44 protein-coding genes and 1 other RNA gene (2 of these 45 cut by a window edge) are annotated in these 57671 nt (G+C 38.5%); 18 read left to right on the plus strand and 27 right to left on the minus strand.

Annotation, left to right across the window (positions count from 1 at the left end; genetic code table 11):
- The 3 genes in view from F9K23_08530 to F9K23_08540 are tightly spaced (each overlapping or abutting the next) and all read left to right on the plus strand, a layout consistent with a single transcriptional unit that may run on beyond the window.
- Positions 1 to 796, plus strand: the 3' portion of a protein-coding gene (locus tag F9K23_08530) for a hypothetical protein (GenBank protein ID KAB2916146.1). 392 nt of this gene lie to the left of the window's left edge; only the last 796 of its 1188 coding nucleotides appear in the window; its start codon lies beyond the left edge, outside the window; its stop codon occupies positions 794 to 796.
- Entirely contained in the window at positions 783 to 1481 is a 699-nt protein-coding gene (locus F9K23_08535; GenBank protein KAB2916147.1) for a tRNA-dependent cyclodipeptide synthase, read from the plus strand. The genes F9K23_08530 and F9K23_08535 overlap by 14 nt, the downstream gene beginning before the upstream one ends.
- Complete coding sequence (locus tag F9K23_08540) at positions 1478 to 2953, plus strand: hypothetical protein (protein ID KAB2916148.1); 1476 nt, start codon at positions 1478 to 1480, stop codon at positions 2951 to 2953. The genes F9K23_08535 and F9K23_08540 overlap by 4 nt, the downstream gene beginning before the upstream one ends.
- A 4-nt stretch (positions 2954 to 2957) precedes the next feature.
- Here the strand turns inward: F9K23_08540 and F9K23_08545 are convergent, their stop codons facing one another.
- Complete coding sequence (locus tag F9K23_08545) at positions 2958 to 3383, minus strand: helix-turn-helix transcriptional regulator (protein ID KAB2916149.1); 426 nt, start codon at positions 3381 to 3383, stop codon at positions 2958 to 2960.
- 21 nt (positions 3384 to 3404) lie between these two features.
- On the opposite strand from F9K23_08545, the gene F9K23_08550 reads away from it, so the two are divergent.
- The 8 genes from F9K23_08550 to F9K23_08585 all read left to right on the plus strand — a co-directional run bounded on the left by F9K23_08550 (position 3405) and on the right by F9K23_08585 (position 11604).
- Entirely contained in the window at positions 3405 to 3818 is a 414-nt protein-coding gene (locus F9K23_08550; protein ID KAB2916150.1) for a hypothetical protein, read from the plus strand.
- Between the two features lie 11 nt (positions 3819 to 3829).
- Complete coding sequence (locus F9K23_08555) at positions 3830 to 4165, plus strand: hypothetical protein (GenBank protein KAB2916151.1); 336 nt, start codon at positions 3830 to 3832, stop codon at positions 4163 to 4165.
- Between the two features lie 20 nt (positions 4166 to 4185).
- Positions 4186 to 5952 carry a hypothetical protein gene (locus F9K23_08560; protein KAB2916152.1) on the plus strand — a complete coding sequence of 589 codons (1767 nt, stop codon included), beginning with the start codon at positions 4186 to 4188 and terminating at the stop codon, positions 5950 to 5952.
- Between the two features lie 101 nt (positions 5953 to 6053).
- Positions 6054 to 6245: a hypothetical protein gene (locus tag F9K23_08565; protein ID KAB2916153.1), complete on the plus strand. Its 192-nt coding sequence runs from the start codon at positions 6054 to 6056 to the stop codon at positions 6243 to 6245.
- A 42-nt stretch (positions 6246 to 6287) separates the two neighbouring features.
- Positions 6288 to 7754 carry a type IV secretion system DNA-binding domain-containing protein gene (locus tag F9K23_08570; GenBank protein ID KAB2916154.1) on the plus strand — a complete coding sequence of 489 codons (1467 nt, stop codon included), beginning with the start codon at positions 6288 to 6290 and terminating at the stop codon, positions 7752 to 7754.
- Positions 7755 to 7759: 5 nt separating this feature from the next.
- Positions 7760 to 8212 carry a hypothetical protein gene (locus tag F9K23_08575; protein ID KAB2916155.1) on the plus strand — a complete coding sequence of 151 codons (453 nt, stop codon included), beginning with the start codon at positions 7760 to 7762 and terminating at the stop codon, positions 8210 to 8212.
- The gene (locus F9K23_08580) at positions 8175 to 9038 is read left to right on the plus strand and encodes a relaxase/mobilization nuclease domain-containing protein (protein ID KAB2916156.1); all 864 of its coding nucleotides are present in this window, start codon (positions 8175 to 8177) and stop codon (positions 9036 to 9038) included. The genes F9K23_08575 and F9K23_08580 overlap by 38 nt, the downstream gene beginning before the upstream one ends.
- Before the next feature lie 202 nt (positions 9039 to 9240).
- A complete protein-coding gene (locus F9K23_08585) occupies positions 9241 to 11604 on the plus strand; it encodes a hypothetical protein (protein ID KAB2916157.1) in 2364 nt (787 codons plus the stop codon).
- Between the two features lie 68 nt (positions 11605 to 11672).
- On the opposite strand, the gene F9K23_08590 is transcribed toward F9K23_08585, so the two are convergent.
- The 3 genes from F9K23_08590 to F9K23_08600 all read right to left on the minus strand — a co-directional run bounded on the left by F9K23_08590 (position 11673) and on the right by F9K23_08600 (position 13608).
- Positions 11673 to 11990: a DUF2958 domain-containing protein gene (locus F9K23_08590; GenBank protein KAB2916158.1), complete on the minus strand. Its 318-nt coding sequence runs from the start codon at positions 11988 to 11990 to the stop codon at positions 11673 to 11675.
- Positions 11991 to 12265: 275 nt separating this feature from the next.
- Positions 12266 to 12808 (minus strand): hypothetical protein, encoded by a 543-nt coding sequence (locus F9K23_08595; protein KAB2916159.1) that lies wholly within the window; start codon positions 12806 to 12808, stop codon positions 12266 to 12268.
- On the minus strand, positions 12805 to 13608 hold the full coding sequence (locus F9K23_08600) for a hypothetical protein (GenBank protein ID KAB2916160.1): 804 nt from the start codon (positions 13606 to 13608) through the stop codon (positions 12805 to 12807). The genes F9K23_08595 and F9K23_08600 overlap by 4 nt, the downstream gene beginning before the upstream one ends.
- Before the next feature lie 93 nt (positions 13609 to 13701).
- Between F9K23_08600 and F9K23_08605 the strand changes: the two genes are divergently transcribed.
- Positions 13702 to 13935 (plus strand): helix-turn-helix transcriptional regulator, encoded by a 234-nt coding sequence (locus tag F9K23_08605; GenBank protein ID KAB2916161.1) that lies wholly within the window; start codon positions 13702 to 13704, stop codon positions 13933 to 13935.
- Between the two features lie 108 nt (positions 13936 to 14043).
- The gene (locus F9K23_08610) at positions 14044 to 14832 is read left to right on the plus strand and encodes a hypothetical protein (GenBank protein ID KAB2916162.1); all 789 of its coding nucleotides are present in this window, start codon (positions 14044 to 14046) and stop codon (positions 14830 to 14832) included.
- A 148-nt stretch (positions 14833 to 14980) separates the two neighbouring features.
- On the opposite strand, the gene F9K23_08615 is transcribed toward F9K23_08610, so the two are convergent.
- The 4 genes from F9K23_08615 to F9K23_08630 all read right to left on the minus strand — a co-directional run bounded on the left by F9K23_08615 (position 14981) and on the right by F9K23_08630 (position 17131).
- Positions 14981 to 15439, minus strand: a complete 459-nt coding sequence (locus F9K23_08615) for a hypothetical protein (GenBank protein ID KAB2916163.1) — start codon at positions 15437 to 15439, stop codon at positions 14981 to 14983.
- Positions 15436 to 15726: a hypothetical protein gene (locus F9K23_08620; protein ID KAB2916164.1), complete on the minus strand. Its 291-nt coding sequence runs from the start codon at positions 15724 to 15726 to the stop codon at positions 15436 to 15438. The genes F9K23_08615 and F9K23_08620 overlap by 4 nt, the downstream gene beginning before the upstream one ends.
- A gap of 60 nt (positions 15727 to 15786) precedes the next feature.
- Positions 15787 to 16245 carry a hypothetical protein gene (locus F9K23_08625; protein KAB2916165.1) on the minus strand — a complete coding sequence of 153 codons (459 nt, stop codon included), beginning with the start codon at positions 16243 to 16245 and terminating at the stop codon, positions 15787 to 15789.
- A gap of 616 nt (positions 16246 to 16861) precedes the next feature.
- The gene (locus tag F9K23_08630; protein ID KAB2916166.1) at positions 16862 to 17131 is read right to left on the minus strand and encodes a hypothetical protein; all 270 of its coding nucleotides are present in this window, start codon (positions 17129 to 17131) and stop codon (positions 16862 to 16864) included.
- A 429-nt stretch (positions 17132 to 17560) separates the two neighbouring features.
- Here F9K23_08630 and F9K23_08635 point away from each other — a divergent pair, with 429 nt between their 5' ends.
- From F9K23_08635 to F9K23_08645, 3 genes are all read left to right on the plus strand, one after another.
- Entirely contained in the window at positions 17561 to 18472 is a 912-nt protein-coding gene (locus F9K23_08635; protein ID KAB2916167.1) for a tyrosine-type recombinase/integrase, read from the plus strand.
- 332 nt (positions 18473 to 18804) lie between these two features.
- Entirely contained in the window at positions 18805 to 18993 is a 189-nt protein-coding gene (locus F9K23_08640) for a hypothetical protein (GenBank protein KAB2916168.1), read from the plus strand.
- Between the two features lie 100 nt (positions 18994 to 19093).
- Positions 19094 to 19297, plus strand: a complete 204-nt coding sequence (locus F9K23_08645; GenBank protein ID KAB2916169.1) for a hypothetical protein — start codon at positions 19094 to 19096, stop codon at positions 19295 to 19297.
- A 79-nt stretch (positions 19298 to 19376) separates the two neighbouring features.
- On the opposite strand, the gene F9K23_08650 is transcribed toward F9K23_08645, so the two are convergent.
- From F9K23_08650 to ssrA, 11 genes are all read right to left on the minus strand, one after another.
- Positions 19377 to 19943 (minus strand): hypothetical protein, encoded by a 567-nt coding sequence (locus F9K23_08650; GenBank protein ID KAB2916170.1) that lies wholly within the window; start codon positions 19941 to 19943, stop codon positions 19377 to 19379.
- Positions 19944 to 19950: 7 nt separating this feature from the next.
- Positions 19951 to 29367 carry a hypothetical protein gene (locus tag F9K23_08655; GenBank protein ID KAB2916171.1) on the minus strand — a complete coding sequence of 3139 codons (9417 nt, stop codon included), beginning with the start codon at positions 29365 to 29367 and terminating at the stop codon, positions 19951 to 19953.
- 10 nt (positions 29368 to 29377) lie between these two features.
- Positions 29378 to 30097, minus strand: a complete 720-nt coding sequence (locus F9K23_08660; GenBank protein ID KAB2916172.1) for a hypothetical protein — start codon at positions 30095 to 30097, stop codon at positions 29378 to 29380.
- A 53-nt stretch (positions 30098 to 30150) separates the two neighbouring features.
- Entirely contained in the window at positions 30151 to 36894 is a 6744-nt protein-coding gene (locus F9K23_08665) for a hypothetical protein (protein KAB2916173.1), read from the minus strand.
- A 5-nt stretch (positions 36895 to 36899) separates the two neighbouring features.
- Entirely contained in the window at positions 36900 to 37508 is a 609-nt protein-coding gene (locus F9K23_08670) for a hypothetical protein (GenBank protein KAB2916174.1), read from the minus strand.
- A 37-nt stretch (positions 37509 to 37545) separates the two neighbouring features.
- Complete coding sequence (locus F9K23_08675; GenBank protein ID KAB2916175.1) at positions 37546 to 38685, minus strand: hypothetical protein; 1140 nt, start codon at positions 38683 to 38685, stop codon at positions 37546 to 37548.
- Entirely contained in the window at positions 38679 to 40886 is a 2208-nt protein-coding gene (locus F9K23_08680) for a hypothetical protein (GenBank protein ID KAB2916176.1), read from the minus strand. The genes F9K23_08675 and F9K23_08680 overlap by 7 nt, the downstream gene beginning before the upstream one ends.
- A 595-nt stretch (positions 40887 to 41481) precedes the next feature.
- The gene (locus tag F9K23_08685) at positions 41482 to 41835 is read right to left on the minus strand and encodes a hypothetical protein (protein ID KAB2916177.1); all 354 of its coding nucleotides are present in this window, start codon (positions 41833 to 41835) and stop codon (positions 41482 to 41484) included.
- A gap of 201 nt (positions 41836 to 42036) precedes the next feature.
- The gene (locus F9K23_08690; protein ID KAB2916178.1) at positions 42037 to 42504 is read right to left on the minus strand and encodes a hypothetical protein; all 468 of its coding nucleotides are present in this window, start codon (positions 42502 to 42504) and stop codon (positions 42037 to 42039) included.
- A gap of 832 nt (positions 42505 to 43336) precedes the next feature.
- Complete coding sequence (locus F9K23_08695) at positions 43337 to 43849, minus strand: hypothetical protein (GenBank protein KAB2916179.1); 513 nt, start codon at positions 43847 to 43849, stop codon at positions 43337 to 43339.
- Positions 43850 to 44702: 853 nt separating this feature from the next.
- Positions 44703 to 45069, minus strand: a transfer-messenger RNA (tmRNA) gene (ssrA, locus tag F9K23_08700).
- A gap of 122 nt (positions 45070 to 45191) precedes the next feature.
- Here ssrA and F9K23_08705 point away from each other — a divergent pair.
- Positions 45192 to 46388, plus strand: a complete 1197-nt coding sequence (locus F9K23_08705) for an alanine dehydrogenase (GenBank protein ID KAB2916180.1) — start codon at positions 45192 to 45194, stop codon at positions 46386 to 46388.
- 75 nt (positions 46389 to 46463) lie between these two features.
- Here F9K23_08705 and F9K23_08710 read toward each other — a convergent pair whose 3' ends face one another.
- Both F9K23_08710 and F9K23_08715 read right to left on the minus strand, forming a co-directional pair.
- Positions 46464 to 48566: a hypothetical protein gene (locus tag F9K23_08710; GenBank protein ID KAB2916181.1), complete on the minus strand. Its 2103-nt coding sequence runs from the start codon at positions 48564 to 48566 to the stop codon at positions 46464 to 46466.
- Between the two features lie 12 nt (positions 48567 to 48578).
- The gene (locus F9K23_08715) at positions 48579 to 49199 is read right to left on the minus strand and encodes a sigma-70 family RNA polymerase sigma factor (protein KAB2916182.1); all 621 of its coding nucleotides are present in this window, start codon (positions 49197 to 49199) and stop codon (positions 48579 to 48581) included.
- A 142-nt stretch (positions 49200 to 49341) separates the two neighbouring features.
- Between F9K23_08715 and F9K23_08720 the strand changes: the two genes are divergently transcribed.
- Positions 49342 to 50433: an aromatic ring-hydroxylating dioxygenase subunit alpha gene (locus F9K23_08720; GenBank protein KAB2916183.1), complete on the plus strand. Its 1092-nt coding sequence runs from the start codon at positions 49342 to 49344 to the stop codon at positions 50431 to 50433.
- On the opposite strand, the gene F9K23_08725 is transcribed toward F9K23_08720, so the two are convergent.
- The 6 genes from F9K23_08725 to F9K23_08750 all read right to left on the minus strand — a co-directional run.
- Complete coding sequence (locus F9K23_08725; protein KAB2916184.1) at positions 50414 to 51661, minus strand: nucleotidyl transferase AbiEii/AbiGii toxin family protein; 1248 nt, start codon at positions 51659 to 51661, stop codon at positions 50414 to 50416. The genes F9K23_08720 and F9K23_08725 overlap by 20 nt on opposite strands.
- A gap of 14 nt (positions 51662 to 51675) precedes the next feature.
- Positions 51676 to 52791 carry a nucleotidyl transferase AbiEii/AbiGii toxin family protein gene (locus F9K23_08730; GenBank protein ID KAB2916185.1) on the minus strand — a complete coding sequence of 372 codons (1116 nt, stop codon included), beginning with the start codon at positions 52789 to 52791 and terminating at the stop codon, positions 51676 to 51678.
- The gene (locus tag F9K23_08735; GenBank protein KAB2916186.1) at positions 52791 to 53396 is read right to left on the minus strand and encodes a hypothetical protein; all 606 of its coding nucleotides are present in this window, start codon (positions 53394 to 53396) and stop codon (positions 52791 to 52793) included. The genes F9K23_08730 and F9K23_08735 overlap by 1 nt, the downstream gene beginning before the upstream one ends.
- 22 nt (positions 53397 to 53418) lie before the next feature.
- Positions 53419 to 55149: an amino acid permease gene (locus F9K23_08740; protein KAB2916187.1), complete on the minus strand. Its 1731-nt coding sequence runs from the start codon at positions 55147 to 55149 to the stop codon at positions 53419 to 53421.
- Positions 55150 to 55248: 99 nt separating this feature from the next.
- Positions 55249 to 57135: a hypothetical protein gene (locus F9K23_08745; protein ID KAB2916188.1), complete on the minus strand. Its 1887-nt coding sequence runs from the start codon at positions 57133 to 57135 to the stop codon at positions 55249 to 55251.
- A 145-nt stretch (positions 57136 to 57280) separates the two neighbouring features.
- Positions 57281 to 57671 carry the 3' portion of a hypothetical protein gene (locus F9K23_08750; protein KAB2916189.1) on the minus strand. Its footprint extends 905 nt past the window's final position, so only the last 391 of its 1296 coding nucleotides appear in the window; the start codon falls outside the window, past its right edge — the gene reads right to left on this strand; it ends in the stop codon at positions 57281 to 57283.

Raw genomic sequence — 57671 nt, forward strand, 5'->3', positions numbered from 1 at the left:
TGAAAAAAGCCTTCAAGGAGATGCGGAAATGGATACTTTAATCCATGAAACAAAAACTGAAAAACAAGTATGGGAATATCTCACCAATTACCACTCGTTTAATAAATCATCTAGTGAAATACAAAGCTCGATAAGTGAAAATTTCTTGAGCGACGTTCCTACTATATATTTTGACTTTTTAAGTGATACTAAAGAAAGCCTAATGCGCTTACCTGTGAGAATAGGGTTTAAGGGGTTATGGCAATGGGAAGAGCGCAATCAGGATAATTTTGTTGAAATGATTTGTCTCATTAAAAATGCTGAAAATGTCGTCAGTTGGGAGAATCTAAAACGGTATAAATACAAACACCTATGGAAGGATTTTGAAATTGCTAAATTCATGTGTGTTACAAACCTCCCAAAATCAAAGCTTTACTCTGATTTTAAAAAAAACCTGCATAAATCATTAAATGACAGTAACGAAATAACTCTATTGAAAGAGTTTGATGACAAAGTGGCTAAAGTTAAGTTTGAAACACTCCCTGACCCATACTTGAAAAATAACACTGAACAGATAAACGACGTTCTCACAGGTAATAGTTACGACCCAGATGAACCAGGAAAAAAAACTTACGATGCTATTTGGATATTCACAATGAAAAATAAGCAAAGTATAGGATTTTTGGCGGTAATGGATGACAAAACCAAGCAACTTGTGGAAGGAATAAGTTTAACATATAATGAATCAATAAACAAATTGGAGAGTTTAAATTCTTTATGGGCCTCGATTTCTGAAACAAACAATGGCAACAAGTAAATATAAAGTGAGAATATATGATGTTGTTCCTGAAGATAAGCGAAAGGAAATCTATGAGTATAGTGCTTGTTTAGGGGTAAGTATAAATAATGTTAATTATTGGGATAACGAAAAACTAACGGCACTATTATCTTGGATAAATTCAAGATTTAGTGAATGCGCTATCGTAATTGCCGATAAATTACACAGGCACAATGTTAAAATATTTAATAATAATAGTGAAGAAGAAGGGATAGAAACAGGTTTAAAATTAGGAAATGAACTTAGTAAAAATTTCTTGACAATAGTGTCTTCATTGACAGACTGTAAGTTTAGAATATATAGATGGCAAGATATAGCTAACGAGAAGGGAACTAAAGATGAATTAACAAAAGTTTATCAGGCGTATAGTACTAATTCAAGTTTTGCCAGAGTAATTGAAAAATCTGCTGAGGAATTTTTATTTCGGCAAAAAGAGAAAGGACTTGAACTTAAAGTTCGTCATGAGGAGGCCATTAAATTATCGTGTGATTATATCTTAGAGGAGATGGCGTATTTTGGAGTTGCTGTAAATTTAGGTTATGTGGTACAGCTTTATCCGGGTACACAGTTGCAAATTCTAAAACTTTTAGGTAATGGTAGATATCAAGATATTAATCTTCACTTAAGTAACGGATTTTTTGTTGATTTAAAAATAAAAAAATGACAACAATAGTACTGGTAGCAATTCTCCTTTCCTCAATTTTTTATATAGGAATTGGGCTTGTTCTTGGCAAGAACAACAAATCTTTGGGTGATTTATTCCCTATACTTGGTAACCGAAACGCACGGGTCGAAACCTCTAATGAATTTAGTAAAAGTACAGTCGCAACGACCGTCAGCCTCGCTACTATTGTTTTAGCATATTTTGAGTTAGCAGGATATTTTGGTTTATACCTCTTATGGACGGCTGTTACAACGGCAATAGGAATGCTGCTGCTCCAATTATTTATTAACCGTATATGGGAAAAGCTCAATAAATTTGACCACCGGCCAACAATGCATGAGTTTCTTGGCAGAGAATACAATTCTCCGTCAATGGCCTTTATTGCATCATTGTGTACCAGCTTGGGTTTTTTGCTTATTTATGCCACTGAGTTAATTGTGGGCTCAAAATTTCTCGCGGGCCTTGTTCCCCAAATACCCGAATGGACTACTGTTATTTTTTTATCCTTAGTGGGCTTTGCTTATACAATGATTGGCGGTTTCAGGGCTGTTATTAAAACCGACCAATGGCAAATGGTCTTTATCTGGTTCCTTATAATATCATTGGGCGGGTATTACATTTACCACCTCATACAAGTCCCCGATATGTCTGCTGAATTTGCAAAAGCCCCGAAAGGGGTTTTTGACTTGTCTTACCGACCGGGTCTTGTTTATTTTCTTTTTGGTATTGCAATAATGAACATTCCTACACACATCGCTAATATGTCTGTATGGCAGCGCATTAGCGGAGCCCAAAATCCTGAAACGGTTACTGAAGGTGTCAAAAAAAGTATTTGGGAAATTTTCTTTTCGTGGAGCTTGATTTCGTTATTAGCTTGCTTTGCCTATTTAATTGTAACTCCTGCCAGTAACCAGTCTCTTTTAATGGAACTTCTTACTGTACTTTCAACCACCATAATTGGGAAAATTATATTGTTCATAGTAGTACTAGGACTTTTCGGCGCAATGTTATCAACTGCCTCAACAAATTTATTAGTAGTGTCCCATACATTATCTGAGGATGTATTTTCTAAATTCAAAAACAAAACTGTAATTGAAAGGGCCGATTCTAAACAAGAGTTGATTAAGTCAAGAATACTGTTGGTTGTATCGGCGTTATTGGCGGTTTTTCTTGTAGAAGGTCTAAAATATTTTGATTTCAGTATTGCAGATTTGGTGTTTGCCATTTATGGTGGCTCACTGTCCTTATTCCCGCCAATTTTATTTGCATTACTATTAAATGAAAATAAGCTTAAAACTTTGTCTTCATTTGCAAAATACTCGGTAATACTTGGCTTTTTATGCGGTTGGGGTGCTGCCATCTATGGAAAAATAATTGGTGATGGCAACCTGATTTTTCTCTCTCCGTGCCTGAGTATAGCTGCCTCAGCTTTGGTGTTGGGTATTGGATATTGGCTCAAAAAAAATAAATAAGCAACTACCGTTTCTTTCTACCTCTTTTAAGGTCGCTGTGTTCCTTCAAAAACACATCAATGGTCATTAACAGGCTTTTGCGTTTTTCTTTCGGCAAAGCTTCAATGGCCTGTAACTTATCTAATAAAGATTGATTTGCCTTTGTCGTATCTCTAAAAAGTTCGGCAAGGGGAATAGCCAAGGCAACCGCCACTTTTTCAAGTGTTTTCACATTCGGCGGTGTTTTGCCGTTCTCAAGTTCGGAGAGCCTGGCTTGCATTAAGTCCGCTTTTTCACATAACATCTTTTGGGTTAACCCCTGCGATTTGCGTATGCGCTCAATGTTTTGCCCGATGATTTTCTCAATCTCCATTACGGCAAAGATATTCATTCTTACCTGTTGAATGAATACGCCCTCAATCCGGTAAACCGATTTCCATTTTCTAAACAATCACTTTATAAATCAAATTTTATGAAAACCACAACAAACACCGAACTACTCCACCGGGAGCTAACCCAAAACACACTGGCGTACTTGTACGAATCCCTCGAAACCATCCGCCACGAAATCCAAACCGAGTACACCTATAACATCGATGAAAACGGCTTTTTGACAAAAGAAGCTCGCGAACGCATTTTGCAACTGGAACAACAAGAGCGCGATGCAAAAAAGAATATAAAAGTATTAGAAATGCAGCGTGATGGATTTAGTCCTGCAAAAAATATCCCAAGCTACACACCCGATATAGAAGATAACGAATTCGATTTTGTCCGGCTGCTTGACCAGCTTGAAGAAGAAAGGCGCACTGAGCTTGCCCTAAAAGAAATTCAGGAAGCTCGTGACCGAAGCCAATCAATAGAAAAAGACTATGAATTAACCCGCTAATACAAACCAATATGAAAAACGAAACCGCACAGCAGGTACAAAAATTAACAGAAGAATATGACATGGCAGCCCTTAGAGTTGACGAATTGCTCATGGAAATCCACAGCAGCGAAGGACATATGGGCACACCTGAGCAGTCCCGTGAATTAGAACTGTTAGTGAAGAAGACTGAAATGCTCCTTCAAACCATTGAAACTTTAAACGAGCAAATTGAAGAAGAACAGCAGATTGACCCGCACACTCTGCTTGAAGGGCGGGAAAGACTTGAGTTTAACCGCGCAGTCCTTGACGAGCTAAAAGAAGTCAGGGCACGGGGTGCATCCCAAGACCTAGAAATCGAACGATAAACCATTAATAAAATACATCTATGAAAAAGCTCTTTCAAAAATCTAAGCAAGCTGCCCAGAAGCTCATCGCAGCCACCTTTCAAAAGGAATTGCTCACAGCAAGAGCCGCAGCAGCAAGAGAAGCATTGTTCACCGATACCGGAAAAAGAACCCTTGCCGATGGCATCGGCAGTATCGCGGCGGCGTTCAATTCGTTATTGGTAAACTGCTACCAGCTCCTCTTTTCTTTTACAGTTTTTACGTTATCCCAAGTACAGGCACAAATAGAGGACTTAAAAACACTCCGCGATGAATACGAACGGGAACGGGCACTACATCAGGCCAACCTAAACGGCTATGCATCTTTGTCGGGTGTACTGTTGCGGTCTTTCCTGTTTGTACTGACGGCAGTGGTTATCGCCACTGGAGACGTAACGATACTTTCAAGTGCTTTACAACTGTTTACTACAAACCTGCTTTCTGCTCTATTACTTTCCATAGGGGTATGTGTCTCGTTGCTACTTCTGCCCGCGCTTTCCTGCATCCTTGCACAGCGTGCCTCATCGGTTAGGTGGCGAAGACTTATAGAATGGGGAAGCTTCTTATTTGTATCACTAATTTTCGTTTTGCTTATTTATGCACGAAGAAGTTTTGATGAGGCGACTGGGCAAGAACAAGATGGGTCAGCCTACCTGTTTTATTACGGGTTCAATTTACTCAGCTACGTGGTGTTACACCTGATGGCCAAGCTGTTGTTGCTACCTGTACTTAATGATTTGAAGGAAGCCTGGGCGCGCCATCTGGAAAAAAGGAAAATAAAAAAACTGACCCACACCATCAATCACATTAACAACCAAATCGCAGCCAAACAGGAAGAAGCCGACCTGCTTATTAATGCCGATGCTGTGGCCGTTTTAATGGAAGAACAAATCGCCCGCCTGTATAGCCAGGTGGTGGCAGCTTTCCGCGAAGCCTACCGCACCCATGCACGTTACGGTTTTCCCGATTGGATGGCTGATGAAGAACCCAATCTTGATTTTATCGTAAAAGGCAAACAGCCGTTGAAAGCTACTTCGGCTTCGCAGGATAGGTTTACCAATACCCGTACGTCTATTGGCTTTAAAATAATAGGGCTTACTGCTCTTATCGGGCTTTCTTCCTGTTCCCTAAATGAACCCAAACCGACACGATTTGTAGGGATACTGTATGACCAAACCGCCTACGATACGTTGCACGTAACAGGTAGGGATGTACTAAAACTCTCCGGCCTGCATGAAGACCACGACCGCGGCGTGGAAGTGCGCATAGTAACAATAACTGCCAAACAGTTTTCGTCTATGTGCACGTATTCACTTGAAAGCGTATCAGCCCTCACCTCTAATGCTACAAAAAGGCCCGGTGCGGTAGCTTTGTTTGAGCGAGGGATAGATTCTTTGATGGATGCTATACCTTCTGTAAGTAACGCATTAAAAGACAGCTCACGTATTTTTTATAAACTCTCGCAGGTGGTACGGGAGTTTGTAGCTTGTTCTTTATGCAGTGAAGGGGTGATAGTTGCGCAAACGGATATGATGGAATTCACGGGGTTATTTTCTTCGTATGCTGATATAAACTCCCTCACAAGTCATCACCCACAGGTAGTTGAGATATTGCAAACAGCCTATCCGTTGCCAAAATTTACAAAACCGCTCCGAATTATAATTACCCATAACCCGCCGCTTTCACAGGAGGCTGTGTTTGCGTTTATGATTGGCGTGCTTAAAGACTACTTTGCCCGCTCGAATGTAACAGTGGAAGTCACTCCGTAGGTTGCGGTATGCTGACGGCGTGTTATGATACCGCAAGCAATCCGGCATCCCGGTAAAATCTCCAACGTTTCGGCAATTACAGTTCTAACTCTATTTAATACATGAAAAGCCCTCTTGCATGGGTGTTTAAATCCCGTTTATTTATGGGGAAACACCTGTTAATCGGCATCATCAAAGACAGTACGACAAAAACCTACAGCACTCAAAAAGTAACAACCAATACAGGTATCGCAACGGAAACAATTATCCTGCTTTTTGCTATTGCAGGCTATATCTACCTGAACGTTCATTGACAATTATTCTCTAAAACATTCACTTTCTAAATAATATCAATTATGAAATTCGAAGACTTCTTAAAACTACTATATGAGATTATCTCTATCATCCTCACGCTATTGTGGGAACTTGCTAAATTTCTGTACAGCTTGATTACCGGATGGAAGCCAGAACCTCCCGAACCCGAACTTAATAACCAGTACCAAGCGGCCTTAGCTCCTGTGAAAGAAGTGTTGAGCCAAGACGGAGACGGCTTTTGTCTCGGGGGCAAGTACTGTACTTCGGCACATACCGCCCTGCAAGGGGGGATTGCCATCGGTGGGAGCGGCTACGGCAAAACCAGTTGTGTGTTGCAACCCACATTGTACAACATGGTTGACCACTCCGTTATCATTCACGATAGTTCACTGGAACTGGCAAAAAATACACTCGGTTTCCATCACTTCCATAATTTTGGAATTAAAATATTAAATTACGATAAACCGCAAGTAAGCGATGGGTATAATCCAATTTCGCGTGTTCGCGGTATTACCGATGCTCAAAAGGTAAGTAACTTGCTCATCCGAAACACCCTCGGCAGTGGCAATGGCTCTGATAATTTTTGGAATTTACAGGCATCGGCTTTTTTGACAATGTTAGTATTACTTGTATTAAAAGAGCAAAAGCAGGAACTAAGGAATTTAACCAACGTAAAATATTTACTGGATAATTATTCGTCAGGGTCTTTGGATAATTTGGTTGCCAAAAGCGGCGACCGTTTCATTATTCAGGAATACAAAAACTTTTTAAGCTACGACCAAAAGGTGATTAGCTCCATTGTGGCCACCTGCCGGAGCGCATTAAACCTGTGGAACTCACCCAATATCCAGTTGTTAACCTCGTTTGACAGTATAGATTTTAAAGCATTCAGAAAACAAAAAACCGCCCTCTATATTCAAAACAGTACGTTATCACTGCCATTTTATTCTGTTATAACCTCTATATTTTTTGAGCAGTTTTTCGCAGAATTAATGGAGGAGCTACCCCATGAAGACGACCTACACACTTACTTTCTCATTGATGAATTTTCCAGTTTATACATTCCGTCCATACAACTGGCGGTTAGTAATCTACGGAAATTTAAAGCGAATTGTTTTTTGGTGGTGCAAAGTGAACACCAGATTAAGCATGTCTATGGGGAGAATCAGGCAACCGCCATACTACAAAATATGTACTCGCGTGTTTATTTTCCGGGGCAGGATATGCAAACCTGTCAGAGTATTTCCAGTCGCTTAGGGAAAAGGGAAGTGGAAATTGAAGATGAAGAAACAGGTAAAAAAACAAAGCGAATTAGGGAATTATTAACCCCGCAGGAAGTTTATGAATTGGGCCAAAACAGGGCACTGGTTTTTGTTGGTACTAAGGCAATATACACCAATATGTACCCCTTCTATGAAAACAAAAAATTAAAGCAGTATAGTCAATTACCTGCCCCTGAAATAACCTCGAAGTTACCCTGGCAAACTGTTCCGCTTATCACATTGTAACGGCCATGCGTAAAATCCACAGTAAAAAATTATTTAAATTTTTATTGGATAAAGGCGTATTGGATGGCTCCGAAGAAGCTATCCAAGAAGCCAAAAGGGAATACGTGCGCTTGTATAAAAAGGAATGGAAACTGCGGAATACCCGCCAAAAAGAAATACGCATAAGCCTAACCGTAAAGGAGTTTACAGAATTACAAATACTGGCGGAAGGTGTGGGATTAAAACCTACTACATTTGTTCACGACCTTGCCATTAGTGCCATTGAAAACAAACCGTTTATTGCTGACCGCGATACCTTACTCAAGGTACTGCAATTAATCGGCATGGCATACATGAATATCTACCAAAACTCACCGAATAGCGACGCTGAAAATTATCTCTTACAAAGTGAATCTTTATTGGTTCACTACCTCAACCGTCATGTCAAAGATGCTTATCAAATTGTTGCCACGCCATAGTGCCGCGGCGTTTAGAAACTTAACAAATTATATTTTAAACCACGAAAAATCTGTTGATTATCCACCTGTATTAATCACCCACAACCTACGGGGAAAGAACGATAAGGAAAGTTGGATTAAGCAGTTTTACGAAAACGAAGCCTTATATAGAAAAACTAAACACTCCCGGTCTATTTACTGTTACCATGAAATTTTGTCGGTAGCTGCCGCTGACCGCAAAAGTGTTACCCCTGAAATGCTCCGCGATTTAGGTCAAAAGTATATCGAGCTTCGCGGCAAAGATGCTCTGTATCTCGGCTTCGCCCATTTCGACCGCGACCACGTACATATCCATTTTCAAGTAAGCGGTTTAAAATACCGTCAATCAAAAGCACACCGTTTATCACGGGAAGCATTGCAAACATTAAAAATAGATTTTCAAAATTACCACAGGGAAAAGTACCCACAACTGGATAAAAGTATTTGCGAGCATGGTAAAGGTAAAGAATATCTTACGGATAGGGAATATCAATACAAAGCCCGTACTAAGCGCACACTACTAAAAGAAGATATTGCGAAAACAGTACGTGAATGTTTTGAAAAAGCTAGTACCCAGAATGAGTTTATCGAAATGCTCATGCACCATGAACTGCCGTCTTATGAACGAAAGGGGATTGCAACTGGCGTAGTTCATGGAAATTTAAAATTCCGTTTCTCGCGCTTGGGTATTGAACAGCACGAACTGGAAAAACTGCCTGTTGACCTCTCGCCTGAACAACAAGCGCTGGATGAAATCCGGGCTATCCGTGGAGGTTCATATAATCTGGACAGGGAATTGGAACGATAAATTGTACCTTTCATAAAAATATTAAAAAATTAACCCCACCAGTCAAAACTGGCGGGGTTTTATTTTTTGCGGGGCACGGGGTGCAACCCCGTCAAGATAGCACCTTACTCACGCTCGAAAATTCTATCAATGAGGAAGGTGCTATCTTGCTCAAAAACTAACTGTACCAATTTTTTATTTTATAGTACATTTGGCATACGTTATGACTATCGAAGAAATTAAGAATTTATTGATTGCAGCATGTAGACAATACTACAAGTGGATGGAGGAAAAGGGTAAAGGACGCTCTGAAATAGGTGTGTATGAGATTAATCCTTTAAAAGATAAAGGAAGCTATTCTTTAAAATTAAACGCTCAATTGTTTAGTCTAGATGCCATTGTGTTTGAATTCCCCCGTAGCGGAAAAATATATGATACGGCGCAAATAAAAATACTCGAATATGATTATGACAAAAGGGTGCTTCTGATAAAACCAACGCCAGAATGTGAAGTCAATTTTAATCAACTTGAAGCGCGTGATATTAAAGTCATAAGCGACCTGAAATTTCTAATAGAACGCTTAGGAAAATACTATGAAAAAAAGGGTAGTAGAATAAAACTACCTGTTAGAAAACCAGACATTGGTTTTGATTCTACTAATTTTGATTACCTACCAATAGCAAATCCTAGCGAACAGCAAAAAATAGCATTAAATACTATTTTTCATAATCCACTTTCATACATATGGGGTGCGCCTGGAACTGGTAAAACACGGTTTGTTCTTGCCAATAGTTTACTTAAATATATCCGTGAGGGGAAACGTATTGGAATTTTTGCTCCAACAAATGTGGCCTTAGAACAAGTGATGATAGGAATTTTAGAGTTTACAGACAGTGCAGGAATCGCAAGGGAAAAGATATTAAGGATTGGCAATCCGTCGAGAAAGTTTGCCCAAAAATATCCTGAAGTGTGTGAAGTGGCCGGGATAGAAAGGCAAATTCAACAATTGCGGAAACAAATTCAAATTCTAAAAGGGCTTTTGGGAATTAGTGATGTTGCAATAGATAAGGCGACCTTTAATGAGTTGCTATCCTTGAGAAATGAGAAGAACAAAATAATTAAGGAGGTAGCTTCGGTCTCTGATTCAATAAAGGAATGTGCTAATACAATCAAGCAGTTTAATGAAAGAATATCTCACAATGAGAATATATTAGCCCTAAAACGTAGCCAAATATTAAAATTTGAAAGAAATAAAAGCTCTCTTTTAGGTTCCATCGTTACAGCATTTTCACATGGGTATTACGATAGTAAAATTAATACGACCGAAAGGGTAATAAGAACTGTTGAAGCTGAGCTATTAGGTGACAGAAATAAGCAAAGTCAACTTAATTATCGTGTGGAAGAACAGAATACTACAGTTCAACAATATAACAAGAAATTAAAAAAATTAAAAGAAAATATTTTAGCAATTAGCTTTCTTTCTCCTGAAATGCAGGAAGCATGGACTCTAAATAACATTGGTGGAGAAAAATCTATTGAGAACCTGAGAGAGATACTGGAAACCTTAGATAAAAATGTGGAAAATTCCGCTATGCTTGAAAATGAGTATAGTAAATATTCTTCTACAGATTTACAGCAAAAACTGAATAAATATGTTGACGAGCTTGCAATGTTGGAAGCCCAAAGTATTGATGAACGAATCAAAGATGTCTATGTTGTTGGCGCAACCTTAGACGGCTTTGTTGGTAAATATCTTGACAGAGATGTTGTTTTTGAACATGTTTTTATTGATGAGGCTGCGTACAGCAATGCTGCAAAAGCATTTGTTCTGTTTACCTTAAATTCGCCAATAACTTTTTTAGGTGACCACATGCAGTTACCGCCAGTAACAGAAATGAAGGTTGAGGAATTAGACGAAAAAAATAAAGTTTGCCTTCCTATTTTACAGTCTTCATTGCATTCTGAATCATTTTTTCATGAGTCCTTTGAGAATTTATTTTCAATTTTAAAGAACAATACGGAACCGACCTTTACAACCACAGTAAAAGCTGAATTGACCGAAACACACAGGTTTGGAAATAACTTGGCTAACGTGTTAGATAAATTCGTATATCAAAATGGCTTTAAAAGCGTGTCTACCATCGACAATACAGAAATTATAATTATTCATGCCGATAGAAAGCAGGGAAAAAAGAAATGGGAAAACGTTGGCGAAGTAGTGGCTATAGAACATTATGTTGCTTTGTACCATAAGACGGATAATGACTTTGCAATACTAGCCCCTTATAATAACCAAGTTTATTTAATCGGTCATACGCTTAATGAGATAAGAAATGACCAGAGAATTATGACTATCCATAAGTCTCAGGGACAAGAATGGGGGACAGTGATATTTAGCGTTTCTGATTCTCATTCGCCGTTTATGGTAGACAGTAGAAATGCTAGAGTTAATGCCGTTAATCTTATTAATACGGCAGTAAGCCGCGCAAAAAGGCGATTAGTTATAGTATGCGATACAAATTATTGGAGTAACCAACCAGACCAGTTTATTTGTGGACTTGTAAGAGCAGGCAAGCTACTGAATTAAAATGTAAGCCATTCTGGCTAAAAAAGCTACCCGTCGGGTAGCTTTTTTGTTTTACCAAAGGGTAAACCCTACGGTAGTTTGGCTTTCACTTCTGAAAGGCGGCACGGCGTGAACCAGCGGTCACGCTCAACAGGCAGACCGAAAGGCGGCATCTTTAGGCTTTCCAATTCGGTGATGGAAAAGTAACCGAGTTCAGGGTAACCCAATCCGGTTACATAACCAAAGCAGATGCGACTTTCAGGGTCGTAGCTGATGGCGTACCAGGTGGCCGATGAGCCGCCGAAGAATTTGGCAACTACCATAGGGTCTTTAACGTCGCGTTGGTCGCCAATGCGGGCGAACTGTGCAGCTAATGTTTTGGTAATAAGTGTGTTTTTGTGTGTCATGGCTTTTACTGTTTAATGAATTGTTAATCCGACAAGCAAGCCATAACAGCCCGTCTAATAAGGATTGTGTGCAACTAGGAATCTGTAAGAGCATTGGTTGCGCATCAATCCGGGCGGGTTGTAGCTTTGCACTGGCGGGTACATTCATCACAGAAAAGCCCACGACAAAAAACTATTAAGGCAAAACAGGCACAGTGAGCCGTGGGCAGGGAAGCGGGTAAAACAAAAAAGCACCCGCGCACGGGTGCTTTAAATTTCTAACAAACTATTATCTATTAATTCTCCAAAAACTCCTCAATATCAGGGAAATCAGCCTCTTTGAAATTCTTCCCATTTGGCGTGGTAATCCGCCAGCCGTCATCATACCGTTCCACCACCACATGATACGAAACCGTTTCCCCTTCGCTAAACTTCTTTTGTGTTCCGAACGGAGTAATGTTGTACCGTTCAGCGGTAAACTCAACCACAGCTTTAGATTTATCTGGGTTTTCATATTTGATGCCCGTTATCTCTTTAAAACGTCTCATATTGGTGGCGAAGCACCAGCCGTTTTCGTTGCAAAGGGGAAATTCATACGGTTTTCCCACACTCGTAATCTGCATGTGGAACGCGTCTCTATGGCCATATAAGTATCCTTCTTCAAGAAGCCAAGAATATTCAGTGGCATACCCCATAAGACTGTTAAATACGCCCACTTCCACATTTGGGTACTCATAGTATGCCGTAATTAACTCCGCAGCCTCCGTGCGGTCAAGTTCTTTTGTGCTGCATCCTGCACATACTGCTAACATCAATAGTATAGATATAGATAATTTCATTTGCATTCAAATTCATACTTCGTTTTGAAATAGTCTGGATTTCCCGGCAGGCTCAAATATGAATAAGAAGGTAACCCGTCTTTCATGTCATAGTTATATTGTGATACTTCGGTTTTATTATCGTACTTATTTGTATGTGTGTTAATCAGGTTTTTATTTGGCCTGCCATAAAAGCGGCTCATCGGGTTGTTATCGCCAGAGAGGTATTGATACAGTCCGGCCTTGTTTTCCACGGATAAAAAAGTAAAGCTCGATACTGTAGAATCGCGTGTACCGTTAAACTTCTCTGACACACCCTTTATGGTAACGGTATTACCATTCTCAACGGTGTATATTATCGTTGTTGATTTGGTGCTCGAACTGCTTTGTCCACGCCATATCTCTTGTATCAAGAACCCGTCGGATGAATATGTATAGTAAACTGTATCGCTCACAAACTGTGACAGCTTACTTATTACTTTTACGATATACCCTTGTGTATTGACATAACGAGTTATCTCAGCACTTGACTTAATTGGTTGGTCAAGCTGCGTGTATTCTTTAAGAATAAGTTGGTCGCCTGAATACTCATAGCGAGTGTATGAGCCGTCTTGCTTGATACTTTTTGTAATCTTTCCATTGGCATCGTATTCATAGGTTACGCTTCTGAAAGGTTGGCGGTCATCATCTCTGACTGTTTTAACTCTGCACATTGGAGTTTTTGATTGTCCCGGTTCAGGAGTAGGTTCTTTTTCCTTTTTGCAGCCATACGCAATACTTATAAACATCAATACAGCTAATACTTTAATGTTGTGCTTCATAACGGTAATTAATTTCTCAGCAAGGTACACAAGATTTATCAACTAAACAATATTGTTTAGTTTATTTTTTACAGCCTTTCCCACTTTCGAGATATGGAAAACAATGAAAGGCAGGCAATTTTAAAAGCACTTGGAAAAAACATCAAACGCATCCGGGAAGAAAAGGGAATGACGCAAAAACAATTAGGTGAATCGGTGGATTTGGAATATCAGCAAATATCCAGAATAGAGCGTGGGGGAACGAACCCTAATTTCTTGTTGTTGTTTGAAATAAGTAAGGGATTGAATACATCTTTGTTACATTTGGTTGATATTAAAACGCTCTGAAATAAACGAGGTTCCAATGCCCTAATTTGGATATCCCCTGTTGATTTAGCAAAAATAATTTATAGATTTGCTAACAATAATCTATTTCTTTAACCTTGAGATTGTTATATGGAAATTGCAAAAATAATTGCTGAATATTTAAAAATTTTAATTTGGCCGGTTGTAATCCTAATAATTGTTAGAATGTTCCGAGGGCAAATAATTAGTCGCTTTAAGGACATCAATGAACTTGAGTTTCCCGGTGGCTTCAAAGCCAAGTTATACATGGATAATAAAAGAAAGGCAATTACAGAAGAAATAGTTAGCGAGGTAGCCAAAATTGAAGAAGAGGTCACTGAAAGTACGATACAGAAGCAGGAACTTATTCAAAATATTATTACAGAAAAAGTATCTGAACTTGAAAAAAGTGAGAATTTCACAGGCAATTTTGCAGACAATACAATGCTAGTAGTTACCACTAACTGGTCATACGAAGAAAATAAAAAATATAATATCTATTACGACCCTGTTTCAAGAAATCATAATACACCCTTCAAATATTTAGGTCTTTACGCAGACTGGACTGTTTACGCTGTCGGTAAGGTTATGAAGGTCGCGTCTTGCAATTACAACAAGGAAACTAATCAGCTAATCGGTACGAATGGATTTAATGTTAATTCACTAACAGATAGTGAAAAAGAACGGATAATAGGGATAATAAAAGATACTGGTTACTACGACTTGGATTATGATAATAAGTTTTTCTTAGTAGATAATTTTTATACCACTTGTTATGTTAAGCAACATTCACCTATAAGAGCAAAAAAATATGTTTGGCTTAATAAAATACCTGGTTTTAAGCCCGGTATGGAATCAAAGGATGTAGCTGATTTGCTTAATAATAAAGAATGGGATTGAAAAAATAATTAAGAGATAAACCCTTACCATAAAAAAAGAAAATAAAAAGACAAGGGTTTGCCGCTTTCCCGGCGCGAAAAAAACGGCCCCATAAAGAGCCGTTCTCCTCATACACCCTATACAGGATATAGAAAGTTTTTGTTACCCCCTAATCGTATGGCAAAGGGTCTAACTGCCTGCCTTGTGGTTCAGATTCCTGTTCTTCACTTTCAGGGATTTCAATATCTTCTACCTGTGCGTTAGAGAATAGGTAGGCGATACCGTAAAACTTGTATTCGTCCTCTTGCTTGTTTTCGTCACTTTCATCGGTCTGCGGGGTGTTTTCCTTCGGCACTTGCTTGGGTTTCGACCATAGTAAAAATGCCTTTTCTCCTTTCTTCACTTTTTTGCCTTGCTGTTTCCAACCCATAAAGCTGTTAAAGGTTCGGTGTTCTCGGCTTTTATAAAGCGTTTCCATTATGGCATCGTTTATAGTTTCAAATGTGCCGTCTTCTACTAAGTCTTTTACTTCAAGGCTTAGGAGTTTTAGGCGTTCCCGTGCAACCTCTATTGGGCGGGGTTCTCGTTTATCTTTTAGTTCCTGTGTTTTTTCTGTCGTGGTTGTCATGGTTTCGGGGTATTTAGTTGTAGGGTGAGTGCTTGTATTTGTTGTTCTTTCTGCTTTATCAGTTCTCTATATTCCGCCTGTAGCAGGGCGAATACTTTTTTTATTACGGCTTTGTTTACCGTTTTGAAGGTGTGCGGGTGGCTTTCGATGGAAAGGCGCATTTTTGGATACCCGTTTATTGTATGCTCCTGTTCCATAACTCTAAGGTGGTCTGTTTGACGTGACAGTGCTTTACGGTGGGCTACCAGCGTTTCCAACCGTTTGTATAATTCGTTGGTGTTCTCCATTGGTGTACTTCTTAATAGGGAATTAAACCACCCGCCGTTTGGCGGGTGGTAGAACTTTTGTTAATTAGTGGCGGGGGTTGTTACCTGCTTTTTTTCAGCATAGGCAAAAATGCCGTTTTCAAGGTCTTCTATCTTGCCTGTAAACAGGGTTAGTAGGTGGTTGCGCACTTCTATAACCAACTTTGGGTTTTTAATCTCATAGCTGTTGCCGCTAAAGTCAGTCAGCACGATTTTACCGCCAAAGGCTTGGCCGTGTTCAAACATCTCTGTAGCTTCACGCTCAAAGGTTAATTCTTCAACTGCCTCTTTGTGTTCCTGGTAGCGGCCACGCATAAATACCAACCGCGCCAACCCGTCGAAGTAGGCTTGCTGTTCTTTTAAGGCTTGGGCTTTCAATTCTTCAGCGGTGGGCACAGGGGGAATAGCGGGGATGTTTGCTTTACCGTTAGTAGTGTTTTTGTCGTTTGAGGCGGGTGTTACTTCCTTCGCACCGTTGCCGTTTTTGTTTGGGGTACTCATTGTTGTAAATGATTTGTTTTTTCTTTTGCTTTAGCTGTGCGAGAGGGTTCTCTCACAACAAAAAACATTTCCCCCGAAAGGGATAAGCAACTCCCCATTGTGCGGTATGGCGGAATTGGCAAGGCTGTAGGTCATATTTTTTATGAGGAACGAAAGAAAAAATGTGAATACACCGAAGGCCCCGGCCTTGACAAGAGGGCAGGATGAAATTTGCTTAGCCCCTTTCGGGGTGAAAAAGAGAAAAAAGAAGAAAAGCCGCTGAAAAAGGAAAAATAAATAATTAAGGCCGTTTACGCCTATTTGTGTTTACGGGATGGCGAAATGGGCAAAGCAAACCTGCTGCACGGCCCGGATTGCGTGGTAGGGTTTACTTTGTTTATGGGTATTGCAAAGGGTTATGAGGTTTGAGGCACGAACAATCGGGTTCTGTTTGCGCCACTTTGTGACGGAAAGCGGTTGAGAATTCAATTGATGGTTTTTGAATTTCCCGGGCGTAGCAGGGAAGTAATCAAAAAGCAGAGTGTGACCATTGAGCTGAATTTGAAAGGGCTTGGAGTCTGTTTGCAGAAACTAAACGTTTTGCGTTGTACAGACAAGAAAAGTCGTCATGTAAAATTTAAATGTCTAAACGCTTATCGGAGGGGGAAATTGCGTAATAAATTAATTCATTAGTTCTTAGAGTCGGAATTGCTTTAAGCATTAAATCCCGAATTATATCAATATCCTCTTGATTGTTATAGGTATCATGCGTGCCAGGCAATTGGAATTGTTCTGTCCCTACTGTCTCAAAAAGTAGTAACCAACTTTTAGCAATAGTTCCGTCTCTTTTAATAATGCAAAAACCTATAAATCCAAGGTTGCTATGTATATCGTAGATAGTATTCATTGTGATTATTTTTCCTGCAAAATACAATAAGATTATTATGGTGTCAAGTATTGCAATAATTTTAAATATGTGTTATTAAATTAGGCATACGCAGTTTAAATGCTGTTAAAAAAATTATCAAAATTTTATAAAGAGGTTGTGTAAAACTAAAAAATTGTTACACTGCAAGGCTAATCACCAATAATTTTAAAAAATGTCAATATTGGTGGGGCAGAGCAAAGGGGTGTATTATTAATACTAGTAGTAGTTATACAACCAGGAAAACCCGTTGTCCCGAAAGGGATTACTCCACGAAAGTGAAGTTAAGTCTACAAACGGCAATCAATAGTGCATTTCTCAACAACCATATTAAAGGTTCACCCTTTTGCGATAATGGCCTGCACAAATGACCCGCTAAAATAGACTTTTGGCGGGTCATTTGTGATTTATATGGTTATTAAAAACGCAATAGAAATATACCTTAATTGGAAAAAATCATACGCACCGACGGCGGCATTACGATACAAAACCCGTCTTGATTCCTTTTTGTTATTTGTGGGGGATAATACTCCCATGACTGATATTACAGGGGATTATATCATTAGCTTTCATCGTAAGATGGAAAGGGAAGGATATAGCCGGACTACGATTGCTTATTCTGCTAACATTCTCAAAAACTTTTATGAGTTTTGGAGTGGGCGGGGCATTCACACTGTAAACCCGAAGGAGATACGGATTATACGATACACTGCACCCCAGAAAGAGGGGGTTAGCGAAGCCGACTTTAAGCAAATGGTAAGTGTATTGCATGAGGGCTTTTTTAGCTCTCTTCAAAGAAAGCTGGCTTTGTATATGCTGTATGATACTGGTATGCGAGTATCAGAACTCTGCGAACTCAACATCAGTGATTTGCAGGATACCAGCATAACGGGGATGCACTGTGCCGTCGTACGACGCAGAAAAACTTTTCGTTACAATACGGTGGTGTGGGGAAGCGAAACTAACCGTTTGCTAAACCTCTACCTCGGACTGCGGTTTTGTATGGATGATGTAAAGGCAGATGCATTGTTTACTACCTTCCGTAGTAAGAACAAACATATTCCTCCACGCACTGTTGAGCGTTGGGTTAAGGAAACAGCATTGAAAGCGGGAATTGAACGCAAAATCTCACCGCACTGTTTTCGCCATGCAAAAGCCCATAGCATCCTCAACAAAAGTGGTAACGTGCGTGATGTGCAAGCGATATTGGGGCACACTAACCCTCAAAGTTCTTTCAACTATTTACAAGTGAACAAAGAACGGTTTATGGAGATTGCCCGTGAGTACGTCGAAATCAACGAACCTGTCAAGGTTGCGGCTTAAAGAACATAATGATACTATCCGGTAGGTATTTTATTGCACAGGGTTAATTAAAACAGGCTTGGCTGACTTATTAGCATTAATCCAGGTTTGAATAACTACTACACAGTCATAACAACAGGGGATTTATAGCAAAGGATATACTCCTCGGTGTTAAAGAGGTAAGCCGCAGTATGCGGAAATGTTTTACCGTCGTTAACGTCGCACAATACCTTCTGTATGTTGTCAATGTCTTGCCAATCTGTTTTAACCCTTGTGAAATAAAATGCCGTTCAAAATGTTATCAATTAATTCTAAAGTTTTTTACGGGGTAATTTAACCTCCGTAGTTCTGTTATGAAGTATCTTAATGTTCTTACTAAGAAAGAATTTACTGACGCGCAAGGAATAAAGAAGGCGGTGTATTACAAGGCCGGGTATGTGAAAGAAGCCCTGAACGGTAGCCGGTATATGGTGTTATTCAACAACCCAGATACGGTGTACTGTTTATTTGAGGACACACAAAGTGAGGAAGAAAACGAGTAATCGGTGGGTAGTAACTAAAAATGGGGTACACGTTTTGGTTTGGGACGGGTACTTGATAAGTTATAACCCTTCGACGTTACAGACTTTCAAGTTGTATAAGTTGAAAAATCCTGCCTTTCAGTTTGATGAAACTACTGATACTAAAGAAACAGCACTTTATATCACTAAGAAGGATTGTTACCTCATGTTGGATGGGGATTTCAGAAAGGAGTTTGAAGCCTGTGCTAATCTGATGCAATGTTTGCTGGTTTATAAGCGACTAGCCAAAAAGTACAGGTCAAAGTGGAGTATGGATGGTAAGTAACCTAAAACAGCCCGTGCGGGCTGTTTTAGGTTTATTTCCGTTTTTAGTTGTTTTCAACGTCACCAACAAATCTGATACATTACCCATTTTGACCACTACCAAATTTTATGCTCTTAATTGCATTAATAAGGTCTAACTGTATTGTGGAATCTAAGTTTTTTCCATAAATTGAAAGTTTAACAGTTCCCATATTGGGATTATTACCAATACTATCAAAATACACACCTACAATTCCATTTCCTATGCGGCGCGGATAAACAAGTTTAGCCTCATGATTGTCAATATGTATAAAGTTCACATTCTGCTTTCGAAATTTATCTCTGTCCAACTCATCTGAAAAAATTAAACTTGAAGTATCCAGTCCTTTTAAAACTAATTCTTTCTTCATATTGACAGGTAGAATCGTAGGTTCTTGTTCTGTTAACATTGGTGAGTAAAACCCCTGTTCAATAATAATTGTATCATTTGTATTTGTAATAATACCGGCTACGAAACTGTCAAAAGATTTTTCTTCGACAATCTTCCAACTTTTGGGAGTTTGAATGTTAAAACTACCTGCATTAATAGAATGCAAAGATGTTTTATCTTTACATTGGCTAAATATGAATATCAATATTAGCAGAAATATGTACTCTTTTTTTCTCATAAAATTATTATTTCTTTTTGACAGGTGTGGCGTTATTTAGTTTTTTCTCATCAAGTTTTTTTGCTACACTTTTTACCCAAGCCTTTCCTCCCTCTCCATTACCACCACCTTGATATTTTCTATTCTTTTCGTCTTTTGTTTGCCCCAAATAATAAGTAATACCCCATCTTTTCATTATTGAATTTAATTCATCAGTTGAAACTTTAGTACTTTTATTAACACTTGGGCCCATTAGGCCTCCTTCGGAATGATTCAGCCCTAAATTATGTCCTAATTCATGACTAAATACCTCACCGTAAGTCCCATCACTTAATGCTGATGCTTCGACAGTAGAGTATGTTCCAATAGTATTTGCTGCACCTACGGCATCTCCAAATGGATTAGAGGTTGAGTTATCGTCTATTTCATCAATAATAAACATGACATGTTCTTTGTTTTTAATGTCTTCAACTTTATCAACAACAGTAATATTAATTTTAAAATCATAATCAACTTCTACTGTAGCTTTACCATATGGAGCTTCATCAGTATATACAACTCCCTTTTTACTAAATGCTTGTGTATAAGTTGACGCACCTGATTTCAATTCTTCATCAGTAAAGGTTTTACTTGAAACATTCATAATAGTTAAATTTAATGTTACAGTTACTTTTTTCTTTACAGTAGTAGGAGTTTCTGAAACTGTTGTTATAGACACAATAAACTCATTACCATCTACATCTCTTAGAGATAATGGAGAGTTTGTACAAAAGTCGTAAGGACTCTCGCTAGGATATTTACTCATCAAAGGATCCAAACTCATCCACCTACCCAGCCTGCTATCATAGATACGAGCACCAAAATCATAGCTGTTACCCGTACCTTTCACCTCATTATCTTTCTCCATACCGTTAAACCCGAATCGATACTTCTCCGTTGTATCACTATTCCACGTTCTCATCGGCGCACCAAACGGATAATAATCATACGCATTTGTCACATCTGCACGATAGTAATTAATGGTATCATTAGTGCACACCTGTAACCTCTTATCGGTAAACACTACCAATACATTGCCCAAGTGGTTGGTGCCCTCATATTTACGTAATCCTTTGTGCAATTTGTAGGAACTATCTACTCCAAATTTATAGTATTTTAACGTATCTAATGCATAATAATTGCCACCGATAGTGTCATTACTTACCCTGTGCTGGTAGCTCCTAACCACTCCTCTAACGGTATCTCCCTGTGATTGCAATACTCCTAACCGTGATGCCCCATACAAGTGCCACTCATTTACAAACAGGTATTGCACCCGCTTCATCGTATCCACATCTATCCGGTTGCGCACCGTGCTGTTCCAATACGCCTGCACATGCGCCATAAAACTATCCAACGGGTACTTCCATTTAGTAAACAAATCACTGATACTATACGGACGTGTATATGCCGCGTGTAGAGTAAAACTGTCGTTATCACAATCGTACAATTCACGGGTTAAATACGGCCAATACCTATCGCGGGTAGTACTAATCAAATGGGTACTGTCAAAATCAAGCGTACCATTGGCATACTTCGGCCAAGTGCAATCCTTAAAATCACACTCACTGTAATAGCGGCTAAACACTTCGGTCAAATCAGCCACAGGCATTGCCCCTATATCATCCACATAAAACGCGTAATTCAGCCGAATGCGTCGCAATAAACTATCCATCGGCACTACTTGCGCAAGGTAATCGTCGCAGGCCATACCCACAGGTCGGGGTATGGTCAGTTGGAAATACGCACAGGTATTGGTAATAAACGTGCTGCCCTGTGGTATGTGTGCGTTAATCTTATTTACCAACGCCTTTATGTTATAATTACCAACAGCTTTAAGCAACTTAGTGCTGTCGCATTGATTCAGCACACTGATGAGCTGCGGCGGATTATCCGTAACCAATTTGCTAATCAAACTATCCGTCATGTACTTATCATATCCAAACTCGGTAATCCGTGTGCCGCAGTTTTTAAACGTACTGTAGGTAGTGCGGTCGCTCAATGTTTTCACTAATTTCTTCGCATACCGGTCACCGTAACACAACTGCAAACGGCTGTGAACAAACGCAAGCAGTTCTGGCGTATTTTTGATATGATTACGTAAAGCAGGAAGTAGTGAACCGTTGCAATAATAGTTACCATAAGAATACTCAACATAACCCGAACCCCAATTACTGCAAGTACTTTCGCTTCCCGCACCCGGGCAGTTGCCCAAACATTCAATTATTTTACACCGCGTTGCAAGGCTAGATGCAGTAAGATCACCCCACAAATACTCCATACCCCCCGCATTAGGGTTGTACACATACGTATGGATAACGTCCGTCAGCGCATCCATATAATCGTCATACCCCATGTAAAGCCCCGTATGCAACTCGTGCGTCATAAAACGTATCAGCTCACTGCGCGGCACATCACTCAGCAAAAAGTCAGTCGTATCACCCACCGCACTGTTCACGTGTAAATACCCCGCCGTCGTCCTAAAATAACCATACAACAATATACGTGCATCATTCCCTATATTATCCAGCAACACACTGCCGTGCACACTCAGTATCAACTCCAGCAACACCTCAGGCTTGCAGCCCATTATATAAGGCACCAGACTGTTTTCTTCGGCATTGGCACCATCCAACATTGAAATAATCACATCCTCCAAATTATTATTGCAACCATTACAGCAGCTAAACAACTGGTGGTACATTTGGTCGCCCACACAACTTAGTATTTCACCCGTAGTAAAACTATCCAAAAAAGCACTATCGGGTATATACCCGCCCAGTCGCCTGTAAAAACTATCGTTACTGGCAAACCGTGTTTGTATAAACTGTGCAAACGACGCCAGCCCCACACTATCAATAAGTTTACCCACAATCTTGTCATACCCCGTATCAATCGGCTCAAAATACGGGTTACTGGTAGCATAAGTAGCCATTATATTACCACTGGCATCCCGCACATAATATTCAGTATGGCTACGGTTGGTACTATCATTAGGATATACCACCTTTTTACTCAACCTGTTCCCGTCAGGGCCGTAAGTAAACTGCATGGCAGCCTTGGTACTGGTAGTAGTGCGCACTATACGGCTTATCTTACCGTACACATTCCACTGTATACTGTCTATCTCTTCCGCCTTGTCATAAATAAGATTACCAATCGCATCATACTTATAATTCAAGCTGTCTTGGTCATCTATATCATCGTTGTAATTAGTGTCATTCACCACATCTTCAACATGGCTCAAGCGGTTCGTATTAGGGTAATATTTATACACCAAACTATCCAACGCTAGATTTACGCTTTCAGCCCCCCTGCGCACCTGCGTAAGTATATTACCATTTGCATCGTAAGTAAAACGGTTGTGGTATTGGCTCATCGCTGCTGCACCAGTATTCCAACTATTAGTGCCCATGTTTACACTGTCATAAGCATCCATGCGCGAAATACGGTTCAGGTGGTCGTATTTATAGGCATAACCCATAGGCCTTCCTGAGCCTGACGAAGGGTCTATAAATTTGGCAATAGCCGTTACCATGTGGCGTATGTTACCATTGTATAAGCTCGGACTTGCGGTATTAAATCCTCCGCTTACGTTTATCTCAAAATGCTGAGAAGTAGTTTTTTGACCGATATCGTAGTAATCACCTGCATAATAGCCAAGCGTAAATCCAAATTCGTCTTTCGGTATAAACCTTCTATTGTTGGTTGCACTCCACCACCCGTCTCGCCCAATATCCCTGCTGCTGTCCAGCGACCCGCTGTTCACTCCCTTCAGCCAACCGTGTATGGTATAGGCATAGTCCATACCTTGCACTTTTAGCTCCCCTATCTCTGTTCTTGCCAAGGGTCCGTGCTGGTAATAATAGTACTTAGCATCGTTATCCGTTAAAATGTTATCGCGGCTCGTAAATACTTGTCGGATGCGGTTATCGGCATCATACACATATTCATGGAAAAACTGATCCTGCTTCCCTTCTTGATAGCTTACTTTATTTACGTTCCCACTTATCAGGTCGTACTCATACTTTAGTTTAAAATACCCGTATGCTAAGGCTTGTAATTCAGTGTAGTCGTGTACCAACTCTTTTACGTTTCCGTGAATATCGTAGGTGTAGTAACTACCATAATCATACTTTCCGGTAGCATCCTCGTCATAAGTTATATAAGCCACACGATTACGCAGGTTTTCTTGTCCGGCAGCAAACTGTGCATCAACGGTACCTCCTGCCTTATTATCATAATACGTTTTGGTAACCTGCCTAAACAGCGCAGAACTGCTCAACCAAGCTGTTAACAAGGCCGGGTTGCGACTGGTGCTATCTGTTATAGCCGTTGTGTGCTTGGTTTCTCCAACCTCAACTATACGCCCTAACTCATCGTATTTGGTGTAACTAAAGTCATTATTAGAAGCGCTGGCTTGTTTTGCATTTTGAGATACGGCAATCCGTCCCAAACGGTCATAATAAAATTTAGTAGTTCCGCCATCGGGTGTATTTTGTTCAGTAACGGCATTAAGTGTATTGTACTTGTAATTAGTAACCAGATTATGGTGAGGAGTGTTGTAATAATTTGCTGCTACTTTATTGGCCCTGTTACTTTCTACCAATGCTAATGTATCGGCATGGGTAATTAACCTCACCCCTGCCGGAGGAACCGTTTTAATTAAATTATCGGCTTGATCGTAATAATACAACGTGTAATGATACTGCTTCAGATCATAGGCCATCGTAAACTTCTCTAAGCCCTTTATATTCATGCACTTCCTAAAGTACTGCTTTCTGAAATTTCCTTTCAGGGTATCCAGTTGTGCCTGATATAAGTCTTGAGCCTGTTCCCATGCTATTTGACGCAAGGCGCTATCACAACTTACCGTATCAGGCGTGTATACAAATGGGTCATCGCATAGACTAAGTTTAGTTAACAATGTATCAAGCTTTCCTGATGGAAGACTAGTATAACCGTTCTTAACTCCCTTATACGAGTTGTAGTTATAATAAACCTGAGTTGTATCATTAAAAAACGAATCACAATTATTTTTTAAGTCCTCATATTCAAAATATCCGTGGTTTAAACCACGTGATTTGTTCATGAAATTAGTGTACGTCTGGATAAAGTTTGTGTCTTTATACACCGTATCAGAATTTACATAAACACCCGAATACGCTAGCCAAAAATAAGCATCAGCATCGTTCAAAAGATCACAAGTAATGCAAGCCGGCTTACATGAGAAATCCCGCGGTATTAAAGCAACAGCCTGCGTATCTCCGCAATGCACTTTAATAAAACTATTTATTTCTTCATCGGTAAACGTTTTGTAGTAGTATTGAGCAAAATATTGTTTTACTCTGCTAACAACAGTGCCTTCTCCAGAACATAGGGGGTAGCAAGTTGAGTAGCCTTCTACAGTGTACTCTTCATAAAGATTAGTATACAAATTCATTGTAAAACTAAGTCCGTTAACACTGCCACAAGGATTGTTAAGAAGCACAGTAACCTCTGCAATGCTATCCCAAAACGAAGAAGTATGCCCTGCAGGAGTATTGAAAGTAATAATACAAGAATCCCATACCCCGTTATTCCTACTTCGAACAACTGCTTTAAGTGTATTACCACTAATGTAGGTGTAATATTGATTTAATGAATCAATATTGCCCGAGGTATAAGTCATTAGATAAGATTCGAAACCCGCTTTGCTACTAATATTAATAGGCGTTGGAGATTTAAATTGCGATGATGATGCTAAATCGGCTAAAAAATAATAAAATTCCTGAATCTCTGAAGAGACTGAACAAGTAACTGATAATGCCTCATCAACTAATTGATCAAAACAATTATCGTATGGCACAAAATTGCTACCCGAATAATTGTGACCATACTCATAAGGGAAAGGGATTAAATCTTCATTACACAATTTGTTGATAGTGAAAAAATCAGCCAATACCTCTTTAAAGCTCTTGTTGATAACCAAATGCTCGTTTTCAGGTGCTACACTTCTTGACCCCAACGGATTGAACTGATCACAACCAAGTTTACAAATATTAATCAATGAATCTCTTAAAGCTGCCGAATCACTAACAAAACCAGAGCATTCCTTCAATGCAATCATCCAGTTGTTTGCATAGCTCTCACATTGACTCTGGCATTCACTTTTAATACTAGCTTGCGAGTGATTTCTATTTTTTTGAATAATATCACGTTTTGTACCCGAGTCTAAAGGCACTGTTAAAACCTCAGTAAATGATGGATATTGCTTTTGTTTTATTTTAAAACTATCGTTAGTATAAATACTGTTGCACGATTTACTATAAAGTGGTTTATTATTATGTCCGATATTACAGTTTGCACAGCTGTTTGTATAGGCATAAGTACTTCTTACAGTATCTTTATATTTCTGTTTTGCTGAAAGATACAAACTACGAAATACTTCCCACTGTGCATTTTTAACATCTGCATCACCACTGCCAAAGGGATGTGCTGTTAAACAAGCCGATATGCCGGCAACGGTATTCTCGTCCTTACATGAAGCCATAATGGCTGCGGCTTGCCACATCGAATAATCAGTACTGCTATCGGTAAAATAGTGCTGAATTGTATTTTGCATAGCTGTCTTCCATGCGTTCCCAAGCCCTCCTGTTTTAAAGAAAGGATCATCTATCGCTGTAGGATAGGTTGAAGACGCCGCATCAGTTGGATCAAAAAGACTATCTGCTTCTGCCCTGAAATATGTGCTTGCATCATATAAACGATTATCAAATTTATTACTTGCTTCATTTAGTATGCACCACTTGTAATAACAATACTCAGGGTGCATTTTAACCAATGTATGAGCCCAAGCCGGATCCCAGTTTTGTATAAAAATACTATCCGGTAAATCGTTTGGTTTCATCCATGTATTATTGTGCCATACTAAAGCAGTATCTCCGTTACTATCAAAATACACCAAGCTATCATTTCGCCAATCTCGCTGCATGCCTTCATAATTTGGAAGGTCATTATTACTTGTTGAATCCAAAAACGACAAGACATCTGTTACAGTAAAAACATCGTTCACACTACTGTACAATGCATATTGTCCTCCTGGCGAAACGTCTTGTAAAAGGCGATAATACTCAATTTCACATGTTGAAATCGTATCACAAAGCTCTTTGCAATCAGCCACATAGTCTTCATACTCGCTTTCAAACTGAGTAACAAGGGAGTCAATATTCATTCCATTGGTATCCAGATCAGCAAACCGACTTGTTTTATAATCCGCAAGCGTTCCTAAATTAGTTAGGCACTCATCACACGAATTGGCACACCCTGAATAGTCAATTTCATTCTCCAAACTATCATAAAGCTCTTCCACAGTTCGTGCACATTGATTATTCCTTAAATAAATTTCTTCATAATAATCAAACGATGCTTTATTAACCGAAAGCTGCTTAGAAACTCTGTAACTACCCTTATCCAATGCTAGTGAAAAAGAATGCATGAAAGAATCGTTACTGCAAACCGTATCCAAAAGTTTAATACCAATAAAAGTCGTATCGTGCAAAAGTCTTCCACACAGGTCGGTTATGCTGAATTTTAAGTCATAAATACAATCATAACAGATGGTGGCACCTGTACATCCTAACTCTAACTGATTTTTCAATATCCTGTAATCAAAATCTATTTGTGCATTTGTAGATAACATTAAATCATGTGTCACACTAATAGACATATCCATGCTATCTACTACAGGAATCGACTCATCAAGCTTTTCAACAATACGTTTACGAGCTGTATCAGCAGGCAAAACACTCAAATTAGATGGATTTTCACCTGCTAATGCTGTAGCAATGACTTTACCTGATGGATTAAGGTAAGAAACACTAATGGAGCCATTAGGATCGACAACCATGTTCTTCTTATAGCGATTAAAATCTCCAACCTCTACCCCAAACAGCATATCCAACTCCTGCTGAGTAGGTTTACCATAAAAGTACTGAGTTTCGTGACCACTGCCCATACGGTGATCATAACCAACCCCACTTTGCTTCCTCACTCTGCCCGTATTATCAGGCATAAACTCTACCTGCACAAATGGGTATTGTTTAGCATCAGGTACGTAGGCTTGATAAAGATCTTTACTAGGGTTATTGTGTGAATAATACCTAGATGCCCCTGAAGTTGTATCCATACCCGTGAGATGATTACTACAACTATCACCTGTTGCCGTAGTATCAAAATCACGCCAACTATACGTTTTTTGGGTATAGGCGCTTAAATTAAAATTACGATAGAATTTAATAATTGAATCGCCTGTAGGTACAGGTAAAGCATCTACTACTTTACGTCCAACATGGTCATAAAAACTTTCGGCAACAATTGTTAACTGATCAGTATTTGTATAAGTTACCATCTGACGACTGCGAAGGCTTCCATCAAAGTAGCTTATCACTGTTTTACTTTTCCCTTCTTCTGCAAATGAACTTGTCCATTGCCAGTTAAGAGTATCTTCATGGCTTGTCGTTATTGCATAACGATCTACATTACTTGTTCCAAAAGACGACACAGTACTACCAAAAGAATGTGAAGACCAACGACTTTCCAATCGTTGTTTATAAGTTACTGTATCCTTGCCCACATATCTAACCCTAAACAAAAGGTAACCGTGCTGGTAAATATTCTTTAATGTATAGGATGTACCCTTAACCGTAACTCTGGTAGCATCATTTAAAAAACTTACCGGTATTGTGGCTGCTGATTTATAACTAACTGATGACCCGTTAAAATCACCGAAATCATCAAGGTACAGCCACTCTAAATCATACTCTTCTGCACCATTAACACTCGTCCAGTTTACAGTCAATTCATCATTTTGACCCGTTGTTATTGAACTGATAGATGTTGTCCCTGCATAGTTTAGCGCATAATACCGTTCTTTTTTAAGAATATTTTCAATAAATAAGTTTGCAGGAACTGCATTACCTGCTAATGATGAAGTATAGTTTAGAACTTTCGATACAATTTTTATATACCCATCCGTGTAAAAAACATCTTTATCCTGGGCAACTTTTCCAGCGCCGGCATCCCATGATAGGTTAAGAATAATAGTATCTTTCTGTGTCGTACCGGGATTAGACAGGGGTGTTTTTGTCAATTCCAACGTTACACTGAACGTATAGCTTTGATAACAGTTTTTATTATCGTGATCAACTCCTAACACAATAGCGTTTTTTAGCACAGGAGTTTTAAAAACGGGTGAACACGTTCCCGAACTGATGCAAGTGAACTTATCATCAGTAACAGTAATAGTACTATCCACTCCAATATTGCTACCTTGGCGTTTACCACTCAAAATCGGATCAACTCCTCCTTTGACCGCTGAAAACCCTAATAGAAACGCAATTAGAATAACAGTTTTTATAGATTTCATAAACAATGCTTTATTGGATGGATACCTTGTTATTTAAAAGAGTGTATGTACTATATTTTTTAATTAGGCTAACATTTCCTTCTGTATCAATCTTCACATAATTGGTTTCTGAAAAAAAGTTTTCAGGAAAAACAGGAGATGTATTATAGCCCGAAACTACTATTTCCAAGCGTGGTTGATTGGTTATTTCACCATTATCATCTGTCTCAATAAGATGAAACACAATCTTTGTGATAAAATTTTTAGCCGGGTCTATGGTAATATCTAACTGATTATATGTGTAATTCAATTCATCAGTGTCAAAAGTGAGCGTGTAAACATCAAGTGCTCCACTTTTTTTGCTGGTAATGGTTTTACACAAAGCCAATACAGAATCCATTTCAACCATAAACTGCTCTTGTTTAATAAGTTTCGGCTTATTTTCAATAACAAAATGTTTTGTGTCATTATCAAGAATAAGCCTGTACTTATCAGTCACCATAAATTCGCGGGTGTCTATTCTTTGATACATTCTGTTACCATCCTTTTTATATACCCCACTAAGAGTTTCGTATGGTTTTTTGGCCTTTGAGTCTTGGTAGTAGTTATAAGTAATGTTATAGCTAATCTTATTATACTTGGCAAGTGTTTCGTTTACTTTTTTAAAAGCACTTTTTACGTCTTGACTTTTTAACAACGTGCTAAAAAATAAAGCATTTAAAAACAGAATAACGGTTATACTTTTTTTCATTTAATTAATCATCATTTATAATAACTATTACCAATACCCGATTCAAATTCCTATCACTCATTAATTTTTAATCCTGTACGAGACTCTTGTAAAGTCACTATACCCCTCTCAGTTTCACGCTTTATACGAACCAGCCTACCCTCGTCATCATACTCATAAAAGGTTGCATAGTTATTTTCATCAAGTGTTGCAACCAACCTTAACGTTCTAGGATGATAGACAAAGCTTTTCATATTAGCATTCCATGGATGGATACGTAAATCATCAAAGTAGGCAGTTTTTGTACCTGCTTGCAACATTACATTAATACATACAGCATTTTGTGGCACATAGAATTTCCCCTCATACCTTTGCCACCCATCAATTACAGGACCTGAAGGAGAGAAAGAGTAAAAAGTACCTGCACCCGAGCTAACGCTTGTAGAAACAAAAATGCTATCCTCTAATTGTGGTAACCCATTATACTCTGTGCTATCTTTCACCCAACATGAAATATGGTAGTAGCCGGTATCGGGGGAAAACTCTTCCAAAATTTCACTTGGTTTTATTATGTAATGGTTGTCTGAAGTATCCGGCTGACAACCGGTTATTTCCTCATGATATAAGATGCCCTTGGTTACATACACCGACTGGTTTGGTGATACCCGTATAGAGTGTGCGCCTGTATGGGCAGTTACGGTTGTCAAATTTTCTTTAAACTGATAATAACTAAAGTGATCTTCATCAGGCGAAAGAGTGGAGTAATCTTCAAAACCATCATAAGCTAATTGTCTATGCCTGGTATTTGAACCCACCGCTTTAACAATTGAGTTACCATAGCCAAACAAGGCACTAGAATATATGTTTAATGCATCTACATTTTCAATTTCATTGCCGGTACGATTAAACTTGGTAACAGTTGTATTCCATGTCCAGTTTTTGTTAATTGAGGTTCCAGTATCCCAATAGGTATTTGTTAACACCGGACGTTTCCAAAAATCAACATAGTTTTTATACGTTCCATCCTTACGAATGTTAGTAGTTGATGCTTGATTACGTTTCTCATAAAACAACCAGTTTCGTTTCGCGCGCCAGTTGCCTTTAATACCTAATACATAGGGGTTAATCGGATTTAAGTCTAACGATTTACCACAACCATACTCTGTATCACTAGTACAATGCATACGCATTAATGCCCGCGTTTTTTTGCCTTCACAAGCAGGAGTTGCTATTGTACCGGGCCATGTTGTACTAACGGCCAACGGATAGCTACTTCCTTTGTGAATTTTAGTGGCTGTATTAAATGCTTCGTCAACACATTGGAGGCAAATTTCAAAATAACAGGTATCTCCCAATGAGTCTGCCATGGTATATTTTATCACTGAATCGCAATCTGAAAAGTTAAAATCACTACTTGTGATGTTTTCACTTCGCGAAGGGGGCATTGGAGCCATTCTTTCAGTTATTAAATCATCCTCAGGCATTACAGGACCTCTATTTCCTATAGGGGTGATGGATGCATACCTAATATCCTCAATTCCGAAAACTCCACCGGGTAATGTAATAGATGAAAAACCCGGTCCCCCTGACGCTGTTTTTTTAATTTTATGTTTACTACGATAAAAAGGCCAGCATTTATAACAATCGTACATATCTGCTGCACACCAGAAGTTTTCGCGGTAAGGATTATTAAGTAACTCAATTTCTCCTCCCATGGGTAATGTCCGCAAGTTTGGAGCTATGTTTGGAGAAAATAAAGAGTCTATTAAGCCAATTACACATGAATCTGGGCAAGAGAAACCCAAATCTACATATTTCGTTGCCCAATAGTCGGAAAACTCAACTGCACCGGCATTAATTACAGAATCAAATGCTAAATATCCATTGCTAACGGGGTTAGCCAAAGAAACAACTGTTCCAATGGACGCACTTTGCATATTTCGCCGTCCCGAACGAATAATTTTTATGTTGTACTTAAAGGTCTTTCCATCTTCTTTATGCCTTGTTTCATAAGCGTTTCCAGCCCGCGTTAGAAAAATTAAATCATTTGGATCGTGAGGCGATGTTACTGCCCATGCTTTCTCATCTAAAATCGTTATTGATTCAAGCTTAGAAGTAGTAGAATTATATTTCTCCATTTCTACATACAACTCATCCCCAGGCACAAAATAACTGGTGTAGTTTGAAAGGTTTTTCAACTCACCATTATAGAATTTAATGTCCTTAAACCAATATCCTATGTTTTTATACGCTTGCCCCATACCTTCATAAGCAAAGTGCGCAGGGTAATTAAACGTATATATAGTATCATTAAACTCATTGGTAGTTTTGGCAAGCAGCACATCCCCTGTTTCAGAATCAAATAATACATTATGGGTTTTTACTGATGCTCCGTTTTCAAATACCTCTGTCGACTTCAAGATTCCATAACGGGTAATAACTTTTGTGTTTACTGCTGAAGCAAATTCAAGCTCTTGCATGGTAATACTACCAAATAAACTACTAGCCAATACTGGGAAAAAGCCGGCAAGACCTCCATCAAAATTAACCTCTAGCGTGCCCCCTGCATGAAAACTGTAGAAATTACGGGTATCGGTCATGTAATCAATTTCACGGCCAATTTCAGCATTACTGATTGACCCATCGGGATTCACAACGTCAACGTTACTAACAAGCTTGTTAGTTCCAAACTCATTTTTGGTGTATTGATATTCATACTTTACTCCTGATATCGGCACCTTATTATCTTCCTCATAAACCCATTGCGCCTTGGGCTTACCATGCATATCATTCAACTCAATAGAATAGCCTTGTGTTACATACATTCTATCTTTAACATACACCTTTAAGATGCTCCATAGCATATTCTCCAATTTGGGATTCTTAGGCCGCTTACCGACATCAGTATGTTTAACAATAACAGGGAAATCATATGCCGTGAAAAACTCATTGACAACCTTGCCGGTTGCTGTACGTTTAATATTTTCAGTAGGTTTTATATTAACCGTGGTAACCATTGAATAACCTACTGATGGCGCAGGGAAAAAGGACTCTCCTATTGGCTTCTCAATCATGTATTGATCATCAGGAGCCAAGGTGTTACTACTGGCGTATGAAACCGGTTGCTTGTGAGAATTCTCATCACCGCCAATTCCGGGCTCCCATGTTGCTACACCGCTACTAATAGTTCTGTAAGTACCATCTGCTTGTTTTTCTTCTTTGGTATAAAGATATTTTTGACCGTAAGAAGATGCCTCCTGTCCACTAACCATTTCATCCCACGCATCACTTAATGTAAGTTGTTTTACCCTAACCCCACCTCCAAATTTTTGTTTAGACGGGTTATTTAGGCGTATTATACTTTTATTCAAGACGAATTTTTGACCAGCGCCCTTAGCCCTCATAGTTCGTCCAAAACCTCTGTACATATTTGCCATCTCAACAAAAGAACCTGCAAGAGATTTAAATGCCCCTTTAGTATCACCCGGAGCCATTTCGAAATTACTGAAAATTTTAGCCAGCTTTTTGGGAGCGTTCATTCGCATGAAATTCCACGAGGCCTTGGTAATAGGGTTAATTAATGGTCCTCTTCGGTCTTTCAGCGATACCCCTTTCAGTTTTACATAGCCTACATCATAAATTCCACTGGATGGGTTTTTAGACGAAAAACCTACCTCACTTTTATCCGCATATCCAGAAACAAAATCATAATCCCCTTTACTTGTTAAATCAACCAAAAATTTAAAATACATCTTATCTATTCCGGCAAAGTAGTCGTTGATTTTCTTTGTATACTCTGCTGTGTCACTAAACGGTTCAGCTAAGTCAAAAAATAGATACAAATAATTTTGCTCCCCTATAAAAAGACTATTACCACTTGCTGAAAAGGTTGTAGAATTGTTAATACCCGAAACCTTAAACATCTGGCCGGCTTGTTTATCTTGTATGTATGCATAATCATCAGCCTCATAATTCACATTAATGGTTCCGCCCGATGGAAGCTTTATTTGGGTTAAACTCCATGCTGACGCATACAAATCAGCTGAATCTTTATTTTGCAGTACATACGGATCGTCTGCATTAGACAATCGAGTATTGGAATTTGATAAATCATCACATTCACTTTTTGACGCATTGGGTTTAAAGTTACCCCAGCGGTCATAGCCCCTTAAATTGTACTTTGGGTTATGGCTATCGTATGTAAACTGGTATGAATTTGTTCGGCCTTTGCGAGATTTACCATAAGTAAAATAAATCTTTTTTAAGGTTAGTTTCCCTGTATTTGGCTGCACACCTGCATTTGAAGAAACGAATAGTTTATTATTTTCTGCATTAGGGCACAATGAATAATCATACTCAAAATGCACTGTTTTTAGTGGTGTAGCATTTGCACCATTTACAATTAATTCTTCCTTGGTGAATAACCTGATACTATCTAGTTTATAAAACGAGGCAGTTGAATCCAGCCCCCCGTTCTCACCCGCTACCTGATTAGCATCGCTCCGAGGTGAAGTGTAAAAACAGGCTACATAATTTTTACTTTCGATAGAGTGTACATACCATATTTCTTTTTCACCGTAGATGTAACTGGCTTTATCATCATACTTATCAGATTTTAAGCCCTCATCATAATTTCCCTGGTTTTGAGACCTTCCGTAAGGGGTTCTCCACTTATAATTTTTATAGGCCCTAGTATAATTAAATTTTATAGCTGTACCGATATCATCATCAGAAACCCCATTACCTGTAACATCAACGTAATCGGTTGATAGTACTGATGATAGCAAAAATGAATGTGCATACCCGGGAATTTCAGTCTTGTTATAAAAATTATCTTCGCCTTTTGAGTTGCTTAATGAATTATCATCACTGCTGTAGTTTACTAAGCCTATTGATCTATCTTGAGTTATTGAAGGACTTTGGGAATCTATAACCCTAAAAACAACATCCTGTTGCGTATAATTGTACGCAGGCACTCCATAAACATATCTTCTTCCATCAGGGTTTGTAACAGTTAGCTCCGAAAGTTGATGATCATAATCGTCATTCGTATATCGCTCAATAGTAGAATCATAAACCATTTGGCGATCTGTCATCAGAGAAAATGAGTTTCTTTCATATAACTTTATGTCCTTATCCAATGCAAGCTGTGCCGCCTCATAATTACTTAGTGACGCTACAAGCATATTACGGCGTTGACGGTCATTATATTTTACAGATCCATGAACATTGTGGTTACCCGATTTGCTAATAAGATTTGACTTTAATCGTTTACCATCAAGTTCTGCTCGTACAGGTTCGTCATAGCCCATGGTAGCATATATATCATTATTAGCCACTGTTTTTTCACCTGTGCTGCGAAAGTAATAGGGCTCAAAAGAACTATTAGGGGTCGGCTTTTGGAAGGAAAGATTGTTGATGATATCAAAGTTTTTATCTTTATCAGCTTTCCAAGCACCACTTTTTTGGTACCCGTAGTTAGCACTTAAGTCTATACCCCCGTGCACTGCATTACCCATACCAAACTCTCCCGCTAAACCTAAACCAACAGTATTACTTCTAGTAAACGCGTCAAACATTACACCCGCATCACTTCTATAGGGTCTAAACATACCACCCGTACCTTCACCTGATACGTTAAACATATCATAAGTGAAAACAGGCATTGGTAGCAAAGGTCTATCTTTTGTAAACCCTCCATCATTTTCGCGATTCAAATCGAACATTGTGTTGTTAGATGGGTTATTTACACCATCATGCGAAAACATATAACCGTAACTATATAAAGTACGACTATTATGCTTTAAAGCTTGGTTTGAATAATTGCCTGTTATACCAAGTTTACCCCACCAGCCAACAACTTCGGGGCCTAGTGTTACAGACAGGTTTAAAGAGATGTTTTTCATCTCATTCTGGATTTCTGGAGTGTATGAAATAGGGTTTAAAGAGATACTAGAGCTCCTTCCCCAAAGCTTTGATTGCCTATTTGCTTTTTGTTTTTCAATAAACCCATAATTAAACGAAACATCCCTCATTCCCTGCCGAGAATTAATTCCGGTTCCTGCCCCAAAACTTAATCCGCCTTTATCTTTTTTTTCCCTCTTTATTCGATGTGAATAAGACAGATTTGCATCAATATCAGCACCATAATAAGAGCTTGCAGAAAGATTCATTCCCAAGCCGCCAAGTTGACTATTACTTTCCCTCTTATATAATGATAGTTTAGGGTTTAAGGAAAACTCGTAACCTAAACCGCGATAATTATTATAAGTAACACCCAAAGAAACATTAAGTGTGGGAACTTCTAGTTTTATACCTGTAGAATCAGCACCAGGCGGGTAATTCCCCATTTTATTACTCGTATCCCCTTCTTTGTTATTAAAAAATTTATTTCGTTTACCAAAAATCTCAAAGGTAGGTTGCAGAGTCACCCCCCAAGTTTCGTTGTTCTTAATATTAGTCGTACTTGTAACAGGGTTCCCATTAAAGTCATCAGGAACACCTCTCATGTTTCGGTTTACAACACCGGGGTTAATATTCCAGCCTAATCCTACCCAACTTGCCTCATCATCCATTCCTACACCCGAATGGTAGGATATGTTTATTGGAAACCCTTCAACGTCCAGCAATGGAATGTTGTACACAAAATCCCCAGAAAACACGTCCACCATTTCAGTGGTACCTACCGGCTCAAAACTCTGTACTTCAGGCTGACTGGGTCCTCCTGTAAGCGCTATAGCCGCAATAGGAAAGCTAATGTCCCATCCTATTAAAGTAATAAAAAAAGCTGCAATGATTTTTATCTTCCGTTGTTTCATTTCGGTTATAGTAGTTTTGGCGTGTTTTTGATATTTTTATTTTTAAACGTAAGAGATACTTTTCCAATGCCGAATAATTTATCATCGTAAAGTAACTGTAAGTCTTCATCTGTGGTTTTTTCAAATGGAAAAACCAGCATAAGTATGTTATCAGGACTAATGTTATAAGTACGTTCAAAGTGACATATTGAGCAGGGAATAGTGTCTGAACCTATAAGTAGTTTAAAATCGTTTTTAATTTCACCGCTCATGTGTGTAATTCGACTCAAATATTCTTTGGGTGATAACTTTCCTTTAATTACATCATATCCGGATTCTGTAGATAAAATATTAAAACTAAAGTGGTATCCGCCAGTAAACTCTTTTGATAAATTTAATACGCTATCAGAATCAAAGTTTGTGGGTCCAACTTCTTTGATAGCCAAATACTCAGGGGTTTTATATTGAGAAACCAGCTTTAAGCTTTTTTCTTTATCAACATACTCTTGTATAAGTCCATTATCTGGATTATCAATATACTTAATATAGTTAGCTCCGTCAACAACACTAATACGGTTGCATGACATTGAAGCCAGTCCAGTGATTAGGAATAAAAGAATTATAGATTTTTCCAACACAAGTTTCAATTTCAGTTAGTTAAAAGCATGATAATTATTGTTCAATGTACCTGAATTTCAAGAAATAGACCTCTTTATCATTTCCTTTAATTTCCATTTTATACATGGCATTATGCTTAAATAATTCAGTTTGTTTCAGGTTGATATCATACCTATTGTCCCCTTTTTCAATCTTTAATGGCATATTTAACTCTACAACTTGCCCTTCACTATCATATATCACATAATTCATCAAGCCTGCTGTATAATTTTCAATGAAGGATAAGTAAAGAATGTTTGTAACAGTAACTTCAGCATCTTCATAAAGCTTAGGTACTGCATAAGTGATTGTATTCTTATTCACAATTATAGGAGGCAATTCAGGAGTTTTATAATTTAAACACCATGCTTCCGAAATGCCAACATGCCTGAACGAGTTGTTGTTGGGTTGCGTTTCATTATCCTTATACTTTTTCACTTTAGCTTGCACTTGCCATGCGTAGGTTTTATTACTATCTAACGGTAAAGCAGTTGATGGGTATTGAAACGACGTGGACGTTAAATTATCTTCAAAAACAATGGCTAAATTGCGTTGTATTGCATCCTCATTACTTTGCCCTGCAAGAACCTCAGTTAACTTAAAACTATAGTATACTTGCTGTCCTTTAATCTCAGGCATAGGAGCTAGCCAAGAGAAATAAGGATACTTTGTGTACACTTCGCTACAGTAATCAGGAGTTATTAGGATAGGTGGTGAAACCGGTTGTGAGGTATGTTCTAAACAGCTTTCTGCAACCATTTCACCAGTTTCCTTATCGTATGCATAAATGCAAAGCGTATAATCACCATATGGCAAATTTTTAAACTGTTCTATAGTAGCAGCATTAGGATGTCCCTGATTAAAATTGAGTGCTATGGTTGTAACATTGTTATTACGAATATTTGTTACTCCATTACCTAAAACAACATCTGAAGAAACCGCATCCGATATTCGTTTACCATTTTCATCGTTTAACTCCCCTTTCAAATAAATTGTTAGTTGGGCTCCATTATTTACTATGCTAATGTCCCAAAAACTTTGGGATGTAAACAGCACAGGATTGATGGGCATTTGGTTAATCAACACCTGGCTCTTAACTCCTTCTGGTGTTAGGATTAAAAAAAGAAATACTGCCTTATATAATAGTTTTACCATTGTTGTATCAGTTGAATATTTACAATCGTTTGATGTTTGATAGTGCTATTTTGATAATTACCCTTATAAAAATTTTGCTTTAGTAATAATATGATAGCTGTTTTAGTATTAAATAACATATTCTGTCTAATAAAAAGTCCCCCGTTGTCTCCCAACAAATTGTCCATTGTATAATAAATCCCCCCCGAACTTATATAAGAGCTGTTTTTTGGATGCACATAAGATGCTTCAGCCTGATTGTTAAAAACACGGCTATTCTTGGGAGTATTATTTAAAAGACTTAAAGAAGATGTGTAAGATAGTGTGTTCCCTTTTTTATCCGATAAGCTAACGTTTCCTAAAAGATTATTGTAGTAACGATTTAATCCTAGAATATTTTTGTTTGTAGTATTCTGATGGGTATAACTCAACGCACCAGTGATTACGTTTGTCTTTACCCTGCGACTATATACCGACGTAATAGTGATAACCTTCGTTCTATTTAAATAAGCAAATTGAGTATTTTCAGAGCTACTAATGCTTTGATTAATGATTGCATAGGAAGCAGTTAATGAAGGTAATTTTTTTAGTCTCAGGCTAATTGTAGCTTTGTAGTTATCTAGATTAGAGGTGGTTCTCTTTTGATTTAATAAATTGTCTACACTTGAGCTATATGAGAATGATGTTGACACATAATCCTTGTAAAGCTTCTGAGTCGCTTTTACCTCTTTTTTTAGCAAATCATTTCTAAAATATGGATTTAGCGGACTGTAAAAAGAAGCCCCAACGCGAGTAATCTGTGCTGTTATTTTGGTTTTTGTTTGTTTGAAGTCGCCATTAACTCCAGCCAAATAATAACTATTAGGCTGATATAGTATATTGTTAACGCTATTAAATCTTCCGGGTAATGCGATACTTTCGCCTTCATTTATGGTTTCAATACCATAATCTTTAACATCCGCTATAGCCCAATTACCATAAAGAGAAAGGCTTTTGTTAATTGGCAATTTCCCGTCCAAAGAAGTAACACTTATGTCTTTAGCCAAAATAAGATCTCCTTCCTTTTCGACTGTGTTTTTGTTTTTCATGAGTGTACTCGATCGAGTATATCCGACATGAAAATGAGCGTCTTCAGGCATTCCCCACCCTCCTTTTACTGCATAAAGAAATTTTCTTGGGGTGGTATTTTGGCGTAACTCGCCGAAAGATATGTTTTGTTGCAAAAGGCCTGCTTGTAGAGATGTATATACGTTCCTGAAGCTATTTTCAATTGAAATGCCGTTAACTGAAGTCCCTTGAAGATACGACTGAGAAGAAGACGGATTAATAGTTCCAATATTAAAACTTCGTATACTTAATAAGATTTTTTCAGCTTTTGTGAGCCCCGGATGGGTTTTGTATTTATCAGGTAATGAAGAATACCCTGCAATTTTATCCGAGTCAAAAGTTCCTGCATTTTTAAGCTTATCATATGTTTTCTTAAGCCTTTCGTATTCCTTCTTCTGTGCCTGCAAGCTATCTAAAACTGCTAATGCTATCTTATATTCTTCCTGTTTCACAGTATAATCCTTATATGCCAAACGATACCTCATGTCTGAGCTCTTTAAGCTATCTGTAACTTCAGGAAACTGACCCTTCATTGCCTCAAGCTCATTTTTCTTACTTTCAGCTATTTTCTGAGCCATTAATAATGCTTCTTCAACTTTTCCTAAACTATTGAGAGAATCTTCCCACCGTTGCTTGTCAAACTTGTTCTGTAGTAAACTATCAGTCGCTTTATGTTTTAGCCTTTGCAACAAAATACTGTTTAGCTGATTTATATCGAGAGAAAAATTTATACGATTGAGATTATAATTTACCTTAAGCTGCTCAGTGCTTAAGTTAATATTTGAAGAGAATGGTATACCCCACAACAAAAGTTGGGGTTTGATAGTGGTTCTAAGATAACTTTGAGGTATTTGTTGATAGTCGTATGACCTTGTTGCATATTGCCCTTCTATAAGAATCGTACCATGTAGTTCAATATTCTTTTTAGGCATCGTATCTTTTAACTGATTAATACGACTGCTATTAATGCCCAAAAAATTAATCTTTTCTTTATTATTATTTAATAAAGTATCTCTATGAAAAAGGCGTGATGAATCTAACTCAACTAACTGGCAAAACGATTTGGTTGAAAAAGTTGTAACAATTACAAGAAAAGCGACAAGACACTTTTCCATGCATGTAACGTTTACACTTACTATTTTTCGAATTGACAGAAACATTAAAGTTGGTTTCTTAGATTAATGATTCGAATTAAAACAAAATGTTGTTTTTGAAAAAATTTTTTTCGACGAACGTACATCTTTTCTGAAATTAACTCCATGAAAAAAAACAAACCATTCATTTACATGTATTTATATAAAACTTACATTTAAAAAATAATCCGGAAGTATTGCAGCTATTCAAAGATTAATTCCAACTATAAGACTTATTAGAAACTATCTCAAAAATAGGACATCTATTCTTTTATAACATAAATAGTTGATACCTAATTGTTGTATGACTTAGAATTGCTCTTTCTTGTATGAAAAAACGAGATGGATATAACTAACAACCAATGGGAGGCTATTGAGCTCCATTTACCCGTCAAGCAGGCAGGCACATCTGTCCAGCCACAGTAACAAAGGTTACAACATACAGCCCATCTGTATTGTAAAATTTGTAGGTACGGCTCATAAAGCAATTTACTATTTCTAAGTTGCAAACTTAGTATATTTGTCCTCACAAGACCTGCTGCTTCAAACCAAGCAACAGACTTGCGAGAGCAGGGGGTTAAATTCTTTGATGTCTAAATGGAGGTGTTTTGCAAAACTTTATCCACTCCTCTATAATCTCTTTATAATCTGTAATTGGCAGTGAATAAATATCCTCAATTGTAACTTGGGTTGGCGAAATTTCAATATAGGATTCCCCAGCACCTATGCTATCTTGATAAGGATTATTAGATAATGTATTATCTATTTCATCCAGAATACTCTCAAATTCACTAACATCAGCAGCATATTGCAAATGACCTGCTATATAGTTAAAAACTGAAGCATCAGGAGCCTTGCACAATTTGAAGTTTTCTCCTGCAACTGTTTTATTAATGAAAGTTAAATGATATTGTGTTAAAATATTACTCATAATCTTGTTTATTAGAATTTTACACCAGGACTAACTACAAATTTCCCCCTCTCCCACAACTCTGTCGCGCAGGTTGTGTGGCAGCGAACTGTATAGTATCAGTTGTACTTTACAATATCCCAATCGGCTGCTGCCCTACAAATTACATAACTTTTTTATACGCAGGTGATAATTGGAACACTACCCTTTTTGACCACTACCCTACTCATAAATTGATTTAACACCTTCTTTTAAATACTTATTATATAGTGTTAGGTACCTCATTGCTAAAGATTTATCTTCTTCTTTATAAGAAAGATATAATCTATATCTACTGTCGTTTAATATCGATAATATTTCGTCTCCATCAATTTTGCATATTGACTTGCTTAATCCTCCCTTTCCGAGATGCAACAAATGTCTCCATGTCGTTCTTGCCCAGTCATCTCTTCCATATGCTTCACTAATAGCAGCAAAATACCATAATACATTGGGGCAACTCTTCCCAAGCTTGAGAGCTTCACTTACTTTAAACATCGCTTTGTCAATATCTCCCATTTCTTTGTAAACTGATGCAAGTAAGGCCATCTCATAGTGTGAGTCTGGGTTTTCTTTTAGATATTTTTCTAACCCTTTTTTAGCTTCAGCCCAATTTTCTGTATTATAATTATCTATATAGTTATGTTTCATTTTGGCTATCTTCTATTTTTTCTATCGATTTTTTTTGTTGTTCCTTGTCCCTTCTCGTATTTGCGTTTTAATGTTTGTTCCCCCCACTCTCACAACTCTGTCGCGCAGGTTGTGTGGCAGCGACTTGTATAGTGTCTGTTGTATTTTGCAATACACCCAATCAGCTGCTGCCATACAAATTGCATAACTTTTTCATACAAAGGTGATAATTGGAACACTACCGGGAAGGAGCATTATATTACTATTGTTTTATTAACATTTATAAAAACCAGACCACAGGAACCCAAGTCTTTAACATAAAAAACGTTATTATAACTGATAAACCAAAAAAAATAAGATAATATTTTATTTTTTTAACCCATATAAAAAATAAAATATTATAAAAAGCGACTACTAGCAAACTATAGAGGTGAACTTTTGTGTACGCATGGATATATGAATATGCTGTAGGCCCTAATTCCGAACGTGTCATAAAAATTCATTGAATGATCGTTATCGATATAATTATTAAAAAAATAAATAAAAATAATTTTTTCTTCATTTTATAGCTAATTATTTTGCCGATTTGTGTTTTGGAACAGCTTTTTCAATCCCTTCAGAGACCTTTTCAAGCGTTTTGTTCCAGTTAGCTGGAACACTTACTTTATTCTAGTGCCTGAGCAACCCTTCCATTCAATCCCCCCCGCTCTCACAACTCTGTCGCGCAGGTTGTGTGGCAGCGACCTGTATAGTATCAGTTGTACTTTACAATATACCCAATCGGCTGCTGCCCTACAAATTTCATGACTTTTTTATACAAAGGTGATAATTTGGAACACGACCCACCACCAAACTAAAGTTTTTCAACAATAGAGTTTTCAATCATTCTGCCATTTTTATTGCCGGTATATATTATTGAATAAGCCCAATTTCTATTTGCTCCATCCCAATAGTCTCTTTGGTATTTAAAAACCTCATAGGTTAAAGATGGAATTTCTTTATCCCCAAATAATAATTTAAACTTTTGAAAAGTTTTTTTTACTGTGTTTAATGTTGCTTCAAAATAAAATGGGTCTGTCCATTGTTCGGTTGTGTCCATTCGGCCCCAAATTACTACCCCATTAATGTAAAATATTTCATTTTTAAATTCTACACCTGTAATAAGGCTGTCATCAATCCATTTTTCTTTTTTCCATTCAACATATTTTGACCTTAAATATTGAGCTAATATAGCACTTAAAATAACAGATGTATTACCCACCAAATCATTGTAGTAATTTTGATGAAGAGTAGCCGATTTAATGGAAGTAATACTATTGATCAAATTTTCAAATAGCATTTCTGTTAACGTATCAATAGTTCTCATGTTCTAAATATTTTTCTATTGCTTTAATCAAATCTTGTTCCTCCCCGCTCTCGCAAGTCCTTGCGCAGGCTGTGCGGCAGCGACCGGTATAGTATCAGTTGTACTTTGCAATTACCCAATCAGCTGCTGCCATACAAAGGTGATAATTTGGAACACGACACCCTAATTCCTTATTATTCAATTAATTTTCACAAAAGAAATAAAACCATATTTGCTTGGTTGTGCTTCATATAAAAGAAAGGGACAATTAATTGAAAAGTAATAATTATTCTCACAACAACAAGAAATTTGTTTTTCCAGACCATTATTAAAAATTAACCTAATGTGAATGTTTACATTTCGGCCCTCGATAGAAGATTTATTAACAACCTTCCAGTTCCCTGTTGAATCATTCAAGTGAGGAATTTTTTTTGACATATTAAAACTTCGGTCTGCTTTTAATGTAATAGTTAACCCATTTAGCAACGACGAGTCTTGTGAAATATCAACTTTTGACAAGTCGTTTGAAAATAAGTAGGTTCCTATAGAACTTTTATAGCAATTGTTTGAGGCAGTATTACTACAACTACATATAATTGCAAAAATCACTATTGCGCATTTTTTTTTCAAAAACATAGTTATGTGTTTATTAATATACCCCATTTAGAATAAATAAATTATACTTTTGACTAATATTAGTTCTCCCCCCACTCTCACAACTCTGTCGCGCAGGCTGTGTGGCAGCAACTTGTGAGAATAAGTTACCAACTTATTCTTCCAATGCAAAATAACATTTATTTGAAGAGGTGCGTTTGAAATACTGCCATTTGTACAAACAAAAAAGCCAATGGCAAACGGCCAATGGCTTTTAAGTAAGTGGAGCTGAGGGGAGTCGAACCCCTGTCCGGAGCAGGAATTTGTTGCGCTTTCTACATGCTTATTGGCAGTTATTTTCGGGTATTGCTTGGCCTGCCAATTGCCATAACACTACCTTAGGTTGCTAATAATTTATCGGGTTAGCAACAATCGCCCGTAAATACCCGATATATTGACCGTTCCTGATGATAAGCTATCGGATGAACCTATCGGAACGGTTGGCAAAGCGTAATCGTCCTGATTAGGCAGCCAAAGCGAAGTTATTTTCGCCGTTTGTTTTTTGAGCGTTCAGATTATAGGGCATCCGCACAAGGCCCTGCATGCTTACACACAAACCGCTCTACCCGTCAATTCCAGTCAGCCCCATAGTGGTTTGCAGCCTGCAAAGATACTATCAAGCACTGCAAAAAGCATGCACTATTTAAATTTCTATACAAAACACGATATGTAAAAAAGATACCCTTACCAATTTATACCTTTGCCCCCGATGAAAATTGCCTTATTACGCGAGCGGAAAAATCCGCCCGATGAACGTGTTGCCCTTACCCCCCAACAAGCCGCTGAAGTAATGCGGGCTTTCCCCGGTACTATTGTTATTGCACAAAGCTCTCCTTTCAGATGTTTTAAGGATGAGGAATACGAAGCCGCAGGAATTGCTGTGCAAGAAGATGTAAGCGACGCGGATATTCTATTAGGCATTAAGGAAGTGCCTTCTGAATATTTATTGAAAGGCAAAACATATCTGTTTTTCTCACATACAATTAAAAAACAACCGTATAACCGTAATATGCTGCGCGAAGTGCTTAAACAACGCATAAAGCTGGTAGATTATGAGTGTCTTGTATGGGAAAATGGCAGTCGTATTTTAGGATTCGGACGATTTGCAGGCATTATTGGCACCTATAACGGGTTACGCACTTGGGGACAAAAGTTTACCTTATACGATCTTGAACCTGCCCACGAACTGGACACTTATGATGCGCTGAAAAAGCATTTAAAGCTGGTTACCTTTCCGCCTATGAAAATTGCACTTTGCGGCGATGGCCGTGTGGCGCACGGTAGTCTTGAATTATTAAGATATGCCGGTTTTAGAGAGGTGACAAGAGAAGAATTGGTGGAAGAATCATATAATGTGCCTGTTTTTGCCCATTTGCGCCCTGAGGATTTTTACGCCCGTAAAGACGGAGAATTATGGGATAAATCTGACTTTTATGTGCACCCCGAGGAGTATGAAAGTACTTTTTTACCTTATGCTGAGGTAACAGATTTAATGATTAATGCTATTTATTGGCACAATAAAATCCCGGTGTTTTTTACGAAAGAAAACATGAAATCGCAGGATTTCAGGATTAAGGTAATTGCTGATATTACTTGCGATATTGAAGGTAGTGTTCCTTGTACTACACGAGCAACAACAATTGCCGACCCTGTATATGGCTGGCATAGCTATTATGAAAAGGAAACTGACCCATATTTGCCGAATACGGTTGATATTATGGCGGTGGGTAACTTACCCTGCGAATTGCCTAAAGATGCGTCGTACGAGTTTGGACAATCGCTACTAAAATATATTATGGCTCCTTTGTTGATGAGCGATAAAGACAATATAATCAAAAGGGCTACAATTACCGACAATGGTAAGCTTACTGAGCGTTATAACTATTTAGAGGATTACGTTGCGTAATTAAAGTGAGAAAGCCGTCGACTTTCCCAAGCGACGGCTTACACCAATTTATATGAACCTAACTACGAACTAATGTTATTTTGAAGTATTGCTAACCTTATCAATGCTCACTGTTTGTGTATCGCTGTTTTTCAAGCCCAAAAACTCTTTTAATTCTTTATTGCTGCGCATCGGCTTTGAGCTTACTCTTAAAACAGCCTTATTGTTTTTACGGGTAAACGTTGAGAAATCACTCTCATCCAATACAGCCACATAATCATCGGGTAGCACAACAAACAACTGATTATTATCCGACTCGTTGAATTTTAACGTATTATCACAGCATTTGTAATAATAGTTAGACATTAAAATATTCCTGTTTTTAACCAATAAGTAAGCTATATCAACGTGCACCTCGTTATCCTGATAGATAAAATCAACAGTTACTGATTTTGCATTAGTAAGTCTTACAGGGTTGTCAGAATTATATATTCCAAATTTATCGGCACTAAACGCATTTCGTATCGAACTATAATTCATCCTCTGGTCGTCAGCACTCTTTGCCATCTCCTCCTGATGCTCTCTCATCCGTTTTTCCCATTCTGCTTGTGCAGCAAGCCTTGCCGCCTCAGCTTCTTTGCGCAGTTTTTCAAGCTCTTCTGTTTTCTTTGACAATAGCTTGTTGTATTCATTCAGTCTCACTACAAACGCTTCCACTGCGTTTTCATAATCAGCACCTTGCAATATAGGATTCACCAATAATTCAATACTGTTGGTATTTCGCAGATTATACCTTAGCGGTGCGTACGCATTTTGGTTTAGCGGTAGTAGCCTGATATTTCCGTTGTAAGTATAATCATACACCGCGCTGTCGCCTCCTACATGGTTTATGTCGCTACGCTTTTTGTTTTCCTTTTTATCCTTTGTTTTTTTGGATGTGACAGTAGTTTTTTTACGGATAAATAAATTACGGACACTTTGTACAAAACGTTCCCACCATGTTTGCTTCTTCACTTGAACATCCCTGCGGCTCAATGCTTCTTCGTCTTGCTCATAAAACCCATCCGAGATTACATCTCCTCGTTCCAACTTCATCGATAATAAACCCGAAACACTGTCTATTAGGCTGATATCAATCTTTCTCCAAAAGTAATTGTACACAAACGGCTTAAAGTTCTTATCGTCACTATCTACCTCAAACGTAACTCCCATAAAGGCGGCTAACTCAGGATGGTTTATGGTATCAGCCGTCAAGGTGAAGTTTGTTTTTGCAGTGTTCAGCGTTTTAGGCGGTTGCGGTTTGCGTTTCTTCAGTTCCTCTATTTCCGCCAATTTGGCTTCAATTTCTTTACTACCCACCCCTTCTTTGTGCGAAAATGCTACGGTATCACCGTCTACAATCGTAATATTAGTTTCACTCCACGATGAAGCACCTATTGAAGTATCAGTCAAGTATGCTTGTTTAATCCTTTCAGATGGCTCCTTTTCCCAATTTGCATTGCCCAAAAACTGCCAGTTACGGGCAACTGTATCTAAATAGTAATTGTTGAAATTAGCGTGCTTGGCTACTGTTTTTTGTTTGATGGTAATGGGACAAGCCGGGTTTACCAATACTTGTTCACCATCTTTCCAACCTTGTATCTCAAACATTCCTGCCGACTCAAATACAAACTTTTGACCTGCGCTGTCATAAGTCATCGGGATTCCGCTCACAGCAAAATCCACAGGGTCTTTCATTTCCCTGTACTTAATTTCTACTTTACCGTTCACTTCTTTTCCATCAGCAGTTAAGAACAGGCAAGCAGGAATTTCAATCGTTGTACCGCCTTGTACAGTAATGGTTTTAGCTTCTCCACTTGTAATTGTGTACGAAGTAAAATCAACATCAAACCCCTTAAAGGCAGGTTTGATAAATGTGCCACCCTGAGCAGGTTGCGATGTTTGCTGAACGGGTATAGTTGCTGAAACAATTTCAACAGGTTTGGGTTGTTCAGATTTAAAATTAAAGGCCGAAACGGCTATTATGGCTGTGCCAATAACAGCAACCCCTGCACCGCCCCAAAACCACCATTTTTTATAAAACGGAAGCGTTGCCGCCGAGTAGCCCTTCATCACCGCCCCAAAATCTTGCATTTGCCCAATGCTCCTGCTATCTATGGGGTTACGATCTATATTTATTTTAATTCGTTGATTTTTCATGGGTGTAATTTTTTAAGCCTCCTTCATCACGTTTTTTATCCTATCCAGCAATCGGTACAACCGCACCTTTGCGTTATTCTCAGTTATGTCAAGTATTTCGCCTATTTCTTTAAAGCTGCGCTTTTCAAAAAACCGCATCTCTACCAGCATCAGACTTTCGGCATCTAAATCAGCCAATGCGTTTGCCAGTTGTTCGTAATAATCTTCGTAGCGGTCTTCCTCCATCTCATCAATCAAATCATCCAACCCTTCGCTCTCAATATTTATAGTACGCTCGGCTTTGCGACTGTTAAACCATTTATTCAGTTCATTAATTGCTATGCGGTATAACCATGAAGAAAACGGAAACCCTCTGTATTCAAACTTTTTGATATTAACCATCGCATTGATAAACACCTGTTGGGTAATATCCTGCGCTGTATCGGTATCATTTAACCGCTGGTAAACAAATCTGAAAATGGGCTCAAAGTATCTTTTATACAGCGGTTCAAACGCTTCGGGGCGTTTTTTGGCTGCATCTATCAGTTCCTTCTCCCCTTGTATGCTGGGGGGAGGAACGTTGTATCCGGGGGATGGATTCATACGCAATTTTAATAAGGGTTCTACAAAACTCAACAGTGCGCTTTGTTTCATACCCTTGTAATACGATAACGTGGAAAAAGATACACAGAGTTCATAAGTTTTTTATTTTTTGGCGTACCGGTGTCTCCTCCCCCTTTACTTTCAGTTGGTGCGTTCTGCTATTTTTTATAACTTTCAGCTTTAAAATAACGCCATGACCGCCTTTGTAATTGACGAACTGATAGAGAAAGCCAATACGCTGCCTGCACGATTTTATACTGACCCTGAGATATTTGAAGAGTTGAAGGAAAAGGTATTTACCCGCAGTTGGCAGTTTATTGCAGACACTAATGCGGTAAAGGTGCAGGGCGATATGTACCCGTTCAGCTTTTTGGAGGGGTATGTGGATGAACCGTTGTTGTTTACCAAAGACGGAAACGAGCAACTGCACTGCCTATCGAACGTGTGTACGCACCGTGGCAATATTTTGGTGAAAAACCCCACCAACGGTAACCGTGTAATGTGCGGTTATCACGGCCGTTGTTTTGAGTTGGACGGAAGTTTTAGAAGTATGCCTGAAACCAAGGGCATGGAGAATTTCCCCGCCCCTTCTGATAATTTGGCGAAAGCTCCGTTTGCACAGTGGAGCAAGTTTTTGTTTGCATCCATCAACCCTGCTTTTGATTTTAGGGAATTGGTAGACGATATGGAAAAGCGCATTGGCTGGATGCCTTTGCGTGATTTTTGGTTTGAACCTGTCCGCTCACAGGATTATTTGGTGAAGGCAAATTGGGCGTTGTACGTTGATAATTATTTGGAGGGATTCCATATCCCGTTTATTCATAAAGAGTTGGCTAATGCCCTTGATTTTGGCAATTACGGGTATGAAATGTATGAATATGCCAACCTGCAATTAGGCATTGGCAAAAGCGGGGATGTTTTGTTTGATTTACCCGCCACATCGCCTGATTACGGCAAAAATGTAGCGGCTTATTATTATTGGCTATTCCCCAACATGATGTTCAACTTTTACCCTTGGGGCTTGAGTATGAACATAGTGAAACCCATAGGTCCTGAACTTTCAAAGGTGAGCTACCGTGCGTATGTGTGGGACGAGACAAAACTGAACATGGGTGCAGGCGGGGCTATTGACAAGGTGGAACGTGAAGACCAAAACATTGTGGAGGCCGTACAGCGTGGGGTTAAATCAAGATTGTACAAACAAGGCCGTTTCTCACCCAAAATGGAAAAGGGAGTGCACCATTTTCACTCCCTGTTATCAAGGTTTATGAACGAGAGCGACTAGCTCTAAAATCCTCCGGATTTTTAAAAAATAGTTTTTTTCGATTGGGTGGTGGTAACAATGAGAAAACATTTTCTGTGAAACCCGCATTGTTCAGAGCTTCCTTAAAGTCCGTAAAGACTTGTTCCAAGGATTGTGGCCATTTATCTGCATTATGGCTTATTGTTGAATAATCATCCAGCTTAAGGTGTCTAAGATATACTTTATCATGCTGTGACATTTTATCAAGATTTTTAAACTCTTCTGTTTCCATCATATTATTTTCCTTCAAGTAAAAAAACCTTGTTGCCATATCTCCTATAAACCACCTTAAATTATGAATATCTTCTCCCCCTACAGCACATTCGTTAACAAGTTCTTGCCTTGCTCTTAGCATAGCAAGCTCTTTAAAATCAGGGTGTTTTAGCAAATGGATTAAATCAAACACGTCTTTAAAACGAGAATAACACAGTGTTTGATGAAGCTTCCATGCAATTTGTACAGGCAGCGAAACTGCTTTAGGCACTATAAAAGGATTACCGTAACATGGCTTGTACAAAAATGTAACCGGTGGATAAGTTAGTTCTAAATTAAACGAAATCTGAACGGTAATGTCCAATGAGTCAATATTGTCTATTGTAGCTCGTATTTCTGTACTGGTTGTCGGGAAATCATTTTCATTGGCATAATCTAATGATTCCCAAAAAACACCATAAGAACTCTTTTCAAACCTAATTCTATCACCGTCTATATTAGTTTCAACAATCTTATCTAACCACTCAGTAAAAATCATGCGTGCGTGCGATTGGCTATTTAAAGGTTCAGTATAAACCCAATCTATATCCTCAGAATAGCGCATTATCTCATCCGCAAAATAGTGTTTTAGGGCAAAACCACCTTTTAGTACAAAGGGGTGTTCGAAACTTGACGCTCTTTTTAAAAAAGATTCATAAGCTATAGCATAACGATTGTCATAAATACCCGTTTCCACCAATAATTTATGATGTTCATTCTCTTTACGCCGTATTTCTTCCTCCGCTTTCTCTGCTTGTTGAATTATGAACACAGTTTCCAGCTCTTTGGAAGATAATTTTTTTAATATAGCCTCATTACTTTCTTTATTTCTGGCCAGCTCAGAGTACTTTTGGTATTCCTCCCATTCTTTATCGAACTCTTTCCTTTCTTTATAGTATTGATCACGAACAAAAAAGCCAACCAATTTATCCCATATTGCAACAAAAAAATCTATCATCTATTTGGTTAAATTCAATCGTTAATACCTAAAAAACGCTTAAGCTTTTCCATAAAAGTCAATGACTTGTTACCCCCCTTTGGTATGAATTCTTCTTCCTCGTCCTCTTCGTCTTCTTCTATGTTTTCTTTACTCTTATAAAGGTTAGGTTCAGGTGCAATAAAATTCAATTTTTTCCTTGAATAAGGAGGCAAGTTTTCAAACATTTCAAGAGTAAAGCCATTGTCTATAAGTACTATACGAAAATCGGTAAGTAACTCCGAAAGTACAAGGGGTTCTTTCCCAGTTTTACCATACAATTCTTGGTACATAAAACTCCAGAAATTTCGGCTTACTGAAGACTTTTTAACTTGGTTCAATTCATTTTTAAGGCTCTTGAACTCATTACCCTTCATTTGTTGAGTCTCCCTTAAATACGCATACCGAATCGCTTTTTCTGAGATAAACCACTTCAACTGATTAATGTCATCCCCGTTTCCAATGCACTCGTTTACCAACTCCTGTACAATTTGTTCTTTAACTGCACTGTCGTGTTGGATATAAGGCATCAGATATACTAAATCATAAATATCTTTATAACGTGGCCTCGTAATAGTTTGGTGAAGTTTCCACGCAACTTGTTGGGATAATGTTACGGCCTTGGGCACGGTAAACGCCTCCCCAAATAAGGGTTTATAGTACACTTGCACAGGTGGAACACCCAACTCTATATTGAATGATATATCTAAACTCAAACTCAAATTATAGTTTGCTTTCGGGGTCTTTAGTGATCCGTTTATGTAAGTTTTAATAGTTGGGAAATCACTTGTGTTACCGACATAATCTACCCAACTCCATGTATAATCGATAATACTTCCCTCAAAAAGCTCAAACTCAATTCCATCCCCAATATCAATTTCAGTAACATTTTTTATCCAGTCTCCAAACACCTTCTCCACTTCACTAGCACTCTTCAAGGGCAATGGATACACCCAATCAATATCTTCAACATACCGCTCAAAATCAGCAATAACATACTGTCGTGTTAATAAACTGCCTTTAAGCACAAAAGGATGTTCAAAGGTGGATGCCCGCCTTAAAAAGGCTTCGCAGACAACTAAATTTTCATACCTTTTTTTAAATGATTTCATTATCCAAACTTATCAGGTAACCAGTTTTTATCCAACAATACATTAGTATCATATACGCAATACTCCGCTTGTTGTTTATACACCGTGTAATTGTTTTCTTCAAAATTTTTTATCAGTGCTAATATTCTGTTGTCAAATATTGTTTTATCTCCAAACTCACGAAGGGTTACATAGCGTTTACGCTCATTATCCTTTAAAGCATTTTTAGAAAGATGCGCCCCGTTCTTTTCACATAGTTGAAGTAATAATGCTTCTCGTTCAAAATCTACTTTACCATGCCATTCAAAATAATCAACGTTTTGTAATTGACTGTTATCAGTTACTAAGTTATAATTGAATGCTGGTACTTCTATTTTCAATCTGTTCACCTCAAAGCCGTTGCCATTAAGTGTTACTGCGTGTTCTTTGGCTATTTCAAGTGCATAACTGATATCGCTACCTTTAACAATAGCATTAAACATGGGCTGCGAGCAATAATCTCCCCTTGAAAGCTCTATCAGCAGCGGCTTACCTCCCATTTGGTGGCACAATTCTATAAAGCTATCTAACTGTTGAAAAGCAACATCAGCAACAGTTATGTGCAACTCAAAAGGTGTACTAATCATAACAAGAAAACAAAACGCTCAATTACGTCTCTTTTGTACTTAAACGGCTGTTGCGGTAGCTGTAGGTAAAGTAGATAACCAAGCCTATTACCAACCAGATAAAAAAGCCTGCCCAATTGGTATAGCCCAACTCGGTCATTAAATACAAGTTGCACAACAAACCCAGCACGGGTATTAGCGATAAAGATTTTGTGAAACAACGGTAGGCCAAGAAGATGCAAACCCCTATAAAAATAAACATGGGTATTTTGTGGCTGATTACCGCCCAAGTAGCATTATCGCCTGAGAAGCTGAAAAAGTTGGTTAGTCCCTCGGGATTTAGCCAAGCTACCAAACCCAGCAAACCAACTAACAATGCAGGTACAATGTATTTACTGTTTACGTAAGGTATTTTATAACGACTCTTTTCGGTATCGTGATTTTCTTCAAGGCTAAGTACACCGGCACACACCAATACAAAGGCAAACAAAGTGCCTACACTGGTTAAATCTACCACTGTATCAAGGTTTACAAACAATGAGGGTACTGCAACCACTACCCCTGTAACCAAGGTGGCAAAGGCAGGGGTTTTGTATTTGGGGTGAACTTTACTGAATTTTTTGGGTAACAAACCATCGCGGCTCATGCTCATCCATATACGGGGCTGTCCCATTTGATATACCAACAACACCCCGGCAATGGCTATAATAGCGCTAATGCCTATAATGTTTGAAAAATAAGTAAGGTTGAGTTGTTGAAATGCGTGTGCCAAAGGGTCGCCAACGTTCAATTCTTTGTAGCTAACCATACCCGTTAATATCAGTGCAATGATGATGTATAACACGGTGCAAAGCACCAGTGAGATAAACATAGAGCGGGGTAAATCGCGCTGCGGGTTTTTACATTCCTCAGCAGTGGTGCTTATTGCATCAAAACCTATGTAGGCAAAAAACACCCCCGAAATACCTTTTAAGATGCCCGCAAACCCATTGGGAGCAAACGGCGACCACCTTGCAGGGTCTACATAAAATGCCCCGATAGCGATTACAAAAAATACAATTATCAGTTTAAGCAACACCATAATGTTGCCCGCCCTTTTGCTTTCGCGTATGCCTACATACACCAAGTAAGTAATCAATACCGTAATAACAAAGGCAGGTATATCAGCAATCAGTTTTAGTCCGCCTAATTGGGGGGCATTTTCCCAAGCCGTCCAGCCTTCGCGCTGGGTTTCGGTAAGTGTATCAAATGCTGTTCCTTTGGCCAGCAAATCAGTAACTTCATTCCAAGTACTATGTGCTGTAAAATAATCGAGGCATAAATATTCAGGAATATGGATGTGAAAACCCCGCATCAGTGAAGTGAAGTAATCACTCCACGAAATAGCCACCACAATATTTCCTACTGCATATTCCATCACCAGCCCCCAGCCCAGTATCCACGCCATCAATTCACCAAAACTGGCATAAGCATAAGTATAAGCACTACCGCTTAGGGGTATGCGCGATGCAAACTCGGCATAACACATGGCTGAAAATGTGCAGGCTATGGCCGTAAAAACAAACAGCAATATCACAGCGGGGCCACCTTCAAACGATGCTTTGCCAATGGTACTGAAAATACCCGCCCCGATAATGGCGGCTATACCAAACACCACCAAATCACGCAGGGTAAGGTTTTTGGTTAGCTGATGACCGCCTGCTTCTTCCCGCTCGGCGGCCTGTTTAAGTATAATATCTACTGATTTTTTCCTGAAAAGCTGATTGAAATCCACAGTATTTTTTTGCGTAAAAGTATGGCTTGACGGGCTTTAATGCAACAAGTATTAATGAACCTTATATTAGTGATTAAAAAATTGTACCACTACCCCACCTTATTTTGTTTCCAACCGTTTCTTTATTCCGTCAATGGTTGCGGTTAGTTTATCCATGCCATACATTGTTGCCAATTCCAGTGCATACCCAAGCTGTCTTTCCAACTCCTCTTTTTCTTCTTGTTGGTTATAATGATAGTTTTGTAGGATTGAAGGATTTAAATAATCGTTCAATAAATTGTTAACGGTTATTCGTAATGCCGTCTCCGCTTCAGTTATTTCACCGGCAACAGCCAATTGTTCAGCCAAATAAAACACAATTAAATCATACGGGGTATACTCATTGGGGATTATTGAAAGCCCTTTGCGGGCAATAGCAGCCTTGCTTTCCAAATCAGTTGTTTGTGTTGCCAATACTTTATAAGCATTTCTCACGCCCCACACATTAATACCAAATCCGCGGCCTTTTAAGCCTACAAAAAAATTATTCGGGTTAAATGTGAACCTCTCCATCAGGTTTTTGTACATCACTTTTTCATCAACAACCGTAGGTACTATTTCCGCATTCCTTACCGGATACAGTTTTTTAACCACCCCTGTTGACCTCTTGTAATGACTAAGGTGTATATCGTCGTATCCCTCTGCAATGTATATGTTTCGTTGCCAACGGTTGCTGTGCAGTATATCCAACACGGCCAAGCCGTTCAGATAAAGGCTTCTGTTTAGTTCGATACTGATTGTTTGGTCTAACTTATCATTCACAGATAGTTGATTAACCGCCCTAAAAACATCTGCATCAACAGGCATTTCCAAGCCTTCAAAATCAACTGCAATGCTTATGAAATCTGTATCGGGTAATTTATAACTAGCAGCAATTTTTTTCAAAAATGCATCCAGCGTTGGTATGGCTTCTTGTCCTGTTACTCCTTTTTTATCAATGCTGATGTAGTTTAACTTCTCATTCTTATATGCATCGGCAGGCAATGTGAATGCTATTTCTTTATTACCTCCGTAGCCGTTTCGAATCATGTCTATGTATCGCGGTTTTCCCAACAATGAAAGATTGATAACGCTTACATTTTTGCCTATTCCTCTTTTTTGCTGTAGGTACAGTAACGGGTAGGTGTCATTGTCCCCATTACTGAAAAAGATACCGTTATCGTCCATTGAGTTAAAATAGTTAGCTGCTATCTCTAAAAAAGCCTCTCCATATAATCCATCAACAAGATACTTACGGCCTTTTTTTTCATATCCCCATTCAGCCAGTGTTAGGTAGGCATACATATACTCGTTGCTATACTTTATAGAGATATTACCTACCAACGTTTCATAGGCGGGAGCTTGCTGCATCAAACGACCAAATGTTTCAATGGCTTTGTCAACATACACTATAAAACTGTCGGCTAAAGCTTCCGGTATTTTTTTATTAGCCTGAATTTTATTGTTTCCGAAACCGTTTACGTTTTCTACAAATGACAGTGAGTGGCTTGAATAGGCCCTTGCCAGCCCTTCAAGGGCTGTATCACCCAATTTTTTCACTCCGCCCAACTCCTTTATCACGTCAAGGTTATCAAACTCATACCCATAGTAGTAATTTCGTTCAAACCTATACACATCATACATCGCTGCGGTTTTTAAAGCGTTGGTTCGGGTACCTGCTTTTTGAAATTTCAGTTGTAAGTCCTCATACTTTCCGGTTTTGCTGCTCCAAAACACATACTCCTTACCCTGTTTGTATTTTCCGTTGTCGTATTCTTGCTCGTATACTATCCACCCTTTAGGTGTTTTAGCCAATTTCAACCATTTTGAGCCTGTACTTTTATAGTAATATTTGTTGTCAAAATACTCAACTACTTCTTTAAGAGACGGATAATTCAAGTTGGTTTGCGCCTGCATTACGCTTATTGAAAGCAGAAGGAAGAGAAAATACAGCGTTGCTTTTTTCATAGAATTTGTAACGAAAATAATCGTAAACAATTTATAGGGGCGTTTTAATCGATGAATGTGAAAATACCAGATAAAAAAATACCCCTCAAAAGCCGGGGGTTTAAAACCTTGAGCTTTTGAGGGGTAGAATATCTTGCCCGTTTAATTAGTGGTTAGGTCTTGGCGGAGTAGTGCGACCGGGGTTTTGAGTGCCGCTGCCGCTCCGTTGCGAGGGCTGCCTGCTGCCGCCTGTGTTACCTGTACTTCCACCTGTATTGCCGCTATTGCCTATGGTGGTCCCCACTCCTATCCCAATGCTTACTCCTGTTCCAACAGTAGTGCTATGATTGGTAGGCCTTTGAGGGTTGTATTGTGTAGGTTGTTGCGCAGTATTGTTTGCTTTTGTACCGTTTAGGTATTGCATCTCAGGGTCGGTTTGGTGGCGGGCGGTATTGTTTTGAGTTTTAATACAAGGTGCCGAGACCATTTCAGGACTTGCGCCTGCGGTGCAGTTAAAACGGAAACTGCCGCTGGTATTTTTATCGCTGTAAAGCGTA

It is taken from the genome of Bacteroidota bacterium, from assembly GCA_008933805.1.
Lineage (GTDB): Bacteria > Bacteroidota > Bacteroidia > UBA8524 > UBA8524 > SB11.

Bases quoted from the DNA above. Each gene is read 5' to 3' on its own strand.
- F9K23_08535 (KAB2916147.1), top strand. From the start codon at position 783: ATGGCAACAAGTAAATATAAAGTGAGAATATATGATGTTGTTCCTGAA.
- F9K23_08540 (KAB2916148.1), top strand. From the start codon at position 1,478: ATGACAACAATAGTACTGGTAGCAATTCTCCTTTCCTCAATTTTTTAT.
- F9K23_08550 (KAB2916150.1), top strand. From the start codon at position 3,405: ATGAAAACCACAACAAACACCGAACTACTCCACCGGGAGCTAACCCAA.
- F9K23_08555 (KAB2916151.1), top strand. From the start codon at position 3,830: ATGAAAAACGAAACCGCACAGCAGGTACAAAAATTAACAGAAGAATAT.
- F9K23_08560 (KAB2916152.1), top strand. From the start codon at position 4,186: ATGAAAAAGCTCTTTCAAAAATCTAAGCAAGCTGCCCAGAAGCTCATC.
- F9K23_08565 (KAB2916153.1), top strand. From the start codon at position 6,054: ATGAAAAGCCCTCTTGCATGGGTGTTTAAATCCCGTTTATTTATGGGG.
- F9K23_08570 (KAB2916154.1), top strand. From the start codon at position 6,288: ATGAAATTCGAAGACTTCTTAAAACTACTATATGAGATTATCTCTATC.
- F9K23_08575 (KAB2916155.1), top strand. From the start codon at position 7,760: ATGCGTAAAATCCACAGTAAAAAATTATTTAAATTTTTATTGGATAAA.
- F9K23_08580 (KAB2916156.1), top strand. From the start codon at position 8,175: ATGTCAAAGATGCTTATCAAATTGTTGCCACGCCATAGTGCCGCGGCG.
- F9K23_08585 (KAB2916157.1), top strand. From the start codon at position 9,241: ATGACTATCGAAGAAATTAAGAATTTATTGATTGCAGCATGTAGACAA.
- F9K23_08590 (KAB2916158.1), bottom strand. From the start codon at position 11,990: ATGACACACAAAAACACACTTATTACCAAAACATTAGCTGCACAGTTC.
- F9K23_08595 (KAB2916159.1), bottom strand. From the start codon at position 12,808: ATGAAATTATCTATATCTATACTATTGATGTTAGCAGTATGTGCAGGA.
- F9K23_08600 (KAB2916160.1), bottom strand. From the start codon at position 13,608: ATGAAGCACAACATTAAAGTATTAGCTGTATTGATGTTTATAAGTATT.
- F9K23_08605 (KAB2916161.1), top strand. From the start codon at position 13,702: ATGGAAAACAATGAAAGGCAGGCAATTTTAAAAGCACTTGGAAAAAAC.
- F9K23_08610 (KAB2916162.1), top strand. From the start codon at position 14,044: ATGGAAATTGCAAAAATAATTGCTGAATATTTAAAAATTTTAATTTGG.
- F9K23_08615 (KAB2916163.1), bottom strand. From the start codon at position 15,439: ATGACAACCACGACAGAAAAAACACAGGAACTAAAAGATAAACGAGAA.
- F9K23_08620 (KAB2916164.1), bottom strand. From the start codon at position 15,726: ATGGAGAACACCAACGAATTATACAAACGGTTGGAAACGCTGGTAGCC.
- F9K23_08625 (KAB2916165.1), bottom strand. From the start codon at position 16,245: ATGAGTACCCCAAACAAAAACGGCAACGGTGCGAAGGAAGTAACACCC.
- F9K23_08630 (KAB2916166.1), bottom strand. From the start codon at position 17,131: ATGAATACTATCTACGATATACATAGCAACCTTGGATTTATAGGTTTT.
- F9K23_08635 (KAB2916167.1), top strand. From the start codon at position 17,561: ATGGTTATTAAAAACGCAATAGAAATATACCTTAATTGGAAAAAATCA.
- F9K23_08640 (KAB2916168.1), top strand. From the start codon at position 18,805: ATGAAGTATCTTAATGTTCTTACTAAGAAAGAATTTACTGACGCGCAA.
- F9K23_08650 (KAB2916170.1), bottom strand. From the start codon at position 19,943: ATGAGAAAAAAAGAGTACATATTTCTGCTAATATTGATATTCATATTT.
- F9K23_08655 (KAB2916171.1), bottom strand. From the start codon at position 29,367: ATGAAATCTATAAAAACTGTTATTCTAATTGCGTTTCTATTAGGGTTT.
- F9K23_08660 (KAB2916172.1), bottom strand. From the start codon at position 30,097: ATGAAAAAAAGTATAACCGTTATTCTGTTTTTAAATGCTTTATTTTTT.
- F9K23_08665 (KAB2916173.1), bottom strand. From the start codon at position 36,894: ATGAAACAACGGAAGATAAAAATCATTGCAGCTTTTTTTATTACTTTA.
- F9K23_08675 (KAB2916175.1), bottom strand. From the start codon at position 38,685: ATGGTAAAACTATTATATAAGGCAGTATTTCTTTTTTTAATCCTAACA.
- F9K23_08680 (KAB2916176.1), bottom strand. From the start codon at position 40,886: ATGGAAAAGTGTCTTGTCGCTTTTCTTGTAATTGTTACAACTTTTTCA.
- F9K23_08685 (KAB2916177.1), bottom strand. From the start codon at position 41,835: ATGAGTAATATTTTAACACAATATCATTTAACTTTCATTAATAAAACA.
- F9K23_08690 (KAB2916178.1), bottom strand. From the start codon at position 42,504: ATGAAACATAACTATATAGATAATTATAATACAGAAAATTGGGCTGAA.
- F9K23_08695 (KAB2916179.1), bottom strand. From the start codon at position 43,849: ATGAGAACTATTGATACGTTAACAGAAATGCTATTTGAAAATTTGATC.
- F9K23_08705 (KAB2916180.1), top strand. From the start codon at position 45,192: ATGAAAATTGCCTTATTACGCGAGCGGAAAAATCCGCCCGATGAACGT.
- F9K23_08710 (KAB2916181.1), bottom strand. From the start codon at position 48,566: ATGAAAAATCAACGAATTAAAATAAATATAGATCGTAACCCCATAGAT.
- F9K23_08715 (KAB2916182.1), bottom strand. From the start codon at position 49,199: ATGAAACAAAGCGCACTGTTGAGTTTTGTAGAACCCTTATTAAAATTG.
- F9K23_08720 (KAB2916183.1), top strand. From the start codon at position 49,342: ATGACCGCCTTTGTAATTGACGAACTGATAGAGAAAGCCAATACGCTG.
- F9K23_08725 (KAB2916184.1), bottom strand. From the start codon at position 51,661: ATGATAGATTTTTTTGTTGCAATATGGGATAAATTGGTTGGCTTTTTT.
- F9K23_08730 (KAB2916185.1), bottom strand. From the start codon at position 52,791: ATGAAATCATTTAAAAAAAGGTATGAAAATTTAGTTGTCTGCGAAGCC.
- F9K23_08735 (KAB2916186.1), bottom strand. From the start codon at position 53,396: ATGATTAGTACACCTTTTGAGTTGCACATAACTGTTGCTGATGTTGCT.
- F9K23_08745 (KAB2916188.1), bottom strand. From the start codon at position 57,135: ATGAAAAAAGCAACGCTGTATTTTCTCTTCCTTCTGCTTTCAATAAGC.